We start from the raw sequence: 57,266 nt of genomic DNA on the forward strand, positions 1-57,266 counted from the left end.
ATGACCAGCTCGCCTATTCCGATACCTGAAGGAAGATCCATGCCCCCGCCGTGCTGTCGGGGGCGGCCTCGGTCCTGTCCGGGCACCTGCGCGGTGGCGGGCTCAGCCCAGCTCGTGCATCCAGCCGTGCGTGTCCTCGGCGACACCCCGCTGGATGTCCAGGAGCGCCTCGCGCAGCTTCAGCGTGACCTTGCCGGGCTCGCCGTCGGACTGGGTCCACTCGCCGCCCGCGCTCTTGACCGTGCCGACCGGGGTGATCACGGCGGCCGTGCCGCAGGCGAAGACCTCGGTGAGGGTGCCGTCCGCGGTGTCGGTCTTCCACTGGTCGATGGAGACCCGGGCCTCCTCCGACGTGTAGCCCAGATCGCGGGCGACGGACAGCAGGGAGTCACGGGTGACCCCGGCGAGCAGCGAACCGGTCAGGGTGGGGGTGACGATCTTGTCGCCGTACACGAAGTACAGGTTCATCCCGCCGAGCTCCTCGACCCACTTGTGCTCCACGGCGTCGAGGTAGGCGACCTGGTCGCAGCCCTGCGCGGCGGCCTCGGCCTGTGCGAGCAGCGACGCGGCGTAGTTGCCGCCGGTCTTGGCGTCACCCATGCCGCCGGGGACGGCACGCACCCGGTTCTCGGACAGCCAGATGGAGACCGGCTTGACGCCACCGGCGAAGTACGCGCCCGCGGGCGAGGCGATCACGACGAAGAGGTACTCGTTGGCGGGCTTCACGCCGAGGCCGACCTCGGTCGCGATCATGAACGGGCGCAGGTAGAGCGACTCCTCGCCGCCGTGCGCGGGCACCCAGTCCTTGTCCTGCTGGACGAGCAGGTCGCAGGCCTCGATGAAGGTCTCGACGGGCAGCTCCGGCATGGCCAGCCGGCGTGCGGAGGCCTGGAAGCGCCGGGCGTTGGCGTCCGGGCGGAAGGTGGCGACGGAGCCGTCGGGCCGGCGGTACGCCTTGAGGCCCTCGAAGATCTCCTGGGCGTAGTGCAGGACATTGGTCGCCGGGTCGAGGGAGAGCGGCCCGTACGGCACCAGCTGTCCGTCGTGCCAGCCGCGGCCCTCCGTCCACTTGATCGTCACCATGTGGTCGGTGAAGTGGCGGCCGAAACCGGGGCCGGCCAGGATCTGCTCCCGCTCCGCGTCGGACAGCGGGTGCGAGGAGGGCTTGAGCTCGATCGTGGGCGTCGTCATGAATGCATGTCCTTCACTGCGTGTGCGATACCTGGGGGTACCTCCCAGCGTCGGCTGGGGAGCATCACCGGCCCAGCCCTCCGGCCGGGGGTAAGGGGTTCGGCCCCCACCGTGCGGTTTGTGGCGGCCGCCCATGAGGCCTCTTGAACGTACCGGCCGTTACTGGGACGTCCGAGTTTCCTCGCGGGCAACGATGCCACGTCCGATTATCGCCCGTGGGTCCGCGCCGCCGGAACCGCGTACGCGGTCCGGGTCCGATGGTCGCACCCCGGCCGGGCGGTGACCCGGGCCGGGCCCACGCACAGCGCCGGGCCCCCTGAAGGCGGCCCGGCGCTGTGCGTGGTGCGTGTCTGCGCGGTGGGGCCTCAGCCCGCTACCCGTGCGACCAGCGCATCGCCGATCTCGTCCGTGCTCCGCGCCGAGCCTCCCCGGGCCTCCAGGTCGGCGGCCACGGCCTCCTCGATGCGGGCGGCCTGCGGCTCGTAGCCGAGGTGGCGCAGCAGCAGGGCGACGGAGAGGACCGTCGCCGTCGGGTCGGCCTTACCGGTGCCCGCGATGTCCGGCGCGGAACCGTGCACCGGCTCGAACATCGAGGGGAAGTCGCCGGTCGGGTTGATGTTCCCGGAGGCGGCCAGGCCGATACCGCCGGTGACGGCCGCGGCGAGGTCGGTGAGGATGTCACCGAAGAGGTTGTCGGTGACGATCACGTCGAAGCGCTCGGGCTGGGTGACGAAGAAGATCGTCGCGGCGTCGACATGCAGGTAGTCGGTGGTGACCTCGGGGTACTCCTGGCCGACCTTGTCGAAGATGTTCTTCCACATGTGGCCCGCGTACACCAGCACATTGTTCTTGTGCACCAGCGTGAGCTTCTTGCGGAGGCGGGAGTTGGCCCGCTCGTACGCGTCGCGGACCACGCGCTCCACACCGTAGGCCGTGTTGAGGCTGACCTCGGTGGCGACCTCGGCGGGGGTGCCGGTGCGCAGCGAGCCGCCGTTGCCGGTGTACGGGCCCTCGGTCCCCTCGCGCACCACCACGAAGTCGATGTCGGGGCGGCCGGCGAGCGGGGTGGAGGTGTTCGGGAAGAGCTTCGACGGGCGCAGGTTGACGAAGTGGTCGAAGGCGAAGCGGAGCTTGAGCAGCAGACCGCGCTCCAGCACACCGGAGGGTACGGACGGGTCGCCGATCGCGCCGAGCAGGATCGCGTCGTGCTGCTTGAGCGACTCCAGCTCCGCGTCGGGGAGGGTCTCACCGGTCGCATGCCATCGCCGGGCACCGAGGTCGTACTCCTTGGTTTCCAGCTTGACGTCCTGCGGGAGGACCGCGGTCAGGACCTTCAGGCCCTGGGCCACGACTTCCTGGCCGATACCGTCACCGGGGATCACTGCGAGGCGAATGCTGCGAGACATGCCTGGACCCTACGCTCCGTCCCATGGATTGACACGTAACGTCCGCCATACGGACACATGGGAAGGCGGTCAGCTGCCGTTCACCCGCTGTCCCCACAACGGTCGGGTCGCGCTGGGAAATTCGGCGGCATGACTGGAAATACCCGGGGGGCCGCCCCCCAGCCCTCGCACACCCCGCGCGTCGGCATCCCGGAGCAGCTGGCGGCCCGGATGAGCATGCCGGAACAGCATGACTACCTCCGTACCAAGCTGAGCCGCAGAGGTCTGCTGCGCACCTCGGCCGCCACCGCGGGAGTGGTGGCCGGCTCCGGGCTGCTGGCCGGTTCGGCCCAGGGCGTCTCGCCCACCCTGCTGTCCTCGCCCGCCACGGCCGCCGTGGACGGTTCGCTGGTCGCCCCGTTCGGCCGCCATCTGGCCTTCGGCGCCGACCCCAAGCACCAGATGCGGGTGAGCTGGCAGGTGCCGCTCGCGGTCAAGCGGCCGTATCTGCGGGTGGGTCTGAAGCCGTGGGACCTGGGGCGCAAGATCGAGGCCGAGGTCCGGCCGCTGCACACCCCGTCGCTGTCCGCGAAGCTGCCGGCCGTGCAGCAGTACTACCTGCACGCCGCGCTGGACGGGCTGCACCCGGGGACGACGTACTACTACGGCGTCGGCCACGAGGGCTTCGACCCGGCCGACCCGCGCCACTTCTCCACCGTCGGCACCTTCCGTACCGCCCCGGCCCGTCCCGAGGCGTTCGTCTTCACCGCCTTCGGCGACCAGGGCGTGAGCTACCACGCCCTCGCCAACGACCAGTTGATCCTGGGTCAGAACCCGTCCTTCCACCTGCACGCGGGCGATATCTGCTACGCGGACACCGACGGCGACGGCTCCGAGCACGACGCCTACGACGCCCGGGTCTGGGACCAGTTCCTCGCGCAGACCGAGTCGGTGGCCAAGTCCGTGCCGTGGATGGTGACCACCGGCAACCACGACATGGAGGCCTGGTACTCCCCCAACGGCTACGGCGGCCAGAACGCCCGCTGGACGCTGCCCGGCAACGGCCCGGACGCCGAGAACGCCCCCGGCGTCTACTCGTTCACCTACGGCAACACCGCCGTCGTCGCCCTGGACGCCAACGACATCTCCTACGAGATCCCCGCCAACCAGGGCTACACCGACGGCCGGCAGACCCGCTGGCTCGACCGCCGGCTGGGCGAGCTGCGCGCCGCCGACGGCATCGACTTCCTCGTGGTCTTCTTCCACCACTGCGCCTTCTCCACCACCAACTCGCACGCCTCCGACGGCGCGGTGCGCGACGCCTGGCTGCCGCTGTTCGACAAGCACCAGGTGGACCTGGTCGTCAACGGCCACAACCACGTCTACGAGCGGACCGACGCCCTCAAGAGCGGTCGGGTCGCCAAGAAGATGCCGATCGGCGCGAGCGTGGACACCACCCGCGAGGGCATCGTGTACGTGACCGCGGGCGGCGCGGGCCGGGCCCTCTACGACTTCCCCGTGCCGGACAGCTACGAGGGGCACGTCAAGGACCTCGACCACGTGGACACCTACCACTGGTCCAAGGGCCAGAAGAAGACCAAGGAAACCGTCGAGTGGTCCCGGGTCCGCTACACCGGCTACTCCTTCATCGCCGTCGAGGTCACACCGGGCAGCCACCCGCGGATGAAGGTCACCGCCCTCGCCGAGTCCGGCGAGCGCATCGACCACTTCGAGGTGACCCGCTCGCCCGCGCAGTAGCCGGGGAACGATCACCTGCAGGGGCGCCCGGGATCCGGGCGCCCCGCACGTTCAGGAGAGAAAGAGCCACCGGGCCACGGACAGCCGGATCCGCCAGCAGCAGCGGCAGGGCATCGACGCCTGCCTCGGCAGGACCGCCCCGCTTCGTGCGCGCAGCATCTCAGTGCCCGGTCGAGCCGCCGTTGTCCCGGCGGTCGAGAGCGCGCTGGAGGGCTGCGGCCGCGTTCCGGCGGTCGGCGTCGCTGGTCGTACGGGCGGAGTGACGGGTCCTGCGGACGGCAGTCTCAGCCATGATTCACGTCTCCTATGCCAGAGCCCCGAGAAGAAATGGGATGCGTCGATCCAGAAGCGGCCGGAAAACGCGGGGGCCTCGGCACGGCAGGGGTCACCTGCGCTTGCGCACGGGGCCGCATCCGCAATCGCTCGATGGAGCGTTACGTTCGGCTCCTACAACGCTAGGACAGCTCGGCCGTGATGTCTGCACAATTACTTGGGCTTCCTACTATCTGAGACGGCGGGCAGGCGGCGGGCGTGTGCTCGAACGAGTGATCCCCGGATATTTGCCGGTCACGGCCCTCCCGGCGCTCGCTAGCGTGGCGGTGTCGCTTGTGCCATGAGGCCGAGCCCGCCCACACTTAGGAGGAGGTGCTGCACCATGACCGCGCTCGCGCAGGAGGCGCCCGTGACAATGCCGGAGATCACGACACCGGAGGACACGCCCGCCGGACCCGAGGTGGACGAGGTCCTGTGGCAGACATGGAAAGCCATGGAACTCCCCGAGGGCCTTCACGCCGAGATCATCGAGGGGTTCATCGAGGTGTCGCCCACCGGACGCTTTGCACACGGTCAGATCGCCAACCTGCTTCGCCGCGCCATCGACAAGCACCTGGACGAGGGTGAGTGGGCCGCGTACCAAGACATCAACGTCGTCCACGATCGCAAAGTCTGGATCCCCGACTGCTTCATCGCGCCCGAAGATCCCGAGACACATGTCACCGATGACGGCATCGGCATCAAGGCATCCGCCGTCCAGTTGATCGTGGAGGTGGTCTCGCCGGGTCACGATGGCATCGAGCGTGACCGGGAACGTAAGCGCCGCGCGTACGCCGGCGCCGGCATCCCCGTCTACGTGCTCATCGATGACTACGACGGCCACGGCACCGTCACCGTGCTCGCCGCGCCCCGCCCCGACGAGGCGGTCTACACAGACGTGCACCGCGTGGCGTACGGCATCGACGTGATCATCCCCGAAGGCCCCGCCAAGGGCTTCGTCATCGGCGAGGCGATCACCGGCCCCCCGCGCAACGCCTGAAGCAACGCCGACGGCCCGGCACCCCCACGCGAGGGGTGCCGGGCCGCCGTCCTGCGCCAGGGCCGTCAGCCCATGTGCGGGTAGCGGTAGTCCGTCGGCGGGACCAGGGTCTCCTTGATGGAGCGGGTGGAGGTCCAGCGCATCAGGTTCTGCTTGGCGCCGGCCTTGTCGTTGGTGCCGGACGCGCGGCCGCCGCCGAAGGGCTGCTGGCCGACGACGGCGCCGGTCGGCTTGTCGTTGATGTAGAAGTTGCCGGCCGCGAAGCGCAGCAGCTCGCAGGTGCGGGCCGCCTCGGCACGGTCCTGGGCGATGACGCAACCGGTCAGGCCGTACGCCGAGGCGGACTCCATCTGGGTGAGCATCGCGTCGTAGTCGGCGTCGTCGTAGACGTAGACACCGAGGATCGGACCGAAGTACTCGTCCTTGAAGATCTCGTTCTCCGGGTCGGTGGAGACCAGGACCGTCGGGCGGACGAAGTAGCCCTCGCTGTCGTCGTACGTACCGCCGGCCACGACCTCGACGGTCGGGTCGGCCTTGGCACGGTCGATCGCCGCCTTGTTCTTGGCGAACGAGCGCTCGTCGATGACGGCGGACATGAAGTTCGACAGGTCCGAGACATCGCCCATGGAGAGGGAGTCGACCTCGGCGGCGAACTCTTCCTTGAGGCCGGAGTTCCACAGCGACGCCGGGACGTAGGCGCGGGAGGCGGCGGAGCACTTCTGGCCCTGGAACTCGAAGGCGCCACGGGTCATGGCGGTCTTCAGCACGCCGCGGTCGGCCGACGGGTGGGCGACGATGAAGTCCTTGCCGCCGGTCTCGCCGACGAGCCGCGGGTAGGTCTTGTAGTTCTCGATGTTGAGACCGACCGTCTTCCACAGGTACTGGAAGGTCTTGGTCGAACCCGTGAAGTGGATGCCCGCCAGGTCGGGGTGGGTCAGCGCCACCTCGGAGACGTCCTTGCCGTCGCCGGTGACCAGGTTGATGACGCCCTTGGGCAGCCCGGCCTCCTCCAGCAGCTGCATCAGCAGCACGGCGGCGTAGGTCTGCGTCGGGGACGGCTTCCAGACGACGACGTTGCCCATGAGAGCGGGCGCGGTCGGGAGGTTGCCGGCGATCGCGGTGAAGTTGAACGGCGTGATCGCGTAGACGAAGCCCTCAAGAGGACGGTGGTCCGAGCGGTTCCAGACGCCCGGGGAGTTCGCCGGGGGCTGCTCGGCGAGGATCTGGCGCGCGAAGTGCACGTTGAAGCGCCAGAAGTCGATGAGCTCACACGGGGTGTCGATCTCGGCCTGCTGGGCGGTCTTGGACTGGCCGAGCATGGTGGCGGCGGCCATCGTCTCGCGCCAGGGGCCGGAGAGCAGGTCGGCGGCCTTGAGGATGATCGCGGCGCGGTCGTCGAAGGACAGCGCGCGCCAGGCCGGGGCGGCGGCCAGCGCGGCGTCGACCGCGTCCTGGCCGTCCTTGACCGTGGCGTTGGCGTACGTGCCGAGACGGGCGGAGTGGTTGTGCGGCTGCACGACGTCGAAGCGCTCGCCGCCGCCCATCCGTCGTTCGCCGCCGATGGTCATCGGCAGCTCGATCGGGTTGCCGGCCAGCTCCTTGAGCTTGGCCTCCAGGCGGGAACGCTCCGGGCTGCCGGGGGCGTAGGTGTGGACCGGCTCGTTCACCGGCACGGGGACCTGGGTCACAGCGTCCATAGCGGCCGTGTCTCCTTCGATTTCGCTCGTCGCTTTTCGTACGTCGGTGGTGCGGCCGCGGCCGCTTCGGGTGGGCGGCTGCAGGCGGCGCCGTCCGGGATCATCCCCCCGGCTTCCAGCATCCACCCGCGCCCGCCTCCGCGGGGCGATCGGGCGCGAGGCGATCAGCCGCGGGTCGCCGGCGACCTCAGGCTGCCGTCTCCCGGGGGATGGCCCCCGGGACCCCGGCCGGGCCCCCGGCCGTCAGCCGCGGGTCGCCAGCGACCTCAGGAAGAACCCGAGGTTGGCGGGGCGCTCGGCCAGTCGGCGCATGAAGTAGCCGTACCAGTCGGTGCCATAGGGGATGTAGACCCGCATACGGTGCCCTTCGGCGACCAGCCGCTGCTGCTCGGCCTCGCGGATGCCGTACAGCATCTGGAATTCGTAGTCGGCCGGCTTGCGGCCGTTGCGGTGCGCCAGCTCCTGGGCGATGGCCACCATCCGCGGGTCGTGCGACCCGATCATGGGGTAACCCTCCCCCGCCATCAGGATCTTCAGGCACCGCACATAGGCCTTGTCGACTTCCCGCTTGTCCTGGAAGGCGACGGTCGCGGGCTCCTTGTACGCACCCTTGACCAGCCGCACCCGGGAGCCTTCCCCGGCGAGCGCATGGCAGTCGTCCTCGGTACGGAAGAGGTAGGACTGCAGCACCGCACCCGTCTGGGGAAAGCGTTCCCGCAGGTCGGCGAGGATCGCGAGGGTGGAGTCGACCGTGGTGTGGTCCTCCATGTCGAGGGTCACGGTCGTACCGGCCTCGGCGGCGGCCTCGACCACCGGGGTGACGTTCTTCAGCGCCAGTTCATGGCCGCCGGCCAGCGCCTGCCCGAAAGCGGACAGCTTGACCGACATCTCGGCCTTGACGCCGAGTCCGTGCTCCTTGAGGGCCGCGGCCAGCTGGAGGTAGGCATCGCGGTTGCGCAGCGCCTCGGCCGGGTCGGTGATGTCCTCGCCCAGGTGGTCGAGGGTGACCTCCAGGCCTCGCGCGGCCAGGGACCGCACGGCCGCCATGGACTCGTCCAGGCGCTCGCCGGCGACGAACCGGTCCACCACGGGCCGGGTGACCGGAGCGGCCGCCACGAGCCGGCGGATGCTGTCGCTGCGCGCTGCGGCCAGGAGCACGGGACCCAGCATGGGCACCTCCACGAATCAGAGTGACAAGTACCGGGCGGACACCGGGCGGGCGAACGCGTCGGCAATATTGAGCCACCTGAAACTTAAGGATCGCGCTACTTCCCGGCCATCGACAGCTGTCACGCCTTCGTGGTCGGGATCTCAGACAGATGTATGAGAATGGGGGTGAGGTGACCGTGTCAGTGGTGACAGTGGTGTGAGAGGTGTCCGAGACACCGGCGGTGCCGGTGGTGCGGCGACCAGGAGAGGAGCAGGGCGGCCGATGCGGGGCGACTACCAGCAGCTCGTGGACGAGATCTCGGCGGCGCTCGGCGCACCGGCGACGCTGGAGGACCGGGATTTCGGCCTGATCGCGTTCGGCGCGCACGAGGGCGACGACGACGAGGTGATGGACCCGGTCCGCACCCGCTCGATCCTCCAGCGCCGCTCCTCGGCGGCGGTACGGGCCTGGTTCGAGGCCTTCGGCATCGCCCGCGCCAAGACCGCGCTGCGCATCCCGCCGGACCCGGCCGCCGGGGTCTTCAGGGGCCGTATCTGCCTGCCCGTACGCCATCGGGGCATCGTGCACGGCTACGTCTGGCTGCTGGACGACGGGCATCTGACCGATCTCGAACTCGGCAGCCGGGGGGCGCCGCCCGACCCGCGGATCGCGCAGGCGATGGAGACCGCCGCCCGGATCGGTGCGCTGCTGGCCGACGAGGCCCGCGCCGGGTCCGAACTCGGCGATCTGCTGCGGGAGTTGCTGGTCGCACAGCCCGACGGGCAGCCGGCCGCGGCGGCCGCGCTGCGCGATGCGCTGCGGGACAGCCTGCGCTTCACCGCGGGCGCCCCGCTCACCCTGGTCGCGGTGCTGCCCTGGGACACCTCGGACACCGATGTCGCGCCGCTGCCGAGCCTGCCGGGCCTGCTCGCGGCGTGTGCGCTGCCGGCGGGCGGCGGCCCGGCGGACGGTCCGGCCGTGGGGGCGGACGACACCGAGCCCGCCGCACGCCATGGCTCGGGGCACCACGGCCGCGCCGGGTCCGCCGGCCGGCCTCAGCCCGCGGCGCCGGTGCCCGCCCTGGCCGCGCTGGTACGGCTGCGCGCGTCCGGCGCGCCCGCCCCGGCCCACACGGTGGCCGAGCATCTGCTGCGCTCCCCGCGCGCGGCCGCCGGACCGGCCGCGGGGCAGGCACCCCGCGGTGGCGGGCGCGGCGGAGGCTCCGGGCACTCTCCGCCACCCCGGCCGGGCGCCGCCGGAATCGGCGCCGGCACAAGGGAGTTGACCGACCTCCCGGCCACCTGGCGGGAGGCACTGGACGCGGCCCGCGCGGCGCACGCCGAGCCCCGGCTGGGCCCGATCACCCAATGGGACGCCATCGGCCCGTACCGCATGCTGACGGCTCTGCCGGACACCGCACCCGACCCGGCCATCGGCCCGCTGCTGGCCCCCGCACACGCGGAACTCGCGCGCACCGCCGAGGTGTTCCTCGACTGCGCGGGCCAGGCGAGCCGCACCGCACAGGCCCTGGGTATCCACCGGCAGACGCTCTACTACCGCCTGGGCCGGGTGGAGAAACTGACCGGCCTCGATCTGGACGACGGCGAGCACCGGCTACTGCTGCACATGGCCCTCAAGGCGGCGCGGCTGTGAACGGCCCGGGATCCGCGACGCCTTGAGCCGGCCGGCGGCTCATGGCGTCACACCGATCGCTCCGGAAGCGCGGCGGCCGGCTGCCGGGGCGTACGTCACTCCTTCTTCGTCAGCACCTCGCCCGCGGTGACCCGGCGCAGCGCCGTCGCCAGGTCCCGGCCGGAGGGCATGGCGTCGGGTGTGAGCAGCGACTGGACCATCAGGCCGGTGAGCAGGGCCTGGTAGAAGGAGCCGACGACGCGTGCCGCCTCCGCGTCGACCTCGGTGTCCGGCACCCCTTCGAAGATCGCGACGAGCCCCTCGCCGCCCTCCGGGAGCACCTCACCGATCGCCTCGCGCAGGGCCGTGTCGCGCGGCAGCAGCCCCAGCACCTCGACCTGCGCGGCGATGAACTCCCGCTCCGTCGTGATCCGTTGGAGGAAAAGGTCCCATACCGCGGCGAACCGCTCCAGCGGATCGCCGCCGTCCGGCATCGCCTCGTCCGCGGCCGGCACCTGTCCAACGCCGGACCCCCACTCCTCGCTGGACGCGATGATCGCCTGGCGCATCAGGGCGTCCTTGGAGCCGTAGTGGTATCCGATGGAGGCGAGGTTGGCGCCGGATGCGGCCACGATGTCGCGGGCGGTGGTGCGCGCATATCCCTTCTCCAGGAGGCAGCGCTTGGCGCCCTCCAGAAGATCTTCACGGTGTCCCATGAGGGCAGCCTATCGCCGCACATACGCTCGTACCAGACACCCGTTTTAGACGTACGTATATGCCCTCGGCGCGGCCCCGCGAAGGGCGGCGACCGGAGGGCCGGATGCGCGGCCGCGGCCTCCGCCGCTCCGGAGACCCCACCCGGGTCACCGCGGCCGGTCCGGCCCCTCGCGCCGGCCGCCCGTACCCTCGTCGAGCCCCCTTTCCCGCTCGCGCGGGTGGGTCCGGCCGCTCTCGTGCTCCTCGGCGCCGGTCTCGGGCGTCTGCTCCTTGCCACGCGCGGTGTCGCCGCTGTCGCCCGCCCCGGGTCCGGCCCGCGTACCGGCGCCGGCTCCCGCCCCTGCGCCCGCCCCGGCCATCGGCCCGTCGACCAGCTTGTTGCGCTCGCCGCCCGTGGGGGTGGGCGGTGCGGTGTCTCCTGTCGCCCGGGGGCCGGGACGGGGCGTGGGTGCGCCCTGGTCGGCGGTGCCCTGGGGGTCCGTACCCGGCCGGGTCATCCCGTAGTGGCGGTAGAGCTCGGCTTCTTCGGAGGGGTCGAGATGGCCGTTGGCGTCGATCCGCGGCGCGTCCTTGATGGTGGCCTTGGCGTGCGGAACATGCAGTTCGTCGCCGGTCCGCCGGGCGCCGGCGAGCGGGATGAAGGTCTCCTTCATGCCGAACAGCCCGGTACGCACCGTGATCCACTCGGGCTCGTTGGTGGCATCGTCCCGGTAGACCTGCTGGACCGTGCCCACCTTTGCGCCGTCCGCATCGACCACGTGCAAGCCGGTCAGACTCTGCGGGGCGTCACCCAGGGGTGCATTCATGGCGTCTCTCTCCTTCCGCACGCACCGGCGGGGGCACGCGCAGTTCCCATTGCGCGACGCGAACATCTCCCCAGCGACTCGGGAGGACCGGCGGCCGACGGCCCCGGCGGCCCCACGGCGGTGCCGACGGCCCCCGCACCCTCACCCCCGGATAGGCCATCCGGGTGAATGGTTGGCGTATGAGACCTCGCCGGGCGCCCGGTCGCGGACCGCTACGGCAGCCGTACGATGCGGGCACGCACACGGGCCCGGACCCCGCAAAAGCGGAGCCCGGGCCCGTTGACCTGCGAAAACCTGGCGATCAGTCGCCGAGGTTCACCGCGCGCACCGAGGTCGCGCCGATCTCCTCGGCGATCTCGCTGAGCACATTCGGCGGAATGGTGTCGTCGACGGTCAGCGCGACCAGCGCCTCACCACCGACATCGGCCCGCGAGACCTGCATATTGCCGATGTTGATACCCGCCTCGCCCAGGATCCTGCCGACGGTGCCGACGACACCGGGGCGGTCGCTGTAGCGCAGGAACGCCATGTGATCGGCGAGCGCCAGGTCGATGGAGTGTTCCCCGACGGCGACGACCTTCTGGATGTTCTTGTGCCCGGCGAGCGTGCCGGAGATCGAGACCTCGTCGCCGCCCGCGAGGGTGCCGCGCACAGTCACCACATTGCGGTGCTCAGGCGACTCGCTGCTGGTCGTCAGCCGCACCTCCACACCGCGCTCCTGCGCGAACAGCGGGGCGTTGACGTAGGACACCGTCTCGTCCACGACGTCCTCGAAGACGCCCTTGAGCGCGGAGAGTTCCAACACCTTGACGTCGTGCTGGGTGATCTCGCCGTACACCTCGACATCGAGGCGCATGGCGACCTCGCCGGCCAGTGCGGTGAAGATCCGGCCGAGGCGCTCGGCCAGCGGCAGTCCGGGCTTGACGTCCTCGGCGATCACCCCGCCCTGGACGTTGACCGCGTCCGGCACCAGCTCACCGGCCAGCGCCAGCCGCACCGACCTGGCGACCGCGATACCGGCCTTCTCCTGTGCCTCACCCGTCGAGGCACCGAGGTGCGGGGTGGCGACGACCTGGTCGAACTCGAAGAGCGGCGAATCGGTGCAGGGCTCGGTCGCATAGACGTCCAGGCCCGCGCCGGCCACCCGGCCCTCCTTCAGCGCGCTGGCCAGCGCCGCCTCGTCGACGATCCCGCCACGCGCGGCGTTGACGATCCGGACCGACGGCTTGACCTTGTGCAGCGCCTCGTTCCCGATGAGACCGACGGTCTCCGGCGTCTTGGGGAGGTGCACCGTGATGAAGTCCGCGACCTCGAGCAGCTCGTCGAGGGTCAGCAGCTTGACGCCCATCTGCGCGGCACGGGCCGGCTGGACGTAGGGGTCGTAGGCGACGACCTTCATTCCGAACGCCGACATCCGCTGGGCGACCAGGACGCCGATCCGGCCGAGGCCGACCACGCCGAGGGTCTTCTCGCTGAGCTCGACGCCGGTGTACTTGCTGCGCTTCCACTCGCCGTTCTTCAGGGCGGTGTTGGCCTGGGGGATGTTGCGGGCCGTGGCGACCAGCAGACCGCAGGCCAGCTCGGCGGCGGTGACGATGTTGGAGGTCGGGGCGTTGACGACCATCACGCCGGCCTTGGTGGCGGCGGAGACATCGACGTTGTCCAGGCCCACGCCCGCGCGGGCGACGACCCGCAGCTTCTTGGCGGCGGCAATGGCCTCGGCGTCGATCTTCGTCGCGCTGCGCACGAGGACGGCGTCGACGTCGGCGATGGCGGGGAGCAGCTCGGCGCGGTCCGCGCCGTTGCAGTGCCGGATGTCGAAGTCCGGGCCGAGGGCGTCGACCGTGGCGGGCGACAGCTCTTCGGCGATCAGTACGACAGGTTTCGAGCTCACGTGGTCTTCAGTCCTCACTAGTCCTTCGCGGACGGCCGTCCCGACGGCCGAAGGCGGTGAAGGGGGCATGCCGCGTGGAAGACGCACGACGCTGTGAGCCTGACGCGCTTGTGCTTGGCAGTGTAGTGGCGGTGGGGGGCGCGTCCTGTGCCGATGCGGAAGGATCACCCGTGCGTGGTTCTACGTGGCGGACAAGGCGCCGCGGGGCGCCATGGACGAGGGGGCCGCAGCTTCCGCCGCGACCCCCTGTCCTCGGGCTTACGCCTCGTCGTCCACCCAGCTCATCAGCTTGCGGAGCTTCTTGCCCGTGGTCTCGAGCAGGTGGTCCTCGTCGGCCTTCTTGTACTCGTTGTACTTCGGCAGGCCGGCGTTGTACTCCGCCATCCAGTTGTTGGCGAAGGTGCCGTCCTGGATCTCGGCGAGCACCTTCTTCATCTCGGCCTTGGTGTTCTCGTTGATGATCCGCGGGCCGGTGATGTAGTCGCCCCACTCGGCGGTCTCGGAGACCGACCAGCGCATCTTCTCCAGGCCGCCCTCGTACATCAGGTCCACGATCAGCTTCAGCTCGTGGAGGCACTCGAAGTACGCGATCTCGGGCTGGTAGCCCGCCTCGACCAGGGTCTCGAAGCCGGCCTTGACCAGCGCCGACGCGCCACCGCAGAGCACGGCCTGCTCACCGAACAGGTCGGTCTCGGTCTCCTCGGTGAAGGTGGTCTTGATGACGCCGGCGCGGGTGCCGCCGATGCCCTTGGCGTACGAGAGCGCCAGGGCGAACGCCGTGCCGGAGGCGTCCTGCTCGACGCCCGCGATGCACGGCACGCCGCGGCCTTCCTCGTACTGGCGGCGGACCAGGTGGCCCGGGCCCTTGGGGGCCACGAGGGCGACATCCACGTTGGCCGGGGGCTTGATGAAGCCGTAGCGGATGTTCAGACCGTGGCCGAAGAACAGCGCGTCGCCGTCCTTCAGGTGGTCCTTGATGGACTCCTCGTAGACCTTGGCCTGGATCGGGTCCGGCACCAGGATCATGATGACGTCGGCCTCGGCGGCCGCCTCGGCCGGCGTCACCACGCGCAGGCCCTGCTCCTCGGCCTTGGCCTTGGACTTGGAACCCTCGTGCAGACCGACCCGCACATCGACGCCCGAGTCACGCAGCGACAGCGCGTGGGCGTGGCCCTGGCTTCCGTAGCCGATGACCGCGACCTTGCGGTTCTGGATGATGGACAGGTCGGCATCGTCGTCGTAGAACAGCTCGGCCACTTCGGGTATCTCCTTGGATCTAGCGGGGTGCCCACACAGTACGTCGGGCGGGGTGGGGAAGGGCGGTGGGTCTCGCCATACGGTCCGGTTGGACCGCGGCGGTCAGGCCGTACGGTCCAGCGCGCGCAGCGAGCGGTCGGTGATGGACCGGGCGCCGCGGCCTATGGCGATGGTTCCGGACTGCACCAGTTCCTTGATGCCGTACGGCTCCAGCATCTTGAGCATCGCCTCCAGCTTTTCACTGGATCCGGTGGCCTCGATCGTGACGGCCTCGGGCGAGACGTCGACGGTCTTGGCGCGGAAGAGCTGGACGATCTCGACGATCTGCGAGCGGGTCTCGTTGTCGGCGCGGACCTTGACCAGGACCAGTTCGCGCTGGATGGCGGAGCCCGGCTCCAGCTCGACGATCTTCAGGACGTTGACGAGCTTGTTGAGCTGCTTGGTGACCTGCTCCAGCGGCAGCGACTCGACGCTGACCACGATGGTGATACGGGAGATGTCGGGGTGCTCGGTGACACCGACCGCGAGGGAGTCGATGTTGAAGCCGCGGCGGGAGAACAGGGCGGCGATCCGGGCGAGGATGCCGGGGGTGTTCTCCACCAGGACGGAGAGCGTGTGCTTGGACATGGTCTTCTCTCTTCTTCCGTGCGTCCGTGACGTCCTGGGCTCAGTCGTCTTCGTTGTCGCCGAAGTCGGGACGCACGCCCCGGGCGGCCATGACCTCGTCGTTGGAGGTGCCGGCGGCGACCATCGGCCACACCTGGGCGTCCTCGTGGACGATGAAGTCGATCACGACCGGGCGGTCGTTGATGGCGTTGGCCTTGGCGATGACCGCGTCCAGCTCCGCCGGGTCCTCACAGCGCATCGCGACACAGCCCATGGCCTCGGACAGCTTCACGAAGTCCGGGACGCGGGTGCCGCCGCTGGCCTTGCCCGCCGTCACCAGGCCGTTGGACTCGGGGCCGCTGTGCAGCACGGTGTTGGAGTAGCGCTGGTTGTAGAACAGGGTCTGCCACTGGCGGACCATGCCCAGCGCGCCGTTGTTGATGATCGCGACCTTGATCGGGATGTTGTTCAGCGCGCAGGTGACCAGTTCCTGATTGGTCATCTGGAAGCAGCCGTCGCCGTCGATCGCCCAGACCGTACGGTCCGGCTGCCCGGCCTTGGCGCCCATCGCGGCGGGGACCGCGTAGCCCATCGTTCCGGCGCCACCGGAGTTCAGCCAGGTGGAGGGCTGCTCGTAGCCGATGAAGTGGGCGGCCCACATCTGGTGCTGGCCGACGCCCGCGGCGTAGATGGTGTCGGCGGGGGCGAGCTTGCCGATCCGCTCGATGACCTGCTGCGGGGAGAGGCTGCCGTCCTCCGGCAGGTCGTAGCCGAGCGGGTAGGTGTCGCGCCAGCGGTTGAGGTCCTTCCACCAGGCGCTGTAGTCACCCTTGTGGCCGGCTTCGTGCTCGGCCTGGACGGCGACGATCAGGTCGGCGATGACCTCGCGGGCGTCCCCGACGATCGGGACGTCCGCGGCGCGGTTCTTGCCGATCTCCGCCGGGTCGATGTCCGCGTGCACGACCTTGGCGTACGGCGCGAAGGAGTCCAGCTTGCCGGTGACCCGGTCGTCGAAACGGGCGCCGAGGGTGATCAGCAGGTCCGACTTCTGCAGCGCGGTGACGGCGGTGACCGAGCCGTGCATCCCGGGCATCCCGACGTGCTGGGGGTGGCTGTCGGGGAAGGAGCCCAGGGCCATCAGAGTGGTGGTGACGGGGGCGCCGGTCAGCTCGGCGAGCACCTTGAGCTCGGCGGTGGCACCGGCCTTCATCACCCCGCCGCCGACGTAGAGCACCGGGCGCTTGGACTCGGCGATCAGCCGGGCGGCCTCGCGGATCTGCTTGGCGTGCGGCTTGGTCACCGGGCGGTAGCCGGGGAGCTCGGTGTGCGGCGGCCAGACGAAGGTGGTCTGCGCCTGGAGGGCGTCCTTGGCGATGTCGACCAGGACCGGGCCGGGACGGCCGGTGGCCGCGATGTGGAACGCCTCGGCGATCGTCCGCGGGATCTCGGCCGGGTCGGTGACCAGGAAGTTGTGCTTGGTGATCGGCATCGTGATGCCGCAGATGTCCGCTTCCTGGAACGCGTCCGTGCCGATCGCCTTGGACGCGACCTGGCCGGTGATCGCGACCAGCGGGACGGAGTCCATGTGGGCGTCGGCGATCGGGGTGACGAGGTTGGTGGCACCCGGACCCGAGGTCGCCATGCACACACCGACCTTGCCGGTGGCCTGCGCATATCCCGTAGCGGCGTGGCCGGCGCCCTGCTCGTGGCGCACCAGGACGTGCCGGACCTTCGAGGAGTCCATCATCGGGTCGTACGCGGGAAGGATCGCACCGCCGGGGATGCCGAACACGGTGTCGGCCCCGACCTCCTCGAGCGAACGGATGAGGGACTGCGCACCCGTGACGTGCTCGACGGTGGCGGGCTGCTGCGGTCCGCCGGCGTTACGGGCCCGCGGCTGCGGATGGTGGGCCCCGGAGGCCTGCTCGGTCATCTGCGTCTCTTCTCGAAGCTGAGGGTTTTGACGGGATTTGTGAGGTTGCTGTGCAACAAAAAACCCCCCGTGCCAAGTGGCAAGCGAGGGGAGCGCGTCGGTGCGATGAGCTGGTTTCGTCAGGGACCAGCTTCAGCCGACGCGCTTTCCAAGTACGAGAATTCGGGTGCGCATGGCACTGACCCTCCCCCCGCCGTGCACCGAGTGTCAAGTGGGTGGGACGGAGGTCTCACTATTTGAGCGCAATGGCGGATGCACGAGCGATTCCGGACCGACGGGACCGCCCTGTCGGCCGGGCAGACCGCTGCCGGTGAGCACCACCGCGCGCCCCTGGCCCGCCAGGTCCGGCACCGGATAGTGGGCATGCGTCAGGGACCGCCGCAGCCGGTGTTCGTCGAGCGGCCCGGAGAACGCCGTGCCCATCCCGTGCGTGCAGCCCATGGAGCGCAGCGCGAGGACCTGCTCGGGCAGATCGACGCCGTCCGCGACGGACTGCATGCCCAGGTCGCCGGCGATCCGCAGCAGCCCCGCGGTGATCTTGTGCAGCCGGGCGGACTCCACCACACCGTCCACCAGCCCGCGGTCCAGCCGCAGTACGTCGACCGGGAGCCGGCGCAGCGCGCTGATGGCGGCGTACCCGCTGCCGAAGCCGTCGAGGGCGATCCGTACGCCCAGTCGGCGCAGCGCGACCAGCCGGCGCTCCAGGTCGTCCAGCGGGATACGGGGATCGCTTTCGGACAGTTCCACGACGAGCGCGCGCGAGGGCAGTCCGTGCCGGGTGAGCAGCGACTCGACGCCCTTGGGGGACAGTGCGTGGTCCAGCAGCCGGCGGGCGGAGAGCCGGACCGCGACCGGGACCGGATAGCCGGCCCGGTGGCGCGCCGCGGCCTGCTCGACGGCCTCCTCCAGCTGCCAGCGGTCCAGCTCCGCGGCGCGGTCGCCGTCGTCGGCGAGCCGGCCGCGGTCGCCGACCCGCAGGAACTCGGCCGGGGTGAAGAGAATGCCCTGGGCGGAGCGCCAGCGGGCGTGTGCCGCGACCGCGGTGACCCGTCCGGTCGCCAGCTCCACCACCGGTTGGTGCAGCAGCGCGAACGCGCCGTCGTTCAGGGCCGTACGGAGTTTGCCGGCGAGCTCGGCGCGGTGCGCGACCTCGTTCTGCATCTGCGGGGCGTAGAGCTCCACCCGGCCCTTGCCAGCCTGCTTGGCGCGGTACATCGCGAGGTCGGCGTTGCGCAGCAGGCCCGCGGGGCTCACCCCGAGGTCGGCGAAGGCGACGCCGATGCTGGCCGCCACCCGCACGTCCCGCCCGTCGATGCGGTACGGCTCGGAGAGCTTGATGCGCAGCCGGTCGGCGATCTCGTGGATGCGGAACTCACGGGCGGCCCGGTCGCGGGTGCCGTCGCCGGTGATCAGCGCGGCGAACTCGTCGCCGCCCAGCCGCGCCGCTATGTCACCGGAGCGCACCGAGTCGGCGAGCCTGCGGGCCGCCTGCACCAGCAGTTCGTCGCCCGCCTGATGGCCGATGGTGTCATTGACCTGCTTGAAGCCGTCGAGGTCGATATAGAGCACGGCGGTGTCGTGGTCGCTGGCCCGGCGGCCGGTGACGGCCTGGGTGACGCGTTCGGTGAACAGCGCGCGGTTGGGCAGGTCGGTGAGCGCGTCGTGCGAGGCGTTGTGCTGGAGCTGGGCCTGCAGCCGGACGCGTTCGGTGACATCGCGGGAGTTGAAGATCAGGCCGCCGTGGTGGCGGTTGACCGTGGATTCGACGTTCAGCCAGCCGTCGCCGCCGGAGCGTTGCTCGCCGGCGCGGAAGCGGCATTCGATACGGGTGGTCGGTTCGTCCTCGGGGGCCGCGGCGAGGAATCTGCGGACCTCGTGCACCACCCGGCCCAGGTCCTCGGGGTGGATCAGCGAGGCCAGCTCGGAGCCGACCAGTTCCTCGGCGTCGCGGCCGTAGACACCGGCGGCGGCCGGGCTCACATAGCGGAGCACACCGGTCGGGGCGGCGATCATGATGACGTCGCTGGAGCCCTGCACCAGGGAGCGGAAGTGGTTCTCCTTCTGCGCCAGTTCCTGGGTGAGCGTGATGTTGTCGAGCAGCATGATGCCCTGGCGGACGACCAGCGCGAGGACGACCGTGCAGCCGGTGAAGAGCACCACGCGGTCGATGCGCCGCCCGTCCAGGACGTTGGTGAGGATGCCCAGCGTGCAGACGGCGGCGGCGAGATACGGGGTCAGCGCGGCGAGCGAGCCCGCGATGGGGCGGCTGCCGTGCGGCTGGACCCGGCGGGCGGCGGGTTTGACGTCCTCCTCGGTGCACTCCTCACCCGCGCGGCGGGCGACCCAGGGCGCGTAGGCCAGCAGCATCGAGCCGGCGAACCATCCGGCGTCCAGGATCTGGCCGGAGCGGTAATGCTCGCGCAGCAGCGGCGAGCTGAACAGGGCGTCGCACAGCACCGTCAACGCCAGCGCCGCGACCGCGGTGTTGATCGCCGAGCGGTGCACCGAGGAGCGCCGGAAGTGCAGCGCGAGCACCATGCTCACCAGCACGATGTCCAGCAGCGGATAGGCCAGCGACAGTGCGCTCTGCGCCACGCTGCGGCCCTGGAAATGGGCGGTGTGCGCGAGCGCGAGGCTCCATGAGAGGGTGACCAGCGACCCTGCGATCAGCCAGGAGTCGAGGCCCAGGCAGACCCAACCGGCCCTGGTCACCGGCCTCTTGGCGAGCACCAGCAGGCCCACGATGGCCGGCGGCGCGAACAGCAGGAAGCAGAAGTCGGCGAGGGAGGGGCTGGGTACCGTGACCCCTTCGATGACCTCGTACCAGCCCCATACGCCGTTGCCGAGACCGGCCATCCCGGAGGACGCGGCGAACAGCATCCATGCCGGACGGAACCGGCTGCGGCGCTTGCGTGCGTACAGCCCGCAGGAGACGGCCGCCAGGAACGCCGCGAAACTGAGGCCGAAGTCCCCCATGATGGCGGCGACTTCGGGCGACCCCCAGCCGCACGCGGCGCCGATGGCATAGCCGCCGCAGAGCACGGCCAGCACGACCTGCGGCACCGCGCTCGGCGGATTGCCGGCCGGCGCCGGTGGCCTGGAGAGCATCGCCCCGGGGGCGCTCACCGGATTCTCCCGCTCACCCGCACCGGGCGCCGTCGCGAGCGGTGCTCCTGGGGGCCTCGCAGTATTCCCGCGGGCGCTCGTGGATCGTGCTTCTCGCTACTCGTCCATCGACCGTACATCGCCCGTCGCCCCCCTCGAGTCCCGGATCGTTCGCACGCGCCGCGTCGCTCCCGGCGTCGTCCCCGCTCGGACGATACACCAGTTCCGTCACTCAGGGACATAGCGTCTCTACGGAGCGTGACTACGAGCGAATGGCGAACACTCCTTGCAGTCGTACGGCCTCGTAGTGCTACGCGCAACCGCTTTCAGTCGGCGGTCGCGACCACGTTCCGCAGGGGTTCTCCGGCCGCGAAAAGCGTCAACTGGTCCCGCAGCAGCCGCTTCGCACGGGGCAGGAAGGCAGAGCTGGGGCCACCGACGTGTGGAGTGATGAGTACGCCGGGAGCGTGCCACAGCGGATGCCCGGCGGGCAGGGGTTCCGGGTCGGTGACATCGAGCGCCGCGTACAGCCGTCCGGATTCCAGCTCGGCGAGCAACGCCCCGGTGTCGACGACTCCGCCGCGCGCGACGTTCACCAGCAGTGCGCCGTCCTTCATCCGCGCCAGGAACGTGCTTCCCACCAGGCCACGGGTGGCGTCGGTGAGCGGAGTCGCCAGCACGACGACGTCCGCGTCGGGCAGGTGGGCGGACAGGTCGGAGAGTGGATGCACAGGGCCGCGCACTGTGTCACGCGCGGTGCGTGCGATGCGTACGACCCGCGCACATTCAAAGGGTGTGAGCCGGTCTTCGATGGCACTGCCGATCGAACCATAGCCCACAATGAGGACCGATTTGTCGGCCAGCGCCGGCCGGAAGTCCGGCCGCCACTCCCCCGCTTCCTGGGCCCGGACGAAGCCGGGGATGTCGCGCAGCGCCGCGAGGATCAGGGTGAGCGCCAGCTCCGCGGTGCTGGCGTCGTGGAGCCCGCGGGCGTTGCACAGTTGGGCACCGGACGGCATGTCGGACAGCACGGGGAGCAGGTGCTCGACGCCGGCGGTGAGCGCCTGCACCACCCGTACCCGGCTCATCCGGGACAGCGGACGCAGGAGGACCTCCGCGCTCTTCATGTAGGGAACGGCATAGAAGGCGCACCGGGCGGGGTCGGCCGGGTAGTCGGGGCCGGCGTCCCAGTGGACGTAGTGGAGACCGTCGGGAAGGCCCTCGATCTCGTCGGGCGGGATCGGGAGCCATACGTCGTGCGCCTCGGTGCGCTGGTCTGCTGGTGCCATGGCCCGAGGCTATGCGAAGAGACGTTCTGTTCAGACGTTAGTTTGGTCTGGCCCTTGACCGGGGGCGAGGGGACGGAGGCACAACCAGGTGGAGCGCAGGACAATCGGTGCGGCGGCCCTCGAAGTGGGCGCCATCGGGCTCGGCTGTATGCCGATGAGCTGGGGGTACACCGAGTCGCAGCGCAGCTTGGACAGCTCGCTGCGGGCCGTGCACACCGCGCTGGACCGGGGCTGCAGCCTGCTGGACACCGCCGACATGTACGGCCCGTTCACCAATGAGCTGCTGGTGGGGCGGGTGCTCAAGGAGCGGCGGGCGGACGCGTTCGTGTCGACCAAGTGCGGACTGCTGGTGGGTGAGCAGCACATCGTGGCCAATGGGCGGCCCGGCTACGTCAAGCGGGCCTGCGATGCCTCGCTGCGCCGGCTGCAGACCGACCGTATCGATCTCTACCAGCTGCACCGGGCCGATCCCGAGGTGCCCGTCGAGGAGACCTGGGGGGCGATGGCGGAGCTGGTGGCGGCCGGGAAGGTGCGGTCGCTGGGGCTGTGCGCGGTGGGCGCGCGGGCGGTACGGCCGGCCCGCGCGGCCCGTACGGAGCGGCGGCCGGGCGGGCGGGCGCGTCCCAGGTCCCGGATGCACGACGGCACGCTGGCCCAACTGGAGCGGATCCAGCAGGTGTTCCCGGTCAGCAGTGTGCAGGCCGAGCTGTCGGTGTGGTCGCCGGAGGCGCTGGAGGCGCTGCTGCCGTGGTGCGCGTCGCGGGGCGTCGGCTTCCTGGCGGCGATGCCGCTGGGGAACGGCTATCTGACCGGCACCCTCACCCCGGGGCAGGGCTTCGAACCGGAGGACATTCGGGCCCGCCACCCCCGCTTCACCGCCGAGATGATGGCCGCGAACCAGCCGGTGGTGGCCGGGCTGCGGCGGGTCGGCGCCCGGTACGGCGCGACGCCCGGGCAGGTGGCGCTGGCGTGGGTACTGGCGCAGGGCCGGCATGTCGTGCCGGTACCGGGCACGAAGAAGGAACGCTGGGCCGCGCAGAACGCCAAGGCCGTGGATCTGACGCTCACCCGCGAGGATCTGGCGGAGATCGCCGCGCTGCCGCCGGCCCGCGGGTCCTGGTATTAGGGCCTGGCCGATGGGCCGCCGGCTCGGGGCGTGTGGGAGAAGTCCGGCCCGCCCCGCGACGCCCCGGGCGATTCATCGCTGCCCGTCCGTCAGCGGATTCCGTCGGCTCCCCGGCGTCCGTCCGGGGCGCACGCTGTCGGCTCAGGACGCCGGTGTGGGGGTGGGGCAGCCGGTGGTGATAGAGCCGACGGTGTCGGCGGCCAGTTCGGTGAACCACATGGAGCCGTCCGGGCCGGAGATGATGCGGTGGCCGACCGGGGCGGTGGTGGGCAGGGTGTAGCGGCTGGTGGTCAGGTCCGGGCGGACGCGGTCGATCAGTCCGGGCTGGTTGTACTGGACCCACAGGTTGGTCCTCGCCTGCAACAAGGGGAGGAGCCGGGCCCAGGCGCCCTCGCGCTGCTGCTCCCACGGCGCTCCGCCATGCGGTGGATCTCCGTGGCGGCGCCGCCACACGGGGGAAGCGGACCGCGCGCCGTCCTGCTCCCTACGCGTCGGGGATCCAGAACAGTGAGCCCATGGCGATCAGCGAGAGGAGTCCCACGACCCCGTTCGCGGCCCGGCCGTCTGCGCCGGATCATGGCAGGTGGGAGTGGCTTCGGCACGCACAAGGCGCGGCGGGGCGGCGCGCGATGTGGTGTTCTTGTCCACGCCCTGCCGACGAGAGGACCCCTGCCGTGCAACGCCGTTCCCAGACCGCCGTGTTGGCCGCCGCTTCGCTGCTCCTGGCAGCGGGCTGCTCGTCCGGCGGCGCGCAGCCCCAGGGCGGGGGCAGCTCCTCCGCCGCCCCGTCGAAGAGCTCCGGCGCCGCCGCCTCGCCGGGCGCCACCCCGTCGTCCACCGCACCGCCCGCCAAGGGTTCGGTGAAGGTGACCAGCACCCTGACCACCGGTCTCACAGCGCCGTGGGGCGTGGCGGTGCTGCCGGGCGGGGATCTGCTGGTCGCCTCCCGTGACACCGGAAAGATCGTCCGGGTCTCGGCGGACAACGGGAAGAAGACCGAGCTGGGGTCGGTGCCGGGGGTGGACCCGGGGGGCGAGGGCGGGCTGCTGGGGATCGCGGTGTCCTCGACGTTCGGTGCGGACCACCAGGTGTACGCGTACTTCACCACCGCGTCCGACAACCGCATCGCCCGCATGAACTACGACGAGAAGCGTCCGCCGGGCAATCAGCTGGGCGCGCCCGACACGATCTTCAAGGGCATCCCCAAGGGTCAGGTCCACAATGGCGGCCGGATCGCGTTCGGCCCGGACAAGATGCTCTACGCCGGCACCGGCGAGACCGGCGACACCGGGCTGGCCCAGGACAAGGACTCCCCGGCCGGCAAGATCCTGCGGATGACACCGGACGGCGAGCCGGCGCACGGCAACCCCGAGGCGGATTCGGTGGTGTACGACTACGGCCACCGCAATGTGCAGGGGCTGGCCTGGGACGACGACAAGCGGCTGTGGGCCTCGGAGTTCGGGCAGGACACCTGGGACGAGCTCAATCTCATCGAGCCGGGCAAGAACTACGGCTGGCCGGAGGTCGAGGGCCGGGCCAAGGGCGGGGCGAAGGGCCCCGGGTTCGTGAACCCGGTCGAGCAGTGGAAGACCGCGGACGCCTCGCCCAGCGGTATCGCCTACGCCAAGGGCTCGATCTGGATGGCCTCGCTGCGCGGCGAACGGCTGTGGCGGATCCCGCTGAACGGGACGAAGCCGGTGGCCGCTCCGCAGGCCTTCTTGAAGGGCACCTACGGACGGCTGCGGACCGTCGTGGCGGCCGGCGACGGTGCGTTGTGGCTGGTCACCAGCAACACGGACGGACGGGGCACGCCGCACAAGGGCGATGACCGGATTCTCCGCCTCACAGTGAGCTGATCCGGCAGATCCCCTTTCCGGTTGTCCTGCCTACACTCGGGGGGCCAGGGGGACGGGTGCGCTCACGCCGAAGAGGGGGCAGGGCACCATGTTCAACATCGCGGAGGAACTGTTCGCACCGGGGCGCAAACACACCGACGAGGAGCGGCAGAAGATGTCGCTCGTCGTCGATGACGTGGGCGACGGCGATCCCGGGAAGGGCCCGATCGATCTCTCCTCGGGCACCGTCGTCGTCAGGACGGCCCCGCCGCGGCCGGACGAGACCCCGCGGTCCCAGGCCCCGAACCCGGACCCGGACCCGGACCCGTCCTAGCCGGGCGTCGGCTCGCCGAACAGGCGCAGGCGGTGCGCCACCGCGCCCGCCTCGCCCCGGCCGGAGACGCCCAGCTTGGCAAGGATGTTGGAGACATGGACGCTGGCCGTCTTCGGGGAGATGAACAGGGCGTCGGCTATCTGGCGGTTGCTGCGGCCGTCGGCGACGAGCCGCAGCACATCGCGTTCGCGCGGGGTCAGACCGAGGGATTCGACGGGGGCGGCGCCGGAGGGTGCGGACGCCTCGGCGGCAGCGCGGCCGTTACCGGTGGACGTCCCGGCCGTGGCCGCCGGTGTCAGGCCCGGCAGGGGGATACGGGCCCGCTGGGCGAGGAGTTCGAGTTCGTCGGCGAGCGGGCGGGCGCCCATCGTCACGGCGGCGGTGTGCGCCTGGGTGAGCAGGAGGACGGCGGCCTCGCGCGGGGTGCGGCCGTGCAGTCCGGTGGTGGCCCGCTCGCTGCCGTGGAGGAGTGATTCGGCCCAGCGGTAGCAGGCCCGGGCGAGTTCGTGCGGGCGCTCCAGGGGCTCGAAGGCGGCGACCGCCCCGGCCCAGGCGTCGGGGGTCTCGCGGCCCTCGGCACGGCGGAGTTCGGCGTCGACCGCGAGGCCGTACGCCGACCAGACCGGGCTGAGCTGCGGCAGCCGCTTGGCGGCGTCCCGGATGCGGGCGAGGATCGCGGCCCGGCCGGGCTCGGCGGCGGGCAGTCCGCGGGCGTCCGCTTCGGCGGTGGTGGCCGCCCACAGCAGCGGCCAGGCATAGCGCTGGGTGCCGGGCGGAAAGCCGGCGTCCAGGGCCTGCTGGAGGATGCTGCGGGCATCGAGGAGGCGGCCCTGGCGGGCGGCGACGCGCAGGGCGTGCTGCGCCATGACGATGGCGTGCTGCGGCTGGGGATCGTGGGTGCCGTAGTGCTCCTGGGCGACGGCCAGTTCGCGCTCGGCCTCGGCGAGGTCTCCCTCGTTCAGCGCGAGATCGATGCGCCGGCTGGCGGCCAGGGCGATGGCCCGGTGGCTCTGCGCGAGGCGGCGGGCGTCGGCCACGGCCCGGCCCGCCTCCTCCCAGCGGCCCAGTGACTGCAGGGATTCGGCGCGGTTGCCCAGGACCCAGCTGGTGCTGTCCTTGAGGCCGTAGCGGGTGGTGAGTTCGACGCCCCGCTCGGTGACCTCGACGGCTTCGCGGGAGCGGCCGACGCCTTCCAGGGCGGACGGGAGGTTGGTATGGCCGCGGGCGATGACGGCGAAGTAGCCGCGGCTGACGGCGCGGTCCAGGCTCGTCCGGAAGTCGGTGAGGCCTTCGTCGACCTCGCCGGAGTCGACCCGCAGCCCCGCCAGGGTCAGCCGGGAGTTGAGCTCGGCCTCTTCGTCGCCGACCAACTGGGCGAGTTCCACGGCGCGTTCGGCCGTGGTGAAGGTGTCCGGTCCCGGCTCGTGCAGGACCGCCCAGCTGGCGACGGCGGCCATCACCTCGGCGTGCACGGAGGACGGCGGCAGCCCGCGCACCAGCTCCTGTGCGGTGCCCAGGTCATCCCAGCCGTTTCCGCGGCCGGTGCCCTGGCAGAGCCGGGAGCGCTGTACCAGGAACCATGCCTTGCGCAGGGTGTCGTTCTCGTCGCGCAGCGAGCGCAGGGCGCGCCGGGTGATCGTGAAGGCGCGTTCGTTGTCACCGGACAGCCGGGCGGCCACCGCGATCTCGGCGAGCAGGTCGAGGAAGCTCAGGGCGTCGCCGTCGTGGCAGCCGCAGGCCGGATACGCCTCGGCGTAGTCGACCGGGCGCACCCCTTGGCGGACCTCCGTGGGCGCGTCGTCCCACAGCTCCAGGGCGCGCTCCAGCAGCCGCAGTTGTTCGGCGTAGGCATGGCGGCGGCGGGCCTGGACGGAGGCGGCGAGGACGGCGGGCAGGGCCTTGGCGGCGTCGTGGGCCTTGTACCAGTAGCTGGCCAGCCGGGCGGCGCCGGCCTCGGCGCGGACCAGGGAGGGGTTGGCCTCCAAGGCCTGGGCGTAGCGGCGGTTGAGGCGGGTGCGCTCACCGGGCAGCAGGTCGTCGACGACGGCCTCGCGGGCGAGGGCGTGCCGGAAGCGGTAGCCCGTGCCGTCCTGGGTGGGTACGAGGGTGTTGCTGCCGACGGCCGCCCGCAGCGCCTCGATGAGGTCGTCCTCGGGCATCCGGCAGACGGCGGCGAGGAGTTCGTGTTCGACCGTGGAGCCGCCCTCGGCGGCCGTGCGCACCACCCGCTGGGCGTCTTCGGGCAGCGCCTCGACGCGCACCAGCAGCAGATCGCGCAGGGGGTCGCTGAGGCCGTGCAGAGCGCCGTCGGCGAGGCCGCGGGCCAGTTCCTCGACGAAGAAGGCGTTGCCCTCCGAGCGCTTGTAGACCCGGTCGACGGTGTCCTCTTCGGGGTCGCTGCCGTTGATCCCGGCGATCTGGGAGCGGACCTCCTCGCGGTTGAAGCGGGCCAGCTCGACGCGCCGGACCGTGCGCATCCGGTCGATCTCGGCGAGGAAGGGGCGCAGCGGGTGGCGGCGGTGGATGTCGTCCGAGCGATAGGTCGCCACCAGGAGGACGCTGGCGTCGTGCAGGGCCTTCAGGAGGTAGGCGAGCAGCTCGCGGGTGGAGCGGTCGGCCCAGTGGAGGTCCTCGACGACGATGACCAGGGTGCGGTGCGCGGCGAGCCGCTCCAGGAGGCGGGCGGTCAGCTCGAAGAGGCGGGCGCGGCCGATCTCCTCGTCGTGGGCCTCGCCGGGGGTCTCGCCCAGTTCGGGCAGGATGCGGGAGAGTTCGCCCTCCTGGCCGGCGACGGCGGCGGCCAGCTCGTCGCGCAGATGCCAGTTGAGGGTGTGCAGGATCGCGGAGAACGGGGCGAAGGGCAGGCCTTCGGAGCCGATCTCGATGCAGCCGCCGAGTGCGACGAGCGCACCGCGGGCGCGGGCGGACTCGCCGAACTCCTCGATGAGACGGGTCTTTCCGACCCCTGCCTCACCCCCGATCAGCAGGGCCTGGGGCTCGCCGGATGCCGCGATGCGGTCGAGCGCGTCCCCCAGCACGGCGAGTTCGGCCGCGCGGCCGACGAACACGGGACTGACGGACCTGGTCTCCACGCTGCCGAGCATGGCACAGGGGTCCGACAATCCGGCAGTGGATTTCGGTAAGCGGAATGAGTGGCCCGTGACGCGGAACGCCCGGCCCGGTGCGGTGAGCACCTGGGGCCGGGCGTGCGGCGGTCGGGCCGGCTGCGGTGCCGGCGTGTGGCGTGGCACGGGAGTCTCGCGGTCAGGCGGTGGCGCGGCGTACCCGCGCCCGCCGGCCCCGCGCACTCACCCGCCCTTCGGGTTCGTTCGCCCCGGATCGGGCGGCGCCGCGGGTCTCGGTCGCCTCGCGCACCAGGCGCCGCCGGGCGGCCTCGCGGCGCAGCTCTTCATAGCGGACCCGGAGCTCCAGTTCGGAGTGGTACATGGTGTCTCCCCTGACGGCGGTGAGGTGCTGCCCCGACGTTTTGCCGAGTGGCTCCAGCCTCGTCGCCAAGGGGGGTCCGCCACATCGGGAGAGTTCCCGATCTCCGGCCCGTACGGTCCTTAGGAACCGGTACCGGCGGACGGGCGGATACCTAGGGCCGGTGTCCGGGGGCCGTAGGGACCCCGGACACCGGCCGCGGTGAAGGTCAGTGGGGGCACGCCGGATCCTGCTCCGCCGTCTTCACCGACTGGCTGTAGGCGCCGCAGGCGACGACCGCTTCGGGACCGGAGGCCGCCTGCCTGAGGATCACCAGGGTCTTGTGCTCCGGGGGGCCGCTGCTGAACTCGGAGAACCGGACGAACCCGGTGGCGCCGTCGAAGCTGATGCCGTTCCTCAGCCCGGTCACGATGGACTGCCGGTAGACGCTGTTGCCCGTATGGGCCTCGTCCACCGCCTTGGAGAGGACGTGGAACGCGTCGTAGGAGACCGCGGAGTGTCCGTCCTGCCGCCAGGGGTCGTGCGCATAGTTCCGGTTGTAGAGGCGGACGAACTCCTGGGTCTTCGCGCTGGCTCGGGTGTCTTCCTCGGGCAGCCGGTGTGCGGAGTGGTACAGCCGGAGCCAGCCCTTTCCCGCGTACTCGCCGGTGAGTGCCACATTCGTCAGCTCATTGCCGCCGAGCACGGTGAGGCCGTTCTCGATGCAGGTCCCGTTGACGTTCATGGCGTTGACGAAGGCCGTGAAGTCCCGTGCCCGTGCGGTCCAGTAGACAGCGGTGTCCGGGTCGGCCTTCAGGGCCTGGCAGACCTGGCTGGCCAGCCGGTCCGGCGAGGTCGCCTTCTGTGTGCCCGCGGGTGTGCCGATGAGCTGTGAGCTCTGGGAGAAGTTGATGACCGTCTTGTCCCCCTTGAAGAACTGCTGGAACTTGTCGGCGAGGCTCTCGCTGTAGAGGTCGCCGGGGGTCCGTACGATCACCGCCTTGCCGGCGGGAACACACTCCACCGGCGCGTTCGGCTTGGCCTGCGCCGCCTTCGCCACGATGTTGGAACGGGAGGCGAAGGCGGCCTCGACGCGGGCCTCTTCGCTGTTGTCGGGGGTGAAGGGCCAGTAGGTGTCGCTGCGTTGCATCTCGTCCGCCGTCGCGGTCGTGCCGACCATCGGCATCTGGATGCCGGCCCGGCCCAGCAGTTCCACGGCGTCCCGCGTCTCCTTGGTGCTCTGCGCGAAGCCCAGGACGCCGACGATCTTCTCGTACTCCTCTCCGGAGTCCTCCTGCTTGACTTCCTGGATGAGGTGACGCACGGCGGGGACCGCGTTGCGGAAGCCCGCGCCGACCGGCCGTACCTCCACCCGCAGCGGTACCCGGGAGGAGTTCGAAGCGGCATCGTTGATCAGCCACTCCTGCCACATGGCGATCCCGCGCAGCTCGGGGATGGCCCCGTCGAAGATGGTGTCCCGGACGTCCGTCGGCGGGTCCGATTCGAAGACCACGACGGTACGCACCGCCCGGTCCTTGGCGTACTTCTCGGCGTCGCGGTTCTGCGCCTCGATGCGGTCCAGCGTCGCCCGGTACCACTCCTTCGGCTTCACTTCGACCATCTTGTTCTGACCGTCGGACGCGACCGGACGGTCCCCGCCGACGCACCTGGTGTCCGGCGGCGCGTCCCAGAAACTGGGGGCAGCCGCGCCGCCCACCAGGACCGCGGCCAGCGCGGTCAGTTCGACAGCGGTCACGGCGCGCCAGCCCATCATGAACTTCCGCGGCTGCACCGGGGGAATCTGCAGCCCGGGGCGCTCGAAGGGCTCGTCCTCCAGCGGCACCACGACCGGCCGCGGGTTGCTGGAGTGGAGCAGGCTGCTCGCCCGGCGGAGGTTGGTGCGTTCCACCCCCAGGTCCGACTGCAGGGAGCCGGAGGGCCTGCCGACCGCGATGACGAGCGGACCCGGTCCGTCCAGACCGGACTGGAGGGTGTGGAACGCGCGCAGGAACCGCTCCGCCGCGTCCGCCCCCGGGGCTCCCTCCGGCGGGATCTCCAGCAGCAGCACGGGGCGTGACACCCGGCGGCGGCGCTTGGGCAGCAGCCGCCCGACGGCCGGTTTTTCCAGATCCTCCAGCAGGGCGCGCAGCAGGAGGAGTTCGAGGGCGGCGAGTCCCTCCTTGTGCCGGGGATGATCGGGTTCCAGGCTGAGCCGGGGCGCCTGGCGGGCCCCTACCTGGTCGAGGAGTTCGAACACCGGCGCTCCGCCGGCGGTCGCGTTGAGGTGTTTGCCGAGCCAGCCGCTCCGTTTGGATCTCACCAGTCGCCGGTTCTGCCGGCGGGCCCAGATCCAGCGGGGCAGGGTCCGGGTCACCGAGTGCCAGACGAGGCCGACGAAGAAGCCGCGCACTCCGCCGATCGGTGCGGTGTCCGTGCCGCCCATGTGCCACAGCACGCCGGGGAGTCCGCCCCGTTCGGCGCGCTGCCGGTAGACGTGGTCGCGTAACTTGCGCGCCCCGAGCCCGCCGCTGCCGGCCCGGCTCTCCTGTATGTGGTCGACGGCGTCCGCCATCAGCCAGAAGTCGGGGAACCGGTCGGGGGCCGAGCGCCGGGGAATGTCGAACCCGAGCCCCGCGCCCGCCCGCACGCTCAGGAGCGGCACCTCTTCCTCGGCGTGCAGCACGGTATGGAGCACCCGCTTGTGCTCGGGGCCGAGGGCCCAGCGCAGTGCTTCCAGGACCCGGTGGGTGTGGGATTCCGGGGCGTTCGCCGACGTGGTCAGGATGAGCAGGGGCGGCTTGCTCTCCAGGAGGTCCCGCCGGGCGGGATTCACGGCGGTGCGGTACTCACGGATGAAGTAGTCCGCTCCGGCATCATCAGGGAAGGAAGGTGTTTCGACTGGGTTGTTCGCTGATCTCACCCCAACAGCCAACTGTTGATCTACGCACGGTAGTTACCCATGTTAGATCGGTGACCGTGAGGGCTCAATCAACTTGCGGATTCCCGTGTGACGCAGGGGAAGCGCACGGTCGCTCCGGCCGCCCGGGCGGCCGCACCGGGGCCGCCGCGTCCCCGCCGACGGCAGAAGACCCACCGGGCGGACCGGTGGGTCTTGGCGGGCGTCGGCCTCGGTGTCCTACGGAGCAGCAGGTCCGCCGCCACCGCCGGCCGGCATCTTGGGGACGGTGGGCATGCTGCCGAAGAGGTCGAGGTACATGCCCGCGGAGATCAGGATGCCCAGCGCACCCAGCGCCAGTCCGCCCCAGGCCACGGCCCGCACCCAGGTGGCGCGCGAGCGGGTGAGCACCACGGCGGCGGCGATCACGGCGAGGAGTGCGAAGAAGCCGTTGACCAGGGCATTGGTGTGCCAGGAGGCGCCGTAGACGGCGGAGATCTGCTCGGCGGCCTGGGCCTTGCCCGACTGGAGCTTGATCTGGCCCATCAGGTTCGCCCGCTCGGCCAGCGTCGTGCCGAGCCAGGTGCCGGAGACGGACGCGACACCGAGCCCCGCGGCGACGACGGCACCGGCGCCGGCGGCGATCCCGGTGGACGTCGTCACGGGGGCGGTGTCCGGGCCGTTGCCGGGCTCGTCGGTGCCGTCGCCCGCGTCGAGGTCACTGGCCTCGTCCTGCGCGGCGAGAGCGGCGTTGTCATCGGCCTGCTCGTCGGCCTTGGCGGCGGCCTTCCCGGCCGCCTCGGCCTCGGTGGCCTCCGGAATCGCGGCTGTCTCCGTGGCGGCCTGGGCCGGCACGGTCGTCTCGTCGTCGGTCTGCTTCTCGGTCGTCCTGGTACCCATGGGCGCGACGGTAGGTGCCGTGTCTGAGAGTCGGATGAGAACCGCGGCGGCGCACGGGCGGCGAAGGGCGACACGCCGGCTGCGGACACCGTGCACGGGGCGGTCCGCGGGAGGTCGCCCGGGCGCCGGACCTACACCTGCACCAGCGGTTTCTCCCCGTCCTGGGGGCCGGGCAGCCGCACCCCGGCCGGCTCCGGCGGCGGCTCGATGCTGATCCGGGGCAGCCACCGGTCGAGCCAGGACGGCAGCCACCAGTTGGCGCCGCCCAGCAGATGCATCAGGGCGGGCACCAGCAGTGTGCGGAGCACAAAGGCGTCCAGGGCGACGGCGCAGGCCAGGCCGATGCCGAACATCGCGATGATCCGGTCGCCGCTGAGGACGAAGGCGCCGAACACCGCGATCATGATGACCGCCGCCGAGTTGATCACCCGGCTGGTCTCGGCGAGGCCGACCCGTACCGCCCGGCGGTTGTCGTGCGTCAGCTGCCACTCCTCGTACATCCGGGAGACCAGGAACACCTGGTAGTCCATGGACAGGCCGAAGAGCACCGACACCATGATGACCGGCAGGAACGGTTCGATCGGGCCGGCGCTGCCCAGCCCCAGCAGTTCGCTGCCCCAGCCCCACTGGAAGACCGCGACCACGATCCCGAAGGACGAGGCCACGGCTGCGACGTTCATCAGCGCGGCCTTGAGCGGAATGCCGATGCTGCGGAAGGCGAGCAGCAGCAGGACCGAGCCCAGGGCGATCACGACGCCGATGAAGAGCGGCAGCTTGCCGACGATGACGGCGGCGAAGTCGTCGTAGCCGGCGGTGATCCCGCCGACCTGCACCCGCAGCGTGGTCGCGCCGCCGGCCTCGGGCAGCACCTCCGTCCGCAGGCGTTCCACCAGGTCGGAGGTCTGCCGGGACTGCGGTGAGCTGGTGGGGACGACGGTGATCACGCCGGTGCCGTGGCCGCCGTCGAACACGGGACGGCTGACCCCGGCGACGCCGGGCGTGTCCCGCAGCCGGTGCGGCAGCTTCTCGAACGCGATCCGGTCCTTGGCGCCGTCCATCGTGCCGACGAGCGTCAGCGGCCCGTTGAAGCCGGGCCCGAAGCCGCTCCCGTGACCGGCGCCGGGGCCGTCGCCCGCAAGCAGGTCGTACGCCTTGCGGGTGGTCGACGTGGCCGGGTTGTTGCCCTGGTCGGAGGTGCCCAGATGCAGACCGAAGGTCGGCAGGGCCAGGGCGAGCATGACGGCCGCCGCCACGGCGCCCAGCAGCTTGGGGTGCCGCTCGACGAAGCCGGACCAGCGGGCGGCGATACCGGTGGGCCGCTCGGGCCGCGGTCCGTGCTCGGCCAGCCGGCGGCGCTCACGGCGGCTCAGCGCCCGCATCCCGATCAGTCCGAGGAGCGCCGGCAGCAGGGTGACGGCGGCGGCCACGGTCAGCACGACGGTGAGCGAGGCGGCGAGGGCGACACCGTTGAGGAAGCTCAGCCGCAGGATCAGCATGCCCAGCAGCGCGATACAGACGGTGGCACCGGCGAAGACGACCGCACGCCCGGACACCGCGAGGGCCCGGGTGGCGGCCTCGTCGACCGGCAGGCCCTCGCGGAGGCCCTTGCGGTGCCGGGTGACGATGAACAGCGCATAGTCGATGCCGACGCCGAGCCCGATCAGCATGCCGAGCATCGGGGCGAAGTCGGCGACGGTCATGGCGTGGCTGAACAGGGTGATACCGCCCGAGGCGGTGCCGACGGCGGCGAGCGCGGTGATGATCGGCAGGAAGGTCGCGGCGAGCGATCCGAAGGCGAGGAAGAGCACCACGGCCGCGGCGCACAGCCCGATGATTTCCGGGAGCTGAGCGCGTGGCGCCTCGGTCAGCGCGATACCGGCGCCGCCCAGCTCGATCTGGAGGCCCGGCCGGGACGCGGCCTGCGCGGTGTCGACGACCTTCTGGACCTGCGCGGCGTCCAGGTCGTCGGTGGGCCGGTCGAAGAGCACGGAGGCGTAGGCGGTGTGCCCGTCCTTGCTGATCTGCCGCGCGCCGGGGCCGTCGGCCGGTGTGCCGTAGGGGCTCTCCACCTCGGAGACGCCGGGCAGCCCGGCGATCTTCGCCAGGGTGTGCCGCATCGTCTTCTCCACGGCGCCGGAGCGCACCGTCCCGGAGTCCGTGTGCCACACGAGGGTGCCGCTGTCCCCGGAGCGGCCCGGGAAGGCCTTCGCCATCCGGGCGCTCGCCTGCCCGGATTCGGTCCCGGGCACCTCGTAGTTGTTCGAGTACGCGGCCCCCGTCACCCCCGCGGCCACGGCGACCCCCGCGAAGGCGGCGAGCCAGAGCACGATCACCACGATGCGGCGCCTGAGACACCACCGAGCCAGAGCGGTCACGGACCTCGTCTGCTTCCCGGGTTGTGCGTCGATATCTCCCGAGGGCGGGCGGTGCCGAGCGCGGATGTACGGGGCGGGGCGGGCCGCCGCACGCCCAAAAGCGGAAGCGTCCGGTCCACCTCTCCGGAGCAGAATCTCAGCCGGAAGAGATCCTTTGACCTCTTTGTGGACTTCCCCACAAAAGAGCCGGGAAGGGGAACTCGTCCCCGCCCCCGCCCGTACACCGTGTCTCAGCCGGTGACCGACTCCTTGCCGTTCTCGACATGCCCCATCAGCCGGCGGCGGAAGGACCGGTCCTCGGCGACCGTGAGTTCGAGGTCGTACCAGCCGTGCGCGTCCGCGGCGGGATGCGCGACGGTGCGGCTGCCGCCGGCCTTCACCCGCACCGTGCGCGGCGCGGTGTCCGCGTAGGCCAGCGGTGCGAGGGTGACGGTCAGCTCGGTGCGGCTGTGGTTGATGACGGTCAGATGGAGCTCCTGCCGCCCGGCGTCGATCCGCGTGCTGATCCTGACGGCCGCGGCCGCGCCCTGTCCGGTACCGGCGAACTCCCGCCGGAAGCCGTTCGGCCCGGTCACCGTGAAGCGGTACGTGCCGTCCCTCACCGGCACCTCCCACTCCCCTCTCCCCTGCACCTCCCGGTGCTGCGGCGCGTCACATTCCTTCGCGTACGGATAGAGCGCCAGATGCGCGGAGGCCTTACCGGCGTTGCGGACGCCCATCCGGAAGACCGAGGCGCCCGGGTCGAAGCCGCCGTCGGCGTCCGGCTGGTAGGGCAGCGCCCTGGCCGGGCGGCTGCCGCGCTCCTGCTGCGGCAGCGCCTGCCGGGCCGGCGGCTGCGGCGCCCACCGCTCGCTGAACGCCGGTATCGCGCCGGGCTGCCGCACCGACGGCTGCCTGCGCCCGCGGGAGAAGTCGAAGGCGGCGGTCAGATCGCCGCACACGGTCCGCCGCCAGGCGCTGATGTTCGGCTCCTCGATCCCCGTCCAGCGCTCCAGGAACCGGGTGACCGAGGTGTGGTCGAAGACCTGGGAGCAGGCGTAGCCGCCGACCGTCCACGGCGAGATGACGATCATCGGCACCCGGATGCCCAGACCGGTCGGCTGGCCGTCCCAGAATTCCCCGTCGGTCCCGGCGGGCGGCACCGGCGGCGGCACATGGTCGAAGAACCCGTCGTTCTCGTCGTAGGTCAGGAAGAGCGCGGTGTGCCGCCAGACGTCCGGGTTCCTGCCGAGCGCGTCCAGCACCTTGTAGACGAGGGTGGCGCTCTCGACCGGGGAGGAGGAGCCCGGGTGTTCGGAGTCCGCGGCGGACGGCACGAGGTACGACACCTCGGGCAGCGTGCCGCGCGCCACATCCGCGGCGAACGCGGCCGCCGTGGAGCCCGGCTCCCCCCGCCGCAGCGCCCGCTCGAACAGGCTCCGCTCCGCGCGGCTCAGGGCCGTGACGCCCTCCTCCAGCAGCCCCTGCAGCCGCGTGCGCCCGGCCTCGTCGGCGCCCGCCACCTTCCCGTAGAAGGCGGTCATGTGCTGCACCCCGTCCACCTTGGCCAGGGCCTTCTTCGCGACCGCCTTGAAGCTCGCGTAGAACTCCAGGTTGTTGTCGGTGAAGTTGTCCCACTCCTGGTAGACCCGCCAGCTGCGGCCGGCCTTCTCCAGCCGCTCGGCGTAGGTGGTCCAGGTGTAGCCGGTGTGGGTGTTCTCCTCGTAGGCGTCGTTGCCCACCGCCCGCGTCCCGTTGGGCTCGTACCCCGTCCATCCGCTTACCAGGTGGTTGCGGTTGGGGCTGGTGGAGGAGTGGATCGAGGAGTGGTAGGCGTCGCAGACGGTGAAGGTGTCCGCGAGCTCGTAGTGCAGCGGGATGTCCTGCCGGTCGTAGTGCGCCATGGTGGCGGCGGTCTTGGCGGTGACCCAGCCGTTCATCCAGCCGCCGTTCCACGCCACCGCCCCGCCGAACCAGCTGTGGTCCAGCGCGCCGATGTACTGCAGCTCCTTCCGCTGCGCGGCGGCCGCCGCACGCACCGCGAACGGCAGGACGGTGCCGAGGCCCAGCCACCCCGGCTGCTCGTAGACGCTCCGGCCGCCGGGCAGCTCGACCGCATTGCGGTCGGCGTAGCCGCGCACCCCGCGCAGCATCCCGAAGTAGTGGTCGAAGGAGCGGTTCTCCTGCATCAGCACGACGACGTGCTTGATGTCGGTGAGTCCGCCCCCGCCGCGCGCCGGCCGCGCCGCGTCGTCCGCCAGTGCCTGCTGCAGCGACGGCGGCAGCAGCGACCCGGCCATTGCCGCACCTGCCGCTGCCGCGCCAACTCCCAGTACGCGTCTGCGAGATATCTCCGGTGCCACGCCCGACCTCCCAGTTGGCGATCCATCCGTCGGCCAAGGGGCTGCACGCAGCCCGTGGGGATGGTGCGCCGGGGACGCTAACGGACCGCCGTGACCGGCGATAGGCAGCGGGGTGACAACTTCACGCACCGACGCCCCCTGGCCGGGAGCGGACGGGGAGACCGCGACGGGGTCACGTTCAGCACCTCGCTGATGATCCGTAAGCTCCCTGTCGAAGGCGGCGAGAGCTCCGTCTTCGCCGACTCCGGCGAGGAGTTGCTCACCCCCTCACTCACCCGGCGACCTGCTGCTCGGGGCCGACCGCCGCACCCTGCACTCCGTCACCCCGCCGGTGCGCCCGGTGGACGCGACGGCTCCCGCGCACCGCGACGTCCTGGTGGCCGCCTTCACCGCCCGCCGACCGGTCACACCGACGGGCCCCGGCACCCCGCCCTCGCGGAGTGCCGGGGCCGGCCTGACTCCCCCACGAACCAAGGACCTCACCACCATGACCACCCTGACCTCCCGCACCGCATCCCCCGGCAACCGGCCCCTCTGGCTCATCGATGTGCCCGTCGTCCTGGTGGCCGTGGTCTGGGGTTCCAGCTACCTGGCCGCCAAGGAGCTGGCCACCGGTACCACCGTCATCGCCCTGCTCCTGCTGCGGTTCGTGGTGGCCACGCCGGTGATGGCGGTGGTCGCGGGCCGCGGGATCACCCGGCTGAGCGGCCGGGAGGTCGCCGCGGGCGCGGTTCTCGGCATACTCCTGTCGGGCGTGCTGGTGCTGGAGACGTTCGGGGTGGTGCACACCTCGGCGACCAACGCGGGCCTCCTCATCAGCCTGACCATGATCTTCACCCCGCTCGCGGAGGGCGTGGCCACCCGCACCCGGCCCACCGGGGCGTTCATCGGCGCGGCGGCGCTGTCCGTGACCGGTGTGGCCCTGCTGACCCAGGGTTCGGGGTTCACCGCCCCGTCGTCCGGCGACCTCCTGATGCTGCTTGCGGCCGTCGCCCGCACCGTGCACGTGATGGCCATGAGCCGTATGAAGGCGGTCCGTTCGACCGACTCGGGGGCGCTGACCGTCGTCCAGTTCGCCACCGCCGTCCTCGTCTTCGCGCTCGCCTCGCCGTTCGCCGCCGTCTCGCCGGTGGACGCCGCGGCCGCCTACTCCCCCCAGCAGTGGGCCGCGCTCCTCCACCTGGCGCTGATGTGCACGCTGTTCGCCTTCTTCGTCCAGATGTGGGCGGTGCGCCGGACCTCCCCGTCCCGGGTGAGCCTGCTGCTGGGCACCGAGCCGCTCTGGGCCGCCGTGATCGGCGTCGCCGTCGGCGGGGACCGGCCCGGCCCGCTCGGCGCGATCGGGGCGGCCCTCGTGCTCATCGGTACGACGTGGGGCCGGCAGGCCATGGCGCCACCGGCCGCCGCGGAGGACCGGCCGGCCGCCGCATCCCAGCCGACCGGGGCGGTCTGACCCGGCAACCACAGCCGGCCGGGAGCGCGGCCTCGGACGCAGATGCGGAGGCCGCTACGGGACGAAGACGCCCCTCAAGGCAGAGCTGCGCCCGAGGGACCGGCGGATACGCAAGGTCTCCCGCTCCGGCCACCACTCACCCCACCGGCCACCACTCACACCACACGATCTTGCCCGGATTGCGCTCTCCGACCCCCCATTTGTCCGCGAGAGCGTTCACCAGCAACAGCCCCCGCCCGGACTCCCCCGCGCCACCGTCACCCGGCATCGGAATCCGCGGCTCCCCGTCCCCGCTGTCGTGCACCTCGACGCGCAACAGCCCGTCCTCACCCAGCAACAGACGCAGCCGGTACTCACGACCGGCCGGAACGCCGTGCAGCAGGGCATTGGTGGCCAGTTCGCTCACACACAGCAGAACGTCCTCCGCCCGGCGCTCCAGGTCCCAGTCGGCGAGCGCGGTACGGGCGAACTCCCTGGCCAGCGACACGGATCGGCGCTCACGCCGGTAGCACACCGAACGGGTGCAGAGTGTCTGGATCTCCTTGTGCATGGCGCCACTGTCACAGTGCGTAACTATGCTGGACCACAGTGTCAGGTCGTACAGATCCGCTGTACGACTTCTGGCTGTGTCATGCCGTCGCAGGGAGGGGAAGGCAGAGCGCATGCACCCGGCGAACAAACCGAAGAGGATCACTTCCTGGCATGTGATCGGCGCCCAGCTGAGTCACTTCCGCAGGGCCGCCCGCATCACCCAGCCCGCACTGGCCGAGCGGGTGGGACTGCACGAGGACACCATCGGCTCGATCGAGCAGGGCCGCCGACCACTGAAGCTCGACCTGGCCGAGACACTGGACGAACTCCTCGACACCAAGGGGGCGTTGGCGGTCGCGGTGGCGAAGGTCCCGGAACGGGAAAAGCTGCCCGCGTTCGTCCAGGACCTGGTGGAGCACGAGGAGGAGGCGCTGACACTGCTGTCGTACCAGAACCAGGTGGTGCCTGGGTTGTTGCAGACGGAGCCGTACGCCCGAGCAGCATTCGACTCCCTCTACCCGCCGCTGGACGAAGGCCAGGCCGAGGAATGGGTCTCCGGCCGCCTCAGCCGACAGAAGCTGCTGGAGCGTAAAGCGCCTCGGCCCATGCTCAACTTCATCTTGGAAGAGGTGGTACTCCACCGGCCGATCGGCAGCCCGGAGATCCTGCGCGCCCAGCTCCGCCATCTCCGGTCCTGCGCCGAACTCCCCTTCTTAGGGCTTCAGATCATGCCGACGGCCCGGCGCTCCCATGCCTCCCTGGACGGCCCGCTGGTCCTGCTGGAGACACCCGAACACGAGCATCTCGCCTACATCGAAGCGCAACGGATCAGCTTCCTGGTCGATGATCCGGACGAGGTCAGTGTGTACCAACAGAAATATGGGATGCTGCGGTCGCAGGCCCTCACCCCTGAGGAGACGAAGAGCCTGCTGGACGACTTGCTAGGAGAGTCATGACCAGCGCAGCAGCCCAGCCCTTGTCTCACGGTCTCAACTGGTTCAAGTCCAGCTACAGCGGCAGCGAAGGCGGCGACTGCCTCGAAGTGGCCACCTGCCCCCACGCCATCCACGTCCGCGACTCCAAGAACCCGGGCGGCCCGATACTCACGCTGAGCGCCACCGCCTGGGCAGCGTTCCTCGCCGACGTCTCCCACTGAACCGGGAAGCGGCCGGAGCAGGCCCGGCCGCGCCCGTCGGCGGCACCGCTAGTCGGCCCGCTTGACGCAGGTCTGGTCGTTGTCCGGCAGCTTGCCGGTAGCCAGGTACTGGTTGACCTTGCCGTCCACGCAGGTGTTGCCGTATTCGCCGTAGAGCGCGTGCCGGTTGGCGCCCTTGAGGGTGATCAGCTTGGTGCTCGGCAGCAGGCCGTGCAGGGCGAGACTGCTCTTGTACGTGACGCGCGGGTCACCGGTGGCGGCCACGATCAGCCCCGGGGCGTCGCGCCGCACCTGGGTGGGCTCCTCGCGCGGCCGGTCCCAGAAGGCGCACGGTCCGATGTTGTTGGTCAGCGGGCCGAACAGCGCATGCTCGGTGCGGCTGCGCTCGATGTCGCGCCAGTAGCGCTCGGGGTCGCGCGGGGCCGGCTTGTCCCCGCAGATGATCGCGGACTGCGCCATGGCGGATTTCGCATCCTCGCCGGTCAGCATGGTCCGCAGCGCTGCGGCGAACTGCGCGGACAGCCGGGTCGGCCGCCCGTCCGCGGCCTTGGCCAGTACGGACATCTGCTCGCCGAGGGCGGCCCGCCGCGGGTCGGTGTCGTCCGCGATCGCGCCGGTGATCAGGGACGGCACCTGGGTGTCGTCGAGGCGGAAGACCTCGGGGGCGGTGCCGACCGTCAGGCCGCGCGCGGACGCCGCGACAACGCTGCGGACCGTGGCGAGCACGTCGGCACGGGTACGGCCGAGACCGTAGGCGGCATGGCGGCGTGCTGCCCAGGCGGCCCAGTCGGAGAGCGCCTGCTCGTTCTGGGGCTCGGCGCCCTGGAGCAGCCGGGGTCCGTAGTCGCCCGGGGCGAGCGCCCCGTCGAGCACCGTCCGGTCGAAGCGGCCGGGGAACAACTGGGTGTACACCGTGCCCAAGTAGGTTCCGTAGGAGTAGCCCAAGTAGGAGATTTTCCGCTCGCCGAGCGCACCGCGGATGACGTCCATGTCGCGAGCCGTGTTGCGGGTGCTGATGTGCGGCAGCACCGTCGCGTTGGTGGCCCGGCACTTGTCGGCCAGGCCCTTCTGGAAGGTGACCTGCCGCTCGAAGCTCGCGCGGCTGAGACCGGCCGAGAGGATGCTGGTGCCGACGGACCAGCCGCAGTCCAGCGGGGTACTGCGTCCGACGAAGCGCGGGTCGAAGCCGATGATGTCGTAGCGCGGGCCGACCGCCTTCATCGCCTTGCGGACGTCCGGCGGGGAGTCGAGGGCGGTGCCGCCCGGGCCGCCGTTATTGAGGAGTATCGAGCCGATGCGGTGCCGGGTGTCGGTGGCCTTGAGCCGGGATATCGCGACGGTGATCGTTCGGCCCCGGGGGGCGGCGTAGTCCAGCGGCACGGTCACGTCCGCGCACTGCACGCCGGCCTTCTCCAGGTCATGGCCCATCGTGTCATCGGGGCCCTTGACGCAGCTGCCCCAGCCGAGGCGCTGCCGGTAGTAACGGTCGAGCCCAACCCCGGTGCCGTGGCCGGCGGTTGTCGCGGTGCGGTCGCGGTCCGCGGCGCGGGGCGCGGTGGCCGCGGCCACGGCGGGGGAAGCGGTGAGGCAGGCGGCGAGGGCGAGGCTCGCGGCTAAGGCCCGGCGCGGGGCCGGGCTGAGGGTGGTCAGCCTGTTCGGTTCATTCGGCCTGTTCGGTAGATATCTCACACCGTCAGACGCTAGAAGCGCGGCCGCCCGTACTCACTGCGGCTGTCCCCCCAATCTCAGTGGGGTCAACTCCACCAAGGGGCGCCCAGGGCCGGCCAGATCTTCGCCGCGGGCACCACAGCGAAGGCACCGAACAGACAGCGGAAGTGTGGAATGCTGCGCTCGCAGGCAGTCACCCCCGAGGAGACCATGTGCCTGCTGAACGAACTGTCAGGAGGGTCATGACCGGCGCAGCAGTCCCGCACACCTCTGACGATCTCCACTGGTTCAAGTCCAGCTACAGCGGCAGCGAAGGCGGCAACTGCGTAGAGGTGGCCACCTGCCCCTCCGCCCTCCACATCCGCGACTCAAAGAACCCCGACGGCCCCTCGCTCACGATGAGCGCAGCCGCCTGGGCCGCCTTCCTCGCGGACGTCTCCACCGGACCGGCGCCGGGGCAACGATGAAGCACCGTCGGCTCGGCACCCACGGGCCGGGCGTCTCCGCGCTCGGCCTGGGCTGCATGGGGATGTCGACCGCGTACGGCGTCCCGGACGACACGGAATCCGTGCGGACCCTCGACCGCGCGGTCGAGCTCGGCGTCACCCTGCTCGACACCGCGGACGCCTACGGTCGGGGCGCCAACGAGGAGTCCCTCGGCTGCACCCCGGCGCAGGCCGTCCTCGCCTGGCTGCTCGCCCAGGGCGAGGACATCGTGCCGATCCCCGGCACCAAGCGCCGTGGCTACCTGGACGAGAACGCGGCGGCGGCCGGTATCGAGCTCGGCCCGGAGCAGGCGGCCCGGCTCCGGGCGGCGGTGCCCGACGGCGCCGTGGCCGGGGAACGCTATCCGCTCGCCGCCCTGGAGCGCCTGGGCCACTGAGGCGGGCCGGGGACCGCCTCAGGCCGCGCCCGGATTCAGGCCGCGCCCGGAATTCCCGATGTGCCGCCGCCCGGCCTCAGTTTCCGGTCAACACGGGTGCCAGCTCCCGAAGTTGATCGATGCCCAGTCCGCGGTTCGTCGCCAGCGGCTGGATCGCCACATGATCGGCGCCCGCGTCATGGTGTTCCTGTACGCGCCGCCGTACGGCGTCCACATCGCCCCATGCCACGATCGCGTCCACCAGCCGGTCACTGCCGCCGCCCGCGAAGTCGTCGTCCCCGAAGCCGAGTCGGCGCAGACTGCCGGTGTAGTTCGGCAGCTGCAGATAGAAGCTCACATGGTGTTCGCGGGCCAGCGAGCGGGCCGTCGCGGGGTCGGACTCCAGCAGGACGGCCTGCTCGGGGGCGAGCAGCGGACCGGTGCCGAGGATCTCCCGGGCGCGGGCGGTGTGCTCGGGGGTGACGAAGTACGGGTGCGCACCGGCCGCCCGGTCCCTGGCCAGCTCCAGCATCTTCGGGCCGAGCGCCGCCAGCACCCGGGCCGGTGCCGGGTCGGCCACCGGGCCCTCGTACGGGGCCGCGTCCAGGGCGTCGAGATAGTCCCGCATGGCCGCGAGCGGTTTCGCGTACGTGTGGCCGCGCAGAGCGACCAGCGGAGCGTGGCTGGCTCCCAGGCCGAGCAGGAACCGGCCGTCGTACGCCTCGGCCAGGGTCTGCGCCGCGGCGTTCATGGCGGAGGCGTCCCGGACCCAGATGTTGGCGATGCCGGTGGCCACCGTGATCCGCTCGGTGGCGCCCAGCAGCAGTGCGGCCTGACTCACCGCCTCCGTGGCCGCCGCCTCCCCGAACCACAGGGCCCCGTACCCCAGTTGCTCGATCTCTGCCGCCGCCTGCCGGGCAGCGGCGGCCGGCACCCGACCGAGACCGCCGTGCCAGACACCGACCCGACCGATCCGCGAAGCAAGAGCGTGCTGCTGCACCGTTCCTCCACTGGCTGAGGGCAGTCCCGCCCGCATCCGTGGCGGAGGGACCTCTACTTGATCACAGCACGGCGGCGCGCCCCGGCATTCCTCGGCGGGGCCGATCGGGTGGGGCAGTACGGCGAAGCGGCCGCCCCTCCGGAGAGGGACGGCCGCTCAGCGCTACCGGATCGGCGGTGCGTCAGCCCTCGACGCCCAGCTTCTCCAGGCTGTGCTCGATTATTCCTTCGCGCCGAGGCGCTCAAGAATCAGCTCGCGCACCCGGGCCGCGTCCGCCTGGCCGCGGGTGGCCTTCATGACCGCGCCGACCAGGGCGCCGGCTGCGGCCACCTTGCCGCCGCGGATCTTGTCGGCGATGGCGGCGTTGGCGGCGATCGCCTCGTCGACGGCGGTGCCCAGGGCGCCCTCGTCGGAGACGACCTTCAGGCCGCGCTTCTCGACGACGGTGTCCGGGTCGCCCTCGCCGGCCAGCACGCCCTCGATGGTCTGGCGGGCCAGCTTGTCGTTGAGCGAGCCGTCGGCGACCAGCGCGGTGACCCGGGCGACCTGCTCGGGGGTGATCGGCAGGGCGGCCAGTTCCACGCCGTCCTCGTTGGCGCGGCGGGCCAGTTCGCCCATCCACCACTTACGGGCCGAGGCGGAGTCCGCGCCGGCGTCGACGGTGGCGGTGATCAGGTCGACCGCGCCCGCGTTGAGGATCGACTGCATGTCGTGCTCGGAGATGCCCCACTCCTCGCGCAGCCGGTTGCGGCGGACCCGCGGCAGCTCGGGGAGCGTGGCCCGCAGTTCCTCGACCCACTCCCGGGAGGGGGCCACCGGCACCAGGTCCGGCTCGGGGAAGTAGCGGTAGTCCTCGGCGTTGTCCTTGATGCGGCCGGCCGTGGTGGAGCCGTCCTCCTCGTGGAAGTGCCGGGTCTCCTGGATGATCGTGCCGCCGGAGGAGAGCACGGCGGCGTGCCGCTGGATCTCGAACCGGGCCGCACGCTCCACGGAGCGCAGGGAGTTGACGTTCTTGGTCTCCGAACGCGTACCGAACTTCTCGGTGCCCTGCGGACGCAGCGACAGGTTGACGTCGCAGCGCATCTGGCCCTGCTCCATCCGTGCCTCGGAGACGCCCAGCGCCTTGATGAGCTCGCGCAGTTCGGCGACGTACGCCTTGGCGACCTCGGGGGCCCGCTCGCCCGCGCCCTCGATGGGCTTGGTGACGATCTCGATGAGCGGGATACCGGCGCGGTTGTAGTCCAGGAGGGAGTGCCGGGCGCCGTGGATACGGCCGGTGGCGCCACCGATGTGGGTGGACTTGCCGGTGTCCTCCTCCATGTGGGCGCGCTCGATGTGCACCCGGAAGATCTCCCCGTCCTCCAGCTGTACGTCGAGGTAGCCGTCGAAGGCGATCGGCTCGTCGTACTGGGAGGTCTGGAAGTTCTTCGGCATGTCCGGATAGAAGTAGTTCTTCCGGGCGAAGCGGCACCACTCGGCGATCGAGCAGTTCAGCGCCAGGCCGATCTTGATCGCGGACTCGACGCCGATCGCGTTGACGACCGGCAGCGAGCCGGGCAGGCCCAGGCAGGTGGGGCAGGTCTGCGCATTGGCATCCGCGCCCAGGGTGGTGGAACACCCGCAGAACATCTTGGTCTTGGTGCCGAGCTCGACATGGACCTCCAGGCCCATGACGGGGTCGTACGTCGCGAGGGCGTCCTCGTACGACACCAGGTCAGTGACAGTCACGGTGAAACTTTCCCTCTCAGCCCAGCAGGACGTCGTCGTCGCCCAGGCGCTTCAGTTCGCGGTAGAGGATCGCCAGGCCGGTGACGATCGCCGCGGCCGAAACGGCGGCATCGATCAGTCGGAGCGTGTCGTTCTCCTGACGGGCCAGCTTGGCCTGCTTGGCGACGCTGAGGGCGCCGAACGCGGTGCTGCCGATCGACAGGTACAGGCCGCCCTTGGACTTCTTGAAGTTCTTGGCCTTCTTGGTCATGGCGCTCACAGTGCAGGTGCCTCCTCAAGCAGCGGGTGACCCCACTTGGCGGTGAACGCGGCCTCGACCGCGGCACCGACCTTGTAGAGCCGGTCGTCGGCCATGGCAGGAGCGATGATCTGCAGGCCCACCGGCAGCCCGTCCTCGGGAGCCAGGCCGCAGGGCAGCGACATCGCGGCGTTGCCTGCCAGGTTGGTGGGGATCGTGCACAGGTCGGCGAGGTACATCGCCATCGGGTCGTCGGCGCGCTCGCCGATCGGGAAGGCGGTGGTCGGCGTGGTCGGCGAAACGATCACATCGACCTTTTCGAAGGCCTTCTCGAAGTCGCGGGTGATCAGCGTCCGCACCTTCTGGGCGGAGCCGTAGTACGCGTCGTAGTAGCCGGAGCTGAGCGCGTACGTGCCGAGCATGATCCGGCGCTTGACCTCGGGGCCGAAGCCGGCCTCACGGGTCAGGGCGGTGACGTCCTCGGCGGACTTGGTGCCGTCGTCGCCGACCCGCAGGCCGTAGCGCATGGCGTCGAAGCGGGCCAGGTTGGAGGAGCACTCCGACGGCGCGATCAGGTAGTACGCGGACAGCGCCAGGTCGAAGGACGGGCAGTCCAGCTCGACGATCTCCGCGCCCAGCTCCTTCATCAGCGCGACGGACTCGTCGAAGCGCTGGATGACACCGGCCTGGTAGCCCTCGCCGCGGAACTGCTTGACGACGCCGACGCGCATGCCCTCGACGCTGCCGTTGCGGGCCGCCTCGACGACCGCCGGAACCGGCGCGTCGATGGAGGTGGAGTCCAGCGGGTCGTGGCCGGCGATGACCTCGTGCAGCAGCGCCGCGTCCAGCACCGTACGGGCACAGGGCCCGCCCTGGTCCAGGGAGCTGGAGAAGGCCACCATGCCGTAGCGGGAGACACCGCCGTAGGTGGGCTTGACGCCGACCGTGCCGGTGACCGACGCGGGCTGGCGGATGGAACCGCCGGTGTCCGTGCCGATGGCGAGCGGGGCCTCGTAGGAGGCGAGGGCTGCACTGGAGCCGCCGCCGGAGCCGCCAGGGATCTTGGTCAGGTCCCAGGGGTTACCGGTCGGCCCGTAGGCGCTGTTCTCCGTCGACGACCCCATGGCGAACTCGTCCATGTTGGTCTTGCCGAGGATGACGACGTCGGCGGCCTTGAGCTTCTTGGTGACCGTGGCGTCGTAGGGCGGCAGCCAGCCTTCGAGGATCTTCGAACCGACGGTGGTGGGAACCCCCTCCGTCGTGAAGATGTCCTTGAGCGCGAGCGGGACACCGGCCAGCGGGCCGAGCTTCTCGCCTCGGGCGCGCTTCTCGTCCACGGCGCGGGCCTGGGCGAGCGCGCCCTCGCGGTCGACGTGCAGGAAGGCGTGCACCTTCTCGTCGACGGCCTCGATGCGGGCCAGGTGGGCCTCGGTCACCTCGACGGCGGTGAGCTCGCCGGCGGCGATCTTCGCCGCGATCTCGGCGGCGGTGAGCTTGATCAGGTCTGCCATGTCGGTCACTCCTCCCCCAGGATCTGCGGCACCTTGAAACGCTGCTGCTCCTGGGCCGGGGCGCCGGAGAGCGCCTGCTCGGGGGTCAGCGACGGACGGACCTCGTCCGGCCGCATGACGTTGGTCAGGGGCAGCGGGTGGGAGGTCGGCGGTACGTCTTGATCGGCGACCTCGGAGACGCGGGCGACCGCGCCGATGATGTCGTCGAGCTGTCCGGCGAAGTGGTCGAGCTCTTCGGCCTTCAGCTCCAGACGTGCCAGCCGGGCGAGGTGGGCGACCTCCTCGCGCGTGATGCCAGGCATGCAGCGATCCTCTGGTGTTCTTGGCGGAGTGTTCCGGGCGGAATGTCCAGGCGGAGTCTTCTCGTCGAATGCTCCTGTGAACTTTTCCGGCCCAATCCTATGGCGTACGGAAGAGCTGCCGCGAAACCGTTTCCCCATGGGCGCCCGCGAGCGCCGGGCCCGGACCGTTTCCAAGATCCGCCGACGGACGCCACGACCCCTTACGGAGCCTCCGGCCGGAACGCCTCACCGGCCTCGTCCGGCGCCTCGGCCTCCTGCTTCTCGGCTTCCTCCGTCCCGGCTTCCTCCGTCCCGGCGGATGGTGCGGGCTCGGCGGGCGGGGCGGGCAGCTCGGGCTTGTCGGACAGGGCGGGCTCGGCGGGCGGGGCGGGCTCGGCGGACGGCTCGGGATCGTCGGACGCGTCGGGCTCGGCGGACGGCTCGGACTTGTCGGATGCGTCAGGCGGGGCGGGCACAGCGGACTGGCCGTTCGTGCCGGACCCGTCGGGCGAGGCGGGCTCGATGGACGCGTCCGCCGCAGCGGGCGGCTCGGACGGCCCGTGTTCACGCTCGTCGGGCCGGCCCTGGGCCGGTTCCTCGTCGGGCCGGGCCTGGGTCGGGGGCGGCTGCGCGGGTTCTTCGGAGCGGGGACACGGGACGGCCGGTGGCCGGGTCAGTTCAAGACCTGTCCCGAAGGGCGCTCGGCGGCCTTCTCCGCCGCCAGGGCGGCCGTCTCCGATTCGCGCTGCCAGCCGCGTTCTCCGCGGGCTCTCAGCCAGGCCGTGGTCTCGTCCGGTGGCATCGCCGCGGCCACCAGCCAGCCTTGTACGGCGTCGCAGCCGAGGTCGCGCAGCCGCTCCCAGGTCTCATCGTCCTCGACGCCCTCCGCGACGACCAGGAGGCCGAGGGAGTGGGCGAGGTCGAGGGTGCAGCGGACGATCTCCGCGTCCTCGGTGTCGACGGCCAGCCGGGCCACGAACGAGCGGTCGATCTTGAGCTCGCTGACCGGGAGGCGTCTCAGGTGGACGAGGGAGGAGTAGCCGGTGCCGAAGTCGTCGAGGGACATCTTGACGCCGTGCGCGGTGAGCCCGGCGAGGGTGTCGGCGGCCCGCTGCGGGTCCTCCAGGAGGACATGCTCGGTTATCTCCAACTGGAGGGCGCCCGGTGGGACCCGGTGCCGGGCGAGCCGCGCGGCGACCGCTCCGGCGAAGCCCGGGGAGTGCACATCGCGCGGGGAGACGTTGACGGCGACCGGCACCTCCAGGCCCATCGCGCGCCAGCGCGCCACCTGGGCGAGCGCGGTCTCCAGGACGTACTCCGTCAGCCGGGGCATCAGCCCGGAGGACTCGGCGATGGCGATGAACTCGTCCGGTGGCACCCGGCCGCGGTCCGGGTGCACCCAGCGGACCAGCGCCTCCAGCCCGGCGACATGCCCGTCGAAGCCGACCTTGGGCTGGTAGTGCAGCTCGACGTCGCCGGCGTCCAGGGCGCGGCGCAGATCGCCCAACAGGCCGAGCCGGTCAGGGGTGTTGCCGTCCCGCTTGGCCTCGTAGAGCTCGACACCGCTGCGGTCGCGCTTCGCCTGGTACATCGCCACATCGGCGCGGCGCAGCAGCCCCTCGGCGTCCAGGGCGTGGTCGGGGAAGACGGCGACCCCCGCGCTGGCTTCCAGCACGAGGGTCAGTCCGTCGAGGTCCAGCGGGGAGCCGAGGGCGGCGACGAGGTTGCGGGCCGCCCGCTGGGAGCTGGTGAGGGAGTCGGTGGTGGGCAGCAGGACGGCGAACTCGTCGCCGCCGAGCCGGGCCGCCTCGGCGCCGCGTGGGAGGGCGTGCCGCAGGCGGTCGGCGATCTGCAGCAGCAGGCGGTCGCCGGCGAGGTGGCCGAGGGTGTCGTTGACGGAGCGGAAGCGGTCCAGGTCGATGAGGACCAGCGCCGAGCGGGCGCCGACGCGCTCGGCGTCGTCCAGGGCGGTCCAGGTGCGCTCCAGCAGCCACTGGCGGTTGGGCAGGCCGGTGAGCGGGTCGCGCAGCTGCTCCTCGGCGCGGGCGCGGGCTATCCAGAGGGTGGAGTCCAGCGCGATGAGCGGGACCGCGAACAGCGGTAGCAGCAGGGGGGCGTGGAGGGCGCAGACGGCGATCAGCGGGGAGATGCCGAGCAGCGCGATGCCGACGAGTGCCTGACGGACCACGGCCGTTCGGGGGATGGCGGGCAGCTGGCCGGTGCGTGGAGTGAGGCTGACCCACAGCAGGCCGCGGCTGACGAGGAGGTAGGCGGCGGCGGTGACGACGACTTCGGGCAGGACGGAGAGGTTCCAGGTCGCCGGGGCCCAGGGGTGGCGGACGCTGGAGACCACGCCGAACGCGGCGAGGCCGAGCGCCGCGGTGCCGAGGCCGAGGATGTCCACGGCGCCGTGCACCACGGCCTGTCGCCAGCGGTGCCGGCGGGCGGCGCCCACGAGGACGACCACGGAGAGGCTGACGAGGACGGCGGGCATCCAGCCGTACAGCAGCAGGGTGGCGAGGGCGAGGGCGGCGCCGGAGCCCGTGCCGCCCCACCAGCGGTCCCGGCCGAGGGCGACCAGGTGGCCGACGATGATGCCGGTGAGGATCGCCAGCGACCAGCCCACGGAGCCGCCGGGGAACAGTGCCTCACCTTCGCCGAGAGTGACGATGACGCCCGAGGCGAGCGCGAGGCCCGCCACGGTGACGATGGTCGCGGGCAGCGCGGGCACGACGAGCCGCCGGAGCCGCGACGCCGGAGCGGCGCTGTCGGTCGGTTTCATTCCGATCCCTCTCACAGCCGGCTGTGCCCGCGCCACGGCAGGCGCACTCCTCAACAGTAGGCCGCGGAAGGCCGCGACGGGCAGCGATCGACGACGGTTGCCCGAATGCGACCAGGCGTCGCGGATCAATCTGGTATGCGCCGATGAGGTGACACCTCACTCCTCCTCAGGTGGAGTGACAGCTACCGCTCGCGCTGCGTCAGGACCCTGCTCCAGCAGCACCGCGAAGCCATCATCGTCCAACACGGGGACCTTCAACTGCATGGCCTTGTCGTACTTCGAACCAGGGTTGTCGCCCACCACTACGAATCCGGTCTTCTTCGAAACGGAACCGGTCACCTTCGCTCCGAGGTTCTGGAGGGCCTCTTTCGCGCCATCTCTGGTGTGTGACTGAAGTGTGCCCGTTACGACGACGGTGACGCCTTCCAGCGGCCGCGGGCCCTCATCACCCGTTTGCTCCTCCTCCATTCGGACGCCCGCGGCCCGCCAGCTCTCGATGATCTGCTGGTGCCACTCCACGGCGAACCACTGCTTCAGCGAGGCGGCGATCGTGGCCCCGACCCCGTCGACGGCGGCCAGCTCCGTCTCGTCCGCCTCCCGGATGCGGTCGATCGAGCGGAACTCCCGCGCCAGCGCCTCGGCCGCCACCGGGCCCACATGCCGGATCGACAGCCCGGTGATGATCCGGGCCAGCGGGCGCTGCTTGGCCGCCTGGATGTTCTCCAGCATGGCCAGGGCGTTCTTCTTCGGCTCGCCCTTCTGGTTGGCGAAGAAGGTGACGACCTTCTCCTCGCCGGTCTTCGGGTCGCGCTTGGGCAAACCGGAATCGGGGTCGAGGACATAGGACTTGATGGGCAGCAGCTGTTCGATGGAAAGGCCGAAAAGATCGCCTTCGTCCTTCAGCGGCGGCTCCGCGGGCTCCAGCGGCTGGCTGAGTGCCGTCGCCGCGACATAGCCGAAGTTCTCGATGTCCAGACATTTGCGGCCGGCCAGGTAGAACAGCCGCTCACGGATCTGGGCGGGGCAGGCACGGGCATTGGGGCAGCGCAGGTCGATATCGCCTTCCTTGGCGGGCTGCAGCGCCGTCCCGCACTCGGGGCACTCGGCCGGCATCACGAACTCCCGCTCGCCGCCGTCCCGCAGATCGACGACCGGGCCCAGGATCTCCGGGATGACATCGCCGGCCTTGCGGATCACGACGGTGTCCCCGATGAACACACCCTTGGCCTTGACCACGTCCTGGTTGTGCAGGGTGGCGAACTCCACCTCGGAGCCGGCCACCGTCACCGGCTCGACCACGGCATACGGCGTGACCCGTCCCGTACGGCCGACGCCGACGCGGATGTCGACCAGCTTGGTGTTGACCTCCTCCGGCGGGTACTTCCAGGCGATCGCCCAGCGCGGCGCCCGCGAGGTCGAGCCCAGCCGCCCCTGGAGCCGGATCTCGTCCAGCTTGACGACCACGCCGTCGATCTCGTGCTCGACGGCCGTGCGGCGGGTTTCGGCGTCGCCGTAGTGGGCGATGAACTCGCGCACCGCCTCCAGGGAGTCGACGACCTCGTTGTGCGTGGCCGTCGGCAGGCCCCACCCCTTGAGCAGGTCGTAGGCCTCCGACTGGCGGTCGATCTCCAGGCCCTCGCGGGCGCCGACGCCATGGACGACCATGTGCAGCGGCCGGCTGGCGGTGATCTTGGGGTCCTTCTGGCGCAGCGAACCGGCCGCGGCGTTACGGGGGTTGGCGAACGGCGGCTTGCCGTCGGCCACCAGCCGCTCGTTGAGTTCGAGGAACTTCTCCATCGGGAAGTAGACCTCCCCGCGCACCTCGACCAGGTCCGGGATCCGGTCGCCCTTCAGGCGGTGCGGGATCTCGGCGATCGTACGGACGTTGGGGGAGATGTCCTCGCCCGAACGGCCGTCGCCGCGGGTGGCGGCGCGGGTCAGCCGGCCCTGCTCGTAGGTGAGGTTGACGGCGAGACCGTCGACCTTCAGCTCGCACAGGAAGTGATACCCCGCACTCCTGGGATCGCCGCCCAGCTCACCGGCGATCCGCTCGGCCCAGCCCGCCAACTCCTCGTTGTCGAAGGCGTTGTCGAGCGAGAGCATCCGTTCGCGGTGCTCGACCTCGGTGAACTCCGTGGCGTAGGCCCCGGCGACCTTCTGGGTCGGGGAATCGGGGGTGCGCAGCTCGGGGTGCTCGTCCTCCAGGGCTTCCAGGGAGCGCAGCAGCCTGTCGAACTCCGCGTCACTGACGACCGGGGCGTCCTTCACGTAATACCGGAAGCGATGCTCCTCGATCTGCTCAGCGAGCTGCGCGTGCTTCTCCCGCGCCGCTGCGGGCACTTCGGATTCCGCTGCGTGCTGTTCGCCAGCCACCGTCTTGTCCTCCCGTGGTCCTTGAGTGCGGTCACTCAGGGTTGTCTGCGAGTGATCTCGCCGCCCGGACGCAGTGGGCGAGAGCAGAGCGGGCATAAGCGGGCGAAGCGCCCGCCAGGCCGCACGACGGAGTGATGACCACGGACTCGCTGAGAGTCCCCGGTGCCAGCCCCAGCCTGCGCCACAGCGTCCTGACACCCATGACGCTACCGGCAGGGTCTGACAATCGGCCGTCCACGCCCGGCACCACGCCTGCGAACAGCGTCGTACCGCCCTCGACGGCCTCCCCGACCGTCTCCTCCTCACGCTCGGTGAGCAGCGAGAAATCGAACGAGACGCCCGTGACACCGGCCCGCCGCAGCAGCCCGAAGGGCACCTCGGGCGCGCACGAGTGGACGACCACGAGGCCGCCCTCCGCCACCCCGACAAGATCACGCAGCGCGCCCTCGACGACCGCACGGTCCACCGCCCGGTGGGTGCGGTAGCCGCTCGCCGTCTTCACCCGCCCCTGGAGCACCGCCGTCAACGACGGCTCGTCGAGCTGCAGCACGACCCGGGCGCCCGGAATCCGCCGCCGTACGTCCGCGAGATGGCCGCGCAGCCCTTCCGCCAGGGACGCCGCAAGATCCCGGCAGGCACCGGGGTCACCGACGGCCGCCTCGCCGTTGCGCAGCTCCAAAGCGGCGGCCAGGGTCCACGGACCGACCGCGGAGACCTTCAGCGGGCCCTCGTACCCCTGGGTGAACTCCTCCAGGGCGTCGAGGTCCTCCCCGAGCCAGGAGTGGGCCCGCCGGGTGTCCCGGCCGGGCCGGTCGCTGATCCGCCAGCCGCTGGGCTCCACATGGCCGTAGACCTCGACCAGCATCCCGAGGGTCCGGCCGATCATGTCGGCGCCGGGCCCCCGGGCCGGGAGCTCCGGCAGATACGGGAAGGTCTCCAGCGATCCGGTGACGGTTCTGGCCGCTTCCCGCGCGTCACCGCCCGGCATCGATCCGATCCCGGTCGCCGCGCCCGCGGTCCACTTCTGCGTGCTGTTCTCGCTCACCCAGGAAGGGTATGCGCCGGTGTGCGGGGCGGGGTGCGGGAGGTGTGCGTGCCCGGGGCGGCCGTGCCGCCGCGGTCCGCCCCGCCCGGATGCGTACGGCGGTCACACTCCGGTGCGTACGGCGGTCACGCTGCGGTGCGTACGCCCCGCCACACCAGGCCGGGTACGCCCCGCACGCCGGGCCGTGCACGCCGCTCACGCCCGGGTGCGTATGCCCATCCGGCCGGCCACCGCCGCGATGGCCAGCGCGCCCGCCGTCAGGGCGAAGGCGAAGGCCGCGCCCTGGTAGCCGCTGCCCGCCCCCGTCAGTACCGCGCCCATACCGGCGATGCCCACCAGGGAGCCGATCTGGCGGTTGGCGTTGAGGGTCGCGCTGCCGATATCGGTGTGCTCGCGGCCCGCGGCCGCCATCAGGACCCCGGTCATCGCCGGGGAACTGACCCCGCTGCCGATGTTGGTGACGGCGAGCACCACCGCGAGCACCCAGTACGGCAGGCCGGGGGCGAGGAGCAGGAACAGCAGGGCGTAGCCCGCGGCGGAGAGTGCCAGGGAGGCGGTGAGCGCGGTCCGGTTGCCGATCCGCAGGCCGAACCGGGCATAGAGCATGTTGCCGAACGGGATGACCAGTACGGCCGGCAGCATCTGCAGCCCCGCCGTCACCGGACTCGCCCCGCGCGCGGTCTGGAGGAAGAGTCCGAGGACGAACAGCGCCCCGTAGAAGGCGAAGTTGAAGAGGAAGCCGACCACGTTGGCCGCGGCGAAGCTGCGGTCCGCGAAGAGCGAGACCGGCAGGATCGGGGTGCGGGCGACCCGTTCGCGGACGAGGAAGCCGGCCAGCGCGGCCGCCGCGACCGCGAATGCCGCCAGGACGAACGGTGCGGACCAGCCCCTGTCGGGCCCCTCGATGAGCGCGTAGCTCAGCGCCCCGAGGGCCAGCAGGGCGAGGACATGGCCGCTGCCGCCGAGCGCCGAGCCGCGGGCCGGGACCGCCGCGATCACCCGGCGGGTCAGCAGCAGCCCGGCAAGGCCGATGGGGAGGTTGACGAGGAAGATGCTGCGCCAGCCGAGCGTGCCGACCAGGAGGCCGCCGATGGTCGGCGCCAGCCCTACGGAGGTGGAGATGATCGCCGACCAGATGCCGAGGATCTTCGCCCGGCGCGCCGGTTCGGGGAAGGCGTTCATCAGCAGCGACAGCGAGCTGGGCATGAAGAGCGCCGCGCCCGCTCCCTGGACGAAGCGGGCCGCCACCAGGACGGCGCCGTTCGGCGCGACGGCGCCCAGCAGGGACGCGGCGGTGAAGACGGCGAGCCCGACGAGGTAGATCCGGCGGGCGCCGAACCGCTTCGCCAGCGAGCCGGCGAGCAGCAGCAGCGCGGCGAAGGCGAGGACATAACCGTCGACGACCCAGGTGAGGCCGGACATGGTCAGTCCGAGCCGGGCCCGCAGATCGTTCGCGGCGACGTTCATGATGCCGGTGTCCAGGCTGGCCATCACGAACCCGAGTGCCAGGACGAGGAGTTGGGCACCGCCGCGGGACCGGACCGGCGAGGGACCGGGCGTCTGCGCCTTGCCCTGACCCCGGGTGGCCGTCCCGTCCTCGCGCGCCGTCGCGTGCGGCGCAGGTTTCTCAGTGATCATGGTTTTAGTTAAAGCTGTAGCCATCCCTGGCGGCAATAGTTATAGCTATAACTTTACTGAACGCAGACGAAACGGCCGGGGCCCCGGGATGCGGTGTGCATCCCGGGGCCCCGGCGGCGAGTTACTCCCGCGAGCGGGTCAGTCGCCCCGCCCCAGCGCCCTCAGCAGGTCATTGCGCAACGCCACCCGCTCCTCGCGCGAAAGATGATCGAGCGGCGAGGCGGTACCCATCCGCCGCAGCAGATCGAGCCGCAACTCCCGGCCCGCATCGGTGAGTACGAGCTGCTTGGCCCGCCCGTCCAGAGGGTGCGGCCGGCGTACGACCATGCCCTGTTTCTCCAGCTTGGAGATGACATAGGTGACATTCGGCGGCTCACAGCACAGCACCGCGGCCAGCTCCCGCGCCGTCTTCGGCTCGCCGAGCTCCTCCAGCGCCTTGGCCTGCGTCGGCGTCAGATCGAGCTCGGCGATCCGGCTGCGCTGATGGGCGTCGAGCCGGCGGCTCAGCTCCGTCACGAGCCCCCGGATCTCCCGGAACCCGCACCCCGCCGCCGCGGTCGACTTCGCTTCAATGGTCACCCATGCAGCGTACGTCGCCGCGGCACAAAGCAGCGGTGCGCGGACCGAAGCTGTGGAAAACCGCCAAAGGGCGGCCCCGGACGTCAGCGTCCGGGCCGCACCGACACATCGCTGATCTCCGCGTCCCGCGGCAGATCGATGGCCGTGAGGATGGCCGTCGCGACCGACTCCGGGTCGATCCAGCGCGCCGGGTCGTACTCCTTGCCCTCCTGCCGGTGGGTGCTCTCCTGCATCGGCGTGGCCGTACGCCCCGGATAGACCGACGTGACCCGGACGCCGTTGTCGTGCTCCTCCGCCCGCAGCGAGTCGGCCAGCGCCTTCAGGCCGTGCTTGGTCGCCGCGTACGCACCCCATTGGGCACGCGCGCTCAGCCCGGCACCGGAGTTCACGAAGACGACATGCCCCTGGGCGACCCGCACCAGCGGCAGCAGCAGCCGGGTGAGCTCGGCGGGCGCGACCAGGTTGGCGGCGAGCTGCCGCTGCCAGGCCTTGGCCGGCAGATCGGCGACCGCACCCAGCTCGATCACGCCCGCGCTGTGCAGGAGGGAGTCGATACGGTCCGGCAGCGGCTGCTGCCCGAAGGCCCAGGACAGCTTTTCCGGGTTGGCGAGATCACCTACGAGCGTCCGGGCGCCGGGGAACTCCGCGGCCAGCTCCTTCGCCCGCACCGCGTTGCGCGCCAGCAGCCACAGGTCCTCCCCGCGGTCCGCGAGCCGCCGTGCGACCGCCGCTCCGATGCCCGACCCTGCGCCCGTGATCAAGTGCGTACCCATGGGGCCGATCCTAACGAGCGGGACGGCCGGACGCGGGGCGCCGCGGCTCAGGCCTGCAGGCCCGCCTTCTCCTCCAGGTAGGCCAGCGCACCGACGCCGTCCGCGGCGAAGAAGACCAGGTCGGTGAGGGGAAGCGGCAGAAAGCCCTCCGCCTCCATCCGCTGGAACTGCTCCTTCAACCCGTCGTAGAAACCAGCGGTGTTGAGCAGCACCACCGGCTTGCTGTGCATCCCGTGCTTGCGCAGCTCCAGGATCTCGGTGGCCTCGTCCAGGGTGCCCGTACCGCCGACCATGATGACGACGGCATCGGCGCGCACCAGCATCTGCGCCTTCCGCTCGGCGAGGTCCTTGGTGACGACCATCTCATCGGCACCTTCGCGCGCCTTGTGCGCCAGGAACTCCACGGAGACGCCGATCAGCTTCCCGCCGGCCTCCTGCACCCCGTCGGCCATGACCTTCATCAGGCCGGTGTCCGAACCGCCCCAGACCAGCGCATGCCCGCCCCTGCCGATCAGCTCGGCGAACTCGCGGGCAGGCGTGACATAGCGGTCGTCGAGATCGGCGGCGGAGCAGAAAACGCAGATATTCATGCGGTCACCCTACGAGCCGGCCGGGCCGGGGGGGGGGGGGGGGGCCCCCCCCCCCCCCCCCGCCGCCGGCCCCGCCGCGGGCGCGGGCGCCGGGG

Annotated in this window: 46 protein-coding genes and 1 pseudogene; 12 read left to right on the plus strand and 35 right to left on the minus strand. The window is 71.2% G+C overall.

The window, feature by feature from the left end:
- Nucleotides 1-102: 102 nt before the first annotated feature.
- Nucleotides 103-1,191, minus strand: coding sequence for a branched-chain amino acid aminotransferase (locus tag AB0C46_RS36225; protein ID WP_362833261.1), 1,089 nt, complete (start codon nt 1,189-1,191; stop codon nt 103-105).
- Between the two features lie 365 nt (nt 1,192-1,556).
- Nucleotides 1,557-2,597 carry a 3-isopropylmalate dehydrogenase gene (locus AB0C46_RS36230; RefSeq protein ID WP_362833263.1) on the minus strand — a complete coding sequence of 347 codons (1,041 nt, stop codon included), beginning with the start codon at nt 2,595-2,597 and terminating at the stop codon, nt 1,557-1,559.
- A 129-nt stretch (nt 2,598-2,726) separates the two neighbouring features.
- Here AB0C46_RS36230 and AB0C46_RS36235 point away from each other — a divergent pair, with 129 nt between their 5' ends.
- Nucleotides 2,727-4,334, plus strand: a complete 1,608-nt coding sequence (locus tag AB0C46_RS36235; protein ID WP_362833264.1) for a fibronectin type III domain-containing protein — start codon at nt 2,727-2,729, stop codon at nt 4,332-4,334.
- Nucleotides 4,335-4,494: 160 nt separating this feature from the next.
- On the opposite strand, the gene AB0C46_RS36240 is transcribed toward AB0C46_RS36235, so the two are convergent.
- On the minus strand, nt 4,495-4,626 hold the full coding sequence (locus AB0C46_RS36240; protein ID WP_088800221.1) for a hypothetical protein: 132 nt from the start codon (nt 4,624-4,626) through the stop codon (nt 4,495-4,497).
- A gap of 363 nt (nt 4,627-4,989) precedes the next feature.
- Between AB0C46_RS36240 and AB0C46_RS36245 the strand changes: the two genes are divergently transcribed.
- Nucleotides 4,990-5,646 carry a Uma2 family endonuclease gene (locus AB0C46_RS36245; RefSeq protein ID WP_362833266.1) on the plus strand — a complete coding sequence of 219 codons (657 nt, stop codon included), beginning with the start codon at nt 4,990-4,992 and terminating at the stop codon, nt 5,644-5,646.
- Nucleotides 5,647-5,711: 65 nt separating this feature from the next.
- Here the strand turns inward: AB0C46_RS36245 and pruA are convergent, their stop codons facing one another.
- Nucleotides 5,712-7,343, minus strand: a complete 1,632-nt coding sequence (gene pruA / locus AB0C46_RS36250; RefSeq protein WP_362833267.1) for an L-glutamate gamma-semialdehyde dehydrogenase — start codon at nt 7,341-7,343, stop codon at nt 5,712-5,714.
- Between the two features lie 243 nt (nt 7,344-7,586).
- Nucleotides 7,587-8,513, minus strand: a complete 927-nt coding sequence (locus tag AB0C46_RS36255) for a proline dehydrogenase family protein (protein ID WP_362833268.1) — start codon at nt 8,511-8,513, stop codon at nt 7,587-7,589.
- A 262-nt stretch (nt 8,514-8,775) separates the two neighbouring features.
- Here AB0C46_RS36255 and AB0C46_RS36260 point away from each other — a divergent pair, with 262 nt between their 5' ends.
- The gene (locus AB0C46_RS36260) at nt 8,776-10,146 is read left to right on the plus strand and encodes a helix-turn-helix domain-containing protein (protein WP_362833270.1); all 1,371 of its coding nucleotides are present in this window, start codon (nt 8,776-8,778) and stop codon (nt 10,144-10,146) included.
- 95 nt (nt 10,147-10,241) lie between these two features.
- Here AB0C46_RS36260 and AB0C46_RS36265 read toward each other — a convergent pair whose 3' ends face one another.
- From AB0C46_RS36265 to AB0C46_RS36300, 8 genes are all read right to left on the minus strand, one after another.
- Nucleotides 10,242-10,841 (minus strand): TetR/AcrR family transcriptional regulator, encoded by a 600-nt coding sequence (locus AB0C46_RS36265; protein WP_362833271.1) that lies wholly within the window; start codon nt 10,839-10,841, stop codon nt 10,242-10,244.
- Nucleotides 10,842-10,988: 147 nt separating this feature from the next.
- A complete protein-coding gene (locus AB0C46_RS36270) occupies nt 10,989-11,648 on the minus strand; it encodes a PRC-barrel domain-containing protein (protein WP_362833272.1) in 660 nt (219 codons plus the stop codon).
- A 301-nt stretch (nt 11,649-11,949) separates the two neighbouring features.
- Nucleotides 11,950-13,542 (minus strand): phosphoglycerate dehydrogenase, encoded by a 1,593-nt coding sequence (serA, locus tag AB0C46_RS36275; RefSeq protein WP_362833273.1) that lies wholly within the window; start codon nt 13,540-13,542, stop codon nt 11,950-11,952.
- Nucleotides 13,543-13,800: 258 nt separating this feature from the next.
- Nucleotides 13,801-14,799 carry a ketol-acid reductoisomerase gene (gene ilvC / locus AB0C46_RS36280; RefSeq protein ID WP_362833274.1) on the minus strand — a complete coding sequence of 333 codons (999 nt, stop codon included), beginning with the start codon at nt 14,797-14,799 and terminating at the stop codon, nt 13,801-13,803.
- A gap of 102 nt (nt 14,800-14,901) precedes the next feature.
- Nucleotides 14,902-15,426 carry an acetolactate synthase small subunit gene (gene ilvN, locus AB0C46_RS36285; RefSeq protein WP_018087233.1) on the minus strand — a complete coding sequence of 175 codons (525 nt, stop codon included), beginning with the start codon at nt 15,424-15,426 and terminating at the stop codon, nt 14,902-14,904.
- Between the two features lie 40 nt (nt 15,427-15,466).
- Entirely contained in the window at nt 15,467-17,338 is a 1,872-nt protein-coding gene (locus AB0C46_RS36290) for an acetolactate synthase large subunit (protein WP_362833276.1), read from the minus strand.
- Between the two features lie 207 nt (nt 17,339-17,545).
- Entirely contained in the window at nt 17,546-20,446 is a 2,901-nt protein-coding gene (locus AB0C46_RS36295; RefSeq protein WP_362833319.1) for an EAL domain-containing protein, read from the minus strand.
- A gap of 323 nt (nt 20,447-20,769) precedes the next feature.
- The gene (locus tag AB0C46_RS36300; protein WP_362833277.1) at nt 20,770-21,732 is read right to left on the minus strand and encodes a 2-hydroxyacid dehydrogenase; all 963 of its coding nucleotides are present in this window, start codon (nt 21,730-21,732) and stop codon (nt 20,770-20,772) included.
- An 88-nt stretch (nt 21,733-21,820) separates the two neighbouring features.
- Between AB0C46_RS36300 and AB0C46_RS36305 the strand changes: the two genes are divergently transcribed.
- Nucleotides 21,821-22,858 carry an aldo/keto reductase gene (locus AB0C46_RS36305; protein ID WP_362833278.1) on the plus strand — a complete coding sequence of 346 codons (1,038 nt, stop codon included), beginning with the start codon at nt 21,821-21,823 and terminating at the stop codon, nt 22,856-22,858.
- Nucleotides 22,859-22,999: 141 nt separating this feature from the next.
- Here the strand turns inward: AB0C46_RS36305 and AB0C46_RS36310 are convergent, their stop codons facing one another.
- Nucleotides 23,000-23,311, minus strand: coding sequence for a hypothetical protein (locus tag AB0C46_RS36310; RefSeq protein WP_362833280.1), 312 nt, complete (start codon nt 23,309-23,311; stop codon nt 23,000-23,002).
- A gap of 221 nt (nt 23,312-23,532) precedes the next feature.
- Here AB0C46_RS36310 and AB0C46_RS36315 point away from each other — a divergent pair, with 221 nt between their 5' ends.
- Entirely contained in the window at nt 23,533-24,714 is a 1,182-nt protein-coding gene (locus AB0C46_RS36315) for a PQQ-dependent sugar dehydrogenase (protein ID WP_362833282.1), read from the plus strand.
- An 88-nt stretch (nt 24,715-24,802) separates the two neighbouring features.
- Complete coding sequence (locus tag AB0C46_RS36320) at nt 24,803-25,027, plus strand: DUF6191 domain-containing protein (RefSeq protein WP_362833284.1); 225 nt, start codon at nt 24,803-24,805, stop codon at nt 25,025-25,027.
- Here AB0C46_RS36320 and AB0C46_RS36325 read toward each other — a convergent pair.
- The 6 genes from AB0C46_RS36325 to AB0C46_RS36350 all read right to left on the minus strand — a co-directional run bounded on the left by AB0C46_RS36325 (nt 25,024) and on the right by AB0C46_RS36350 (nt 36,963).
- Nucleotides 25,024-28,131, minus strand: a complete 3,108-nt coding sequence (locus AB0C46_RS36325; protein ID WP_362833321.1) for an AAA family ATPase — start codon at nt 28,129-28,131, stop codon at nt 25,024-25,026. The two genes, AB0C46_RS36320 and AB0C46_RS36325, sit on opposite strands and share 4 nt — an antisense overlap.
- Before the next feature lie 160 nt (nt 28,132-28,291).
- Nucleotides 28,292-28,474: a hypothetical protein gene (locus AB0C46_RS36330; protein ID WP_362833286.1), complete on the minus strand. Its 183-nt coding sequence runs from the start codon at nt 28,472-28,474 to the stop codon at nt 28,292-28,294.
- A 205-nt stretch (nt 28,475-28,679) separates the two neighbouring features.
- Entirely contained in the window at nt 28,680-31,283 is a 2,604-nt protein-coding gene (locus AB0C46_RS36335) for an ABC transporter substrate-binding protein (RefSeq protein WP_362833287.1), read from the minus strand.
- A gap of 303 nt (nt 31,284-31,586) precedes the next feature.
- Nucleotides 31,587-32,246: a hypothetical protein gene (locus tag AB0C46_RS36340; RefSeq protein ID WP_362833289.1), complete on the minus strand. Its 660-nt coding sequence runs from the start codon at nt 32,244-32,246 to the stop codon at nt 31,587-31,589.
- A 131-nt stretch (nt 32,247-32,377) separates the two neighbouring features.
- Nucleotides 32,378-34,621 carry an MMPL family transporter gene (locus AB0C46_RS36345; protein ID WP_362833290.1) on the minus strand — a complete coding sequence of 748 codons (2,244 nt, stop codon included), beginning with the start codon at nt 34,619-34,621 and terminating at the stop codon, nt 32,378-32,380.
- 230 nt (nt 34,622-34,851) lie between these two features.
- Nucleotides 34,852-36,963, minus strand: coding sequence for a phosphocholine-specific phospholipase C (locus AB0C46_RS36350; protein WP_362833291.1), 2,112 nt, complete (start codon nt 36,961-36,963; stop codon nt 34,852-34,854).
- A 283-nt stretch (nt 36,964-37,246) separates the two neighbouring features.
- Here AB0C46_RS36350 and AB0C46_RS36355 point away from each other — a divergent pair.
- Both AB0C46_RS36355 and AB0C46_RS36360 read left to right on the plus strand, forming a co-directional pair.
- Nucleotides 37,247-37,333, plus strand: a pseudogene (locus AB0C46_RS36355) (hypothetical protein); the annotation flags it as partial.
- Nucleotides 37,334-37,450: 117 nt separating this feature from the next.
- Entirely contained in the window at nt 37,451-38,416 is a 966-nt protein-coding gene (locus AB0C46_RS36360) for a DMT family transporter (RefSeq protein WP_362833292.1), read from the plus strand.
- A gap of 136 nt (nt 38,417-38,552) precedes the next feature.
- On the opposite strand, the gene AB0C46_RS36365 is transcribed toward AB0C46_RS36360, so the two are convergent.
- Nucleotides 38,553-38,966, minus strand: coding sequence for an ATP-binding protein (locus tag AB0C46_RS36365; RefSeq protein WP_362833294.1), 414 nt, complete (start codon nt 38,964-38,966; stop codon nt 38,553-38,555).
- Nucleotides 38,967-39,078: 112 nt separating this feature from the next.
- On the opposite strand from AB0C46_RS36365, the gene AB0C46_RS36370 reads away from it, so the two are divergent.
- Nucleotides 39,079-39,903, plus strand: a complete 825-nt coding sequence (locus AB0C46_RS36370) for a helix-turn-helix transcriptional regulator (RefSeq protein ID WP_362833295.1) — start codon at nt 39,079-39,081, stop codon at nt 39,901-39,903.
- On the plus strand, nt 39,900-40,103 hold the full coding sequence (locus tag AB0C46_RS36375; protein WP_362833296.1) for a DUF397 domain-containing protein: 204 nt from the start codon (nt 39,900-39,902) through the stop codon (nt 40,101-40,103). Before AB0C46_RS36370 ends, AB0C46_RS36375 begins: the two co-directional genes overlap by 4 nt.
- Before the next feature lie 48 nt (nt 40,104-40,151).
- On the opposite strand, the gene AB0C46_RS36380 is transcribed toward AB0C46_RS36375, so the two are convergent.
- A complete protein-coding gene (locus AB0C46_RS36380) occupies nt 40,152-41,753 on the minus strand; it encodes an alpha/beta fold hydrolase (RefSeq protein WP_362833323.1) in 1,602 nt (533 codons plus the stop codon).
- Between the two features lie 260 nt (nt 41,754-42,013).
- Here AB0C46_RS36380 and AB0C46_RS36385 point away from each other — a divergent pair, with 260 nt between their 5' ends.
- Nucleotides 42,014-42,238, plus strand: coding sequence for a DUF397 domain-containing protein (locus AB0C46_RS36385; protein ID WP_362833298.1), 225 nt, complete (start codon nt 42,014-42,016; stop codon nt 42,236-42,238).
- Nucleotides 42,235-42,654: an aldo/keto reductase gene (locus AB0C46_RS36390; RefSeq protein WP_362833300.1), complete on the plus strand. Its 420-nt coding sequence runs from the start codon at nt 42,235-42,237 to the stop codon at nt 42,652-42,654. Before AB0C46_RS36385 ends, AB0C46_RS36390 begins: the two co-directional genes overlap by 4 nt.
- 76 nt (nt 42,655-42,730) lie before the next feature.
- Here AB0C46_RS36390 and AB0C46_RS36395 read toward each other — a convergent pair whose 3' ends face one another.
- The 13 genes from AB0C46_RS36395 to AB0C46_RS36455 form a co-directional block, all read right to left on the minus strand.
- A complete protein-coding gene (locus AB0C46_RS36395) occupies nt 42,731-43,633 on the minus strand; it encodes an LLM class F420-dependent oxidoreductase (RefSeq protein WP_362833302.1) in 903 nt (300 codons plus the stop codon).
- A 219-nt stretch (nt 43,634-43,852) separates the two neighbouring features.
- Nucleotides 43,853-45,361 carry an Asp-tRNA(Asn)/Glu-tRNA(Gln) amidotransferase subunit GatB gene (gatB, locus tag AB0C46_RS36400; protein ID WP_362833303.1) on the minus strand — a complete coding sequence of 503 codons (1,509 nt, stop codon included), beginning with the start codon at nt 45,359-45,361 and terminating at the stop codon, nt 43,853-43,855.
- 16 nt (nt 45,362-45,377) lie between these two features.
- Nucleotides 45,378-45,611, minus strand: a complete 234-nt coding sequence (locus AB0C46_RS36405; RefSeq protein ID WP_030087700.1) for a hypothetical protein — start codon at nt 45,609-45,611, stop codon at nt 45,378-45,380.
- 5 nt (nt 45,612-45,616) lie between these two features.
- Entirely contained in the window at nt 45,617-47,119 is a 1,503-nt protein-coding gene (gene gatA / locus AB0C46_RS36410; RefSeq protein ID WP_362833304.1) for an Asp-tRNA(Asn)/Glu-tRNA(Gln) amidotransferase subunit GatA, read from the minus strand.
- On the minus strand, nt 47,116-47,412 hold the full coding sequence (gene gatC, locus AB0C46_RS36415) for an Asp-tRNA(Asn)/Glu-tRNA(Gln) amidotransferase subunit GatC (RefSeq protein WP_006602950.1): 297 nt from the start codon (nt 47,410-47,412) through the stop codon (nt 47,116-47,118). Before gatC ends, gatA begins: the two co-directional genes overlap by 4 nt.
- A 200-nt stretch (nt 47,413-47,612) precedes the next feature.
- Nucleotides 47,613-47,867 (minus strand): hypothetical protein, encoded by a 255-nt coding sequence (locus tag AB0C46_RS36420; protein ID WP_362833306.1) that lies wholly within the window; start codon nt 47,865-47,867, stop codon nt 47,613-47,615.
- Between the two features lie 197 nt (nt 47,868-48,064).
- Nucleotides 48,065-50,173: a bifunctional diguanylate cyclase/phosphodiesterase gene (locus tag AB0C46_RS36425; protein WP_362833308.1), complete on the minus strand. Its 2,109-nt coding sequence runs from the start codon at nt 50,171-50,173 to the stop codon at nt 48,065-48,067.
- Between the two features lie 156 nt (nt 50,174-50,329).
- Nucleotides 50,330-52,546, minus strand: coding sequence for an NAD-dependent DNA ligase LigA (gene ligA, locus AB0C46_RS36430; RefSeq protein WP_362833309.1), 2,217 nt, complete (start codon nt 52,544-52,546; stop codon nt 50,330-50,332).
- Between the two features lie 31 nt (nt 52,547-52,577).
- Nucleotides 52,578-53,591, minus strand: a complete 1,014-nt coding sequence (locus AB0C46_RS36435; protein WP_362833311.1) for a methionine synthase — start codon at nt 53,589-53,591, stop codon at nt 52,578-52,580.
- A 195-nt stretch (nt 53,592-53,786) separates the two neighbouring features.
- Entirely contained in the window at nt 53,787-55,229 is a 1,443-nt protein-coding gene (locus AB0C46_RS36440) for an MFS transporter (RefSeq protein ID WP_362833313.1), read from the minus strand.
- Between the two features lie 138 nt (nt 55,230-55,367).
- Entirely contained in the window at nt 55,368-55,745 is a 378-nt protein-coding gene (locus tag AB0C46_RS36445) for a MarR family transcriptional regulator (protein ID WP_362833325.1), read from the minus strand.
- Nucleotides 55,746-55,891: 146 nt separating this feature from the next.
- Complete coding sequence (locus AB0C46_RS36450; RefSeq protein ID WP_362833315.1) at nt 55,892-56,581, minus strand: SDR family oxidoreductase; 690 nt, start codon at nt 56,579-56,581, stop codon at nt 55,892-55,894.
- A 47-nt stretch (nt 56,582-56,628) separates the two neighbouring features.
- Nucleotides 56,629-57,171, minus strand: coding sequence for a TIGR00730 family Rossman fold protein (locus AB0C46_RS36455; RefSeq protein WP_362833317.1), 543 nt, complete (start codon nt 57,169-57,171; stop codon nt 56,629-56,631).
- Between the last annotated feature and the right edge of the window lie 95 nt (nt 57,172-57,266).

The sequence above is a fragment of the Streptomyces sp. NPDC048637 genome, from assembly GCF_040650675.1.
In the GTDB taxonomy this organism is placed as follows: domain Bacteria; phylum Actinomycetota; class Actinomycetes; order Streptomycetales; family Streptomycetaceae; genus Streptomyces.

Excerpts from the sequence above, each read along its gene's own strand:
- AB0C46_RS36225 (WP_362833261.1), bottom strand. The coding sequence starts at position 1,191 with ATGACGACGCCCACGATCGAGCTCAAGCCCTCCTCGCACCCGCTGTCC.
- AB0C46_RS36230 (WP_362833263.1), bottom strand. The coding sequence starts at position 2,597 with ATGTCTCGCAGCATTCGCCTCGCAGTGATCCCCGGTGACGGTATCGGC.
- AB0C46_RS36235 (WP_362833264.1), top strand. The coding sequence starts at position 2,727 with ATGACTGGAAATACCCGGGGGGCCGCCCCCCAGCCCTCGCACACCCCG.
- AB0C46_RS36240 (WP_088800221.1), bottom strand. The coding sequence starts at position 4,626 with ATGGCTGAGACTGCCGTCCGCAGGACCCGTCACTCCGCCCGTACGACC.
- AB0C46_RS36245 (WP_362833266.1), top strand. The coding sequence starts at position 4,990 with ATGACCGCGCTCGCGCAGGAGGCGCCCGTGACAATGCCGGAGATCACG.
- pruA (WP_362833267.1), bottom strand. The coding sequence starts at position 7,343 with ATGGACGCTGTGACCCAGGTCCCCGTGCCGGTGAACGAGCCGGTCCAC.
- AB0C46_RS36255 (WP_362833268.1), bottom strand. The coding sequence starts at position 8,513 with ATGCTGGGTCCCGTGCTCCTGGCCGCAGCGCGCAGCGACAGCATCCGC.
- AB0C46_RS36260 (WP_362833270.1), top strand. The coding sequence starts at position 8,776 with ATGCGGGGCGACTACCAGCAGCTCGTGGACGAGATCTCGGCGGCGCTC.
- AB0C46_RS36265 (WP_362833271.1), bottom strand. The coding sequence starts at position 10,841 with ATGGGACACCGTGAAGATCTTCTGGAGGGCGCCAAGCGCTGCCTCCTG.
- AB0C46_RS36270 (WP_362833272.1), bottom strand. The coding sequence starts at position 11,648 with ATGAATGCACCCCTGGGTGACGCCCCGCAGAGTCTGACCGGCTTGCAC.
- ilvN (WP_018087233.1), bottom strand. The coding sequence starts at position 15,426 with ATGTCCAAGCACACGCTCTCCGTCCTGGTGGAGAACACCCCCGGCATC.
- AB0C46_RS36290 (WP_362833276.1), bottom strand. The coding sequence starts at position 17,338 with ATGACCGAGCAGGCCTCCGGGGCCCACCATCCGCAGCCGCGGGCCCGT.
- AB0C46_RS36295 (WP_362833319.1), bottom strand. The coding sequence starts at position 20,446 with ATGCTCTCCAGGCCACCGGCGCCGGCCGGCAATCCGCCGAGCGCGGTG.
- AB0C46_RS36300 (WP_362833277.1), bottom strand. The coding sequence starts at position 21,732 with ATGGCACCAGCAGACCAGCGCACCGAGGCGCACGACGTATGGCTCCCG.
- AB0C46_RS36320 (WP_362833284.1), top strand. The coding sequence starts at position 24,803 with ATGTTCAACATCGCGGAGGAACTGTTCGCACCGGGGCGCAAACACACC.
- AB0C46_RS36325 (WP_362833321.1), bottom strand. The coding sequence starts at position 28,131 with ATGCTCGGCAGCGTGGAGACCAGGTCCGTCAGTCCCGTGTTCGTCGGC.
- AB0C46_RS36330 (WP_362833286.1), bottom strand. The coding sequence starts at position 28,474 with ATGTACCACTCCGAACTGGAGCTCCGGGTCCGCTATGAAGAGCTGCGC.
- AB0C46_RS36340 (WP_362833289.1), bottom strand. The coding sequence starts at position 32,246 with ATGGGTACCAGGACGACCGAGAAGCAGACCGACGACGAGACGACCGTG.
- AB0C46_RS36360 (WP_362833292.1), top strand. The coding sequence starts at position 37,451 with ATGACCACCCTGACCTCCCGCACCGCATCCCCCGGCAACCGGCCCCTC.
- AB0C46_RS36365 (WP_362833294.1), bottom strand. The coding sequence starts at position 38,966 with ATGCACAAGGAGATCCAGACACTCTGCACCCGTTCGGTGTGCTACCGG.
- AB0C46_RS36370 (WP_362833295.1), top strand. The coding sequence starts at position 39,079 with ATGCACCCGGCGAACAAACCGAAGAGGATCACTTCCTGGCATGTGATC.
- AB0C46_RS36375 (WP_362833296.1), top strand. The coding sequence starts at position 39,900 with ATGACCAGCGCAGCAGCCCAGCCCTTGTCTCACGGTCTCAACTGGTTC.
- AB0C46_RS36385 (WP_362833298.1), top strand. The coding sequence starts at position 42,014 with ATGACCGGCGCAGCAGTCCCGCACACCTCTGACGATCTCCACTGGTTC.
- AB0C46_RS36390 (WP_362833300.1), top strand. The coding sequence starts at position 42,235 with ATGAAGCACCGTCGGCTCGGCACCCACGGGCCGGGCGTCTCCGCGCTC.
- AB0C46_RS36405 (WP_030087700.1), bottom strand. The coding sequence starts at position 45,611 with ATGACCAAGAAGGCCAAGAACTTCAAGAAGTCCAAGGGCGGCCTGTAC.
- gatC (WP_006602950.1), bottom strand. The coding sequence starts at position 47,412 with ATGCCTGGCATCACGCGCGAGGAGGTCGCCCACCTCGCCCGGCTGGCA.
- AB0C46_RS36425 (WP_362833308.1), bottom strand. The coding sequence starts at position 50,173 with ATGAAACCGACCGACAGCGCCGCTCCGGCGTCGCGGCTCCGGCGGCTC.
- AB0C46_RS36440 (WP_362833313.1), bottom strand. The coding sequence starts at position 55,229 with ATGATCACTGAGAAACCTGCGCCGCACGCGACGGCGCGCGAGGACGGG.
- AB0C46_RS36450 (WP_362833315.1), bottom strand. The coding sequence starts at position 56,581 with ATGGGTACGCACTTGATCACGGGCGCAGGGTCGGGCATCGGAGCGGCG.
- AB0C46_RS36455 (WP_362833317.1), bottom strand. The coding sequence starts at position 57,171 with ATGAATATCTGCGTTTTCTGCTCCGCCGCCGATCTCGACGACCGCTAT.